We start from the raw sequence: 52,051 nt of genomic DNA on the forward strand, positions 1-52,051 counted from the left end.
CAGAACGCAGAAACGCGCTGCAGGCACAGCACGACCGAATTGCGCGACAATCGAGCGGCCTCAGGGATCGGCTCGAAAAGGCCCGAAAAGATCTGGTTGTCGCCGAGACAACGGTCGATACCCTGCTCGACCGTCACCGGCGAGCCCGAGCGCATGCTGACAGTCTCGAAACCCAGGGCGTGCACAGACCAGATGGCGAAGGCACGACGTCGACTAACCATATTCCCGAAATATGTGCCACATGCCCGGCGTGCAAGCGCGGACTGAGTGCCAGGACGGTGCCCCAGGGGCACTGCGGTTTGTGCACCGAACCCCTCGCGGCGATGTCGGCGCCAGACGCGCAGACCAGGTTGGCGCGCCAGCGACACAGGGCAGCCGAGGAGGTGACGCTGTCCGAGCAGGCGCTGGTCGCTGCCCGGACAGCGGCGCAGACTGCCCACGACCGGTGCGCCACTGCACGCGATGCACTAGCGCGGAGCGTCGACGACGAAGCTGCTCAGCTTTCCACGGCCATCGGTCAGATCCTGGCCGAAATGGTCGGCGTCGAAGCCCAATTGGCGATCTACGATCGCCTCATCACCCCGCATCGCAAGCTCTCCGACGCCTACGACGTCGCGGTCGAGAAGGAAGCGATTCTCAAGGACAAGCTCGCCCGCAAGCGCTCCTTGGAGGCGGAACTGGAAGAGCGCGACGTCGTACTGACGGCCCTGAACGAACAGCTGTCCCACATCATCGAGCAGTTCAGACTGCCCTGGGCACGCGGGCGCGCTCAAGTGGATCCCGACCGACTCACTCCGATCGTCGACGGTTTGCCATTCGCCCAACGTGGTGGTGGCTCGAGAACCGCGGTCGCGGTCGCCTACAGCCTGGCGTTGGCTACCTATTCTCTTGAGAACTACGCGGGCATGCCGGGATTGCTCATTATCGATTCTCCCCAGAAGAACTTCGGGAAGAACGACCACGATCAGGCGGTCGCGCTTCGGATGTATGAGTGGATCAGCCGCTACCTACAAGCCAACGCACGCCGAACCGGACGGCACGCCGACTTCCAAGTGATCATCGTCGACAATCACATCCCCGATGACGTGCGCCCAGAGATCCCCACGATTATCAGCTTCAGCTCCGATACTGCTCTGCTCGAAGACATTCCAGAGACTGTCTAGAACCATGATGTGGCCCTGCAGCCGCTCTGTGTCGGATCGGTTGGAAGTGGAAATTGCTCCGCGGTGGACCGCCACCTCGAAAACGAGGTCGAGCGTGATGCGGACAGCGGTGGCTTCGCAGCGAGAGCCGACGCTCTGGAGATGAGCGACAGCGAAATTTGTCGCCAGGATGTGGTTCGCTGGGATCGCCCCGAACAGCTGCAGCACAGCTTCGATGCGGCTCCGAGTTGCTCGCGCGCTACCTTCATGCGGTTCAAGGGGACGTGCCCGACTCTCGGGTAAACACACGCCGTTGCATCGGAGTCTCGGACCTGACGAAGTTGAGCACCTCGGCCAACTCGGGGCTCTGGTCGCGGTTCAGGCCAATTGGGTTGGCACGCAGTTTGCCGAGATCTGGAAGGATTACCATCGGCAAGTGAATTGTACAGTAATCCACTGTGCGACAAGATGTTTCATGTACGAAGCGTCGACCTGCTACGTCGGGTTGTTGATGTCTTATCCAGCCGCGACTCTTGCCAGGTGTGACCTGAATTGTTGGTGACTGACTTCCTGTGCCAATTCTCTGATGCGTGCTGGATGTTCGCTGACTGATGGGTGAGACTTCGTAGAGCGATCTCTAGCGGTGTGTAGCGAACCGACGACGAAGGAGTGTTCAGCTGCTGTCCAACGTTGAACGGCCTGTATATCACGCCAATGAACTGTGGTGGCTGAGTGAAGGGGAGGGCGCCCATCCCTGTGAGCCATCCGATGCCGAGCAGATCGCCAGATCGCTGCTGGGGCGATTCGTATTCGTTGAAGAGGCAGCCAACCGTCCTGGGTTGCGGGCTCCGCAGACCGGGGCACTGCATGCTGTACTCGCGCATCGGTCGACTGAGGAATCGGACCCGATCGTGGTCGTGATGCCCACGGGCACGGGTAAAACCGAGACTATGCTGTCGGCGTTTTGCCACACGCCTGTGCGGACGATGGTCATCGTGCCGTCGGATACCTTGCGCACACAGATCGCGGGGAAGTTCGTGACACTGGGAATCCTTCCCCGAATCGGTGCTGTGTCAGGAGACTTTCGGTGCCCGGCCGTGCTTGTCCTCAAACATGGTCTCGAAACCGCCGAGCAAGCTGAGGACTTGACGGCTCGCGCGAACGTCATCGTTGCTACCGCCCAGGTACTGAACTCATGCACACCGGAGGCTCGCGCCAGCTTGGCGGCGTCCTGCGAACGCCTATTCGTGGACGAAGCACACCATATGGCCGCGAGAACCTGGCGATCTGTTGCGGCCCTGTTCTCGGACCGTGAGGTAGTGCTGTTCACCGCCACGCCCTTTCGGGAGGACGGGCGGCACATCGGTGGTCGTGTTGTTTATGCGTACCCCTTGCGATTGGCGCAGAAGCATGGTTATTTCGCGCGTATCAACTACCACTCGATCACCGACTTGGCGGACCCGGACCGAGCTGTCGCCGCTGCGGCGATCGAGCAATTGCGGAGCGATCTCGCAGCTGGGCGGAACCATCTGCTCATGGCCCGAGCGAGCTCGGTGGCACGAGCCAAACAGGTTGTGGCACTTTATGAAGAGCTCGCACCCGATCTCAGCCCGATCCGAATCGACACCGGAGTAGCGGGATCCGTTCGGCTAAAGCGCCGGGGTCAGCTCGTTGCCGGAACAAGTCGAATCGTGGTGTGCGTCAACATGCTCGGGGAGGGTTTTGACCTACCGGAGCTCAAGATCGCCGCAATTCACGACCCACAGAAGAGCCTCGCTGTCACGTTGCAGTTCGTCGGACGGTTCACCAGAAGCGGTGACGAGTCCCTCGGTGAAGCTTCGGCTTTCGTTCCATTGCAGGTGATCGGAGTCGACGAGCGACTTCGCAAGCTGTATGGCGAGGACGCCGACTGGAACTCGGTGCTGTGCGATCTTACCGAAAGGCACGTAGGCGGCGCGCGCGAGAGGACCGACTTCGAGCGCGCATTCGGTTCGCTGCCAAGGGAAGTCGCGATACGAAGCATTCACCCCAAGATGAGCGCGGTCACCTACCGACTGCCGGCGTCCGCTTCATGGACTCCCGAGAATATCTACGACTTGTTCGAGGATCGACTACTCACCACCCGACTGGGGATCAACCACAAGGACAAGGTGGTGTGGTGGGTCTCGAGGGAGGCCACCTCGGTTCGATGGGGTGAGTTCGCGAGTTTCAACGAACTGGTGCATCACCTCCACATCGTCCACGTGGACGATCGTGCGGGCTTTCTGTACATCAACAGCACCAACAACGCCTCGATGCACGAGGATATCGCGTGTGCAGTCGGGGGCGAGGGGACCGTCCTCGTCCAGGGCGAGACGGTGTATCGAATTCTCGCGAAGGTGAATCGACGAGTGCCCACGAACGTCGGGTTGCTCGACTCCGTCAGTCGGAACCGGCGGTTTTCGATGTATGTGGGTCAGGACGTGCTGCACGCGTGGCGCGGCGAGGGAGGAACGAAGATGAAGACGAACATCTTCGCGTACGGGTTTGCAGACGGGCGTGCGCTCAGCTTCGGAGCATCCAGGAAGGGCCGTGTCTGGAGCCATGACCAGGCCATCGACATCCTCGAATGGGTCAACTGGGTTCGTCAGGTAGGACCCGCCATCACCGACGAATCGGTCTCGCTGGATTCCGTCATGTCGGGATTCCTGCTTCCGGAGCCGGCGACCGAACGCCCTGCGCACGTGCCGCTGGCGATCGAGTGGCCGTTCGAGCTCGTCGCGACCTTCAGCGAGCGGCGAAAGGTCAGCTATGGCGGCCACGAGTTCGCACTGTTCGAAACCGAGCTCCGTCCGACCACACAATCTGCTGATGGGCCGCTGACCTTCGAACTGGTAACTCCGTCCTGGTCATTGGAGTTCGAGTTCAAGTTCAGTCCCGACGAGACACCGACGATCCTCCCGTTGCTGGACGACGGCGAGCTCGTGACGTCATTTGGTCGCGAGAGCTTGGCCGCATTCCTGACCGCGAACGGATTGCTCGTGACGTTCGATGACGAGGTGGTCCTCGGAGCCAAGGGCTACCTACTTCGGCCGAACCGCGAGAAGCGGTTGTTCCCATCGGAATCCATCGAGGTTTTCGACTGGTCTGGCACCAACATCCAGAAGGAGTCTCAGAAAGTCGAACGGGATCCGACTTCGATTCAATACCGGGCAATCGAAGCCTTGTCGGCCGAAGCCGATTGGGAGATCGTGCTCGACGACGATGGATCCGGCGAGCTTGCCGATATCGCTCTACTGCGCAGAGTGGACGATGTACTCGAGGTGCTGCTGGTGCACTGCAAGTTCTCGTCGAAACCCATACCAGGTGCCCGAATCGGCGACCTCTACGAAGTTTGCGGTCAAGCGATAAAGATGAACCGGGCGAAATCGATGCCCGATCTACTTGCCAAGCGGTTGTTCCGACGTGAACGAGACCGTCAGATCACAGGAAAAACCGGGATCATTGTAGGCGACCTCGACACCCTGGCGGCCATCGTCGGGCAAGCCAAGTACCTGACCCTTCGCGTGACGATCGCCGTTGTTCAGCCTGGTATGTCCGTATCAGTCGTTAGCGAGGACATGCGAGCTCTCTTAGGGGCCACGGATCGGTTTCTTGCTGAGACCTATGGAATGAAACTGCGAGTTATCGGCAACCGGTGACATGAGTGTCGCACAGTGCCCGGAGGGGTTGACTCGATGCTCGCTAGGTCTGCAGTTCGATACGGGCGGTGGTTCAATGACGACCCCGTGATTCGGTCCACCACCGGTGAGTCGGTTGTTGGCGAATGCAGGTGTCAGCGTATCGGGCTGGGGTTCGGTAACCCAGCGCGGAATGTCTTCGGCGGTGGTTGTATTCGTCCTTCCAGTCGCTGATCACGACTCGGGCTTGGGTCAGGGACCAGAAGCTGTTGAGGTTTAGGCATTCGTCCCGTAGGCGGCCGTTGAACAATTCGATGTAACCGTTGCACCAAGGCTGTCCGGGCGGGATGAAGGCGAGGCCGACCCGTTCGCCGGCCCAGTCCCGCATGGCCTCGCAAGCTAGTTCGGGTCCGTTGTCGCTGCGTAATGCGGCCGGGTAGCGGCGGCGGCCGGTGGTGAGGCGGTCGAGCTTGTCGATGAGCCGGTCCGCGGTGATTGAGCGCTCGACCAGCCCGCCCAAGCATTCTCGGGTGTGCTCGTCGACGGTCGAGACGATCTTGACCGGTCGCCGTCCTGGGTGCACTTGTCCCGTCCCAATTGATGTGATGTCGGTGGACGTGCTCTGAGCTGGGGTGCATCGGATCGAATGAGACGTGGCCCTGGAGGGGTGTCTCACTTGATGTGATGCGGGTCGAGTTGGGTATCGCGGTGGACCAGGATTGTGGTCATGGTGACGGCGTCGGGGTAGGTGATGATGTCGATCTCGGTTGTCGTCGCTTGGAGTGGATCTTGCTGGTAGAAGCCGTTTTCCAGGCGCTGGCGCAGGTGTGTTGGCCATGTCGGTTGTCGGGTTCGGCGGTGGGCGATTTCGCTGGCGTCGTGGAACGCGATGGCGGTGGGGTGGGTGCCGTGGCGGCGTGCGAGGCGGCGGTGGATGCGTTGGGAGGCAGTGACTTCGGGCAGAGCTGTGAGGTCGAGTTGGGATTGGTGGCCGTGGCCGCCGATCCAAAGCTGGTGGCGCAGACAGACGTTGCTGTGCGGGTCTCGGTAGATCTCGACGGGTGAGGTGGTGTTGCGCCGGGCCGCGCAGTGGCGGCACGTAGTTCCGATCGTGAGCCTGTGAAGGCCGGGGTAAGCGAAAGCTGGAAGGCGATCGACGAGGGTCTCGACGGGATAGCCGGTGGCGATGCTGGTCCATTCGAGGTCGATCCAGTCGGGATCGGATCCGCCGAGGTAACCGTGCATGTCCTCTGGTGTGATGTGGTTGGCTGCGGCCAGACGCGCAACGAATGATGGCGTGGTTTCGTTGTGGAACAACGGGATTCGGCGCGGTAGTTGCTGGTCGGGGCCTGGAGTGAAGAACTGTTCGACGGTGGTCGTCAATGGATGACACCGGCGCGGCGGGCCAGGGACTCCGCGGCGTGGTCGATATGGATCTTGTCCATGAGGGCGCGGTTGATCTTCTCGCTGCCGTCGAGGATGGCTCTGATGGCGCTGGCACGGACGAGATGGCCGAGGCTGCCGATCATTCCGCCGGTGCGGTGGTGCAGGTACTCGGCTTGATCGACGAGTTGGTTGGGTGTGTGGTGATGCAGCCGCAGGGGGGCTTCCATGGCACCGACGAGTTGTTGCCATTGGGCGTCGTAGGGGAAGGGGGTGGTGTTGATGACCTGGCAACGTCCGGCGAGTTGGCGGCCGCGGACTCCGGTGAACAGGCCGGAGCGTTCGAGGTCGATGCCGGCGTAGAGGAAGGTCGCTGGGAGGTGCTCGGTGAAGTATTTCAGGTGATCGGACATGTCTTCGCCAGCTCTGGTGGTCAGGGAGATGTTGTGGATCTCGTCGATGATCACGATGTCGGTGCAGGCGTCGATGAGGACATTGCAGACCGCGCCGGCGATGTCGGTGGTGTTGTGGCGGGATCGGACGGTCGCCAAGCCGAGGAAGCGGGCGAATTCCATTGTCAGTTTGCGGGGTGAGCCTTTGGGTGGCGCGGTGACGTAGACGACGGGAATGCGTTCGCTGCGGGGGAAGCGCGTGCGGGTGCGCAATTCGTGGAGTCTGCCGAGTTGTTTGAGCGCGGTCGTTTTTCCGGTGGCGGCCGGACCTGAGATGATCAGGCCGCGTCTGGCGCCGATCTCGCGTTGGTTGAGCAGGGTCAGCAGGCGGCCTTCGTTGGTGATCTCGGTGATCGCCGAGGTGGTCACGACGACCAGTTCGGCGTGGTGGGCGATGCGGGCCTCGTCGTATTCGACCCGGCGTAGATCCTTGAGGCTCTTCCATTCCCGGTTCGGCAGTAGCTCGAACTGCGGGGATGTTTCGGCTTGGGCGAATCGCCGCCAGCCTTCGAGGGTGGTGGTGGGTTGGCGGCGGTCGTCGAGTTGGCCGGTCGAGGTCAAAACGGCCATCGTTCGGCTTCTTTGCGGGCATCGAACACGGGCAACGCGATGATCGTGGCTGTCGTAGGCGAGTCGTCCTGGGCTGGTGCCGGGGTGGGTGCGGTGTGCTGGTCGGGTTCGGATTGTGGAATGTCGGGACGTGGCCAGTTCGGCGCGCTGGTGGCATGAGTGCGGCCGGTGATTCGCCGCTCGCGTGCGGACGGTCCGCTGGTGGTGTCCTTTCCCCCCGGCCCTTGTGCTGCTCTGTCGAGCAGATCCGTTGCGGCTCGGGCGATCTGGTCCTGGGTGGGTTTGTCCTGCCCGCGCGCGGCCAGGGCGGCGCGGGCGTGCTGCCAGGCCGATTCACCGAAAGGTGTGGGGGCGGTGCGCAGATGGGTCCAGCCGACGGTGAGCCAACCGCGGTCATGGTGGTTGCGGACCCAGACTCGGGACACGTCGTAGGGGTCGTAGTGGACCTCCCACTGCCCCTTGCGGTGTTCGACACCGGAATGCTGGCGGCGAAATGGGTTGAGCGCCATGGCATCGTAGGTGCGGTTGTTGATTTTGATGCCGTAGGAGTTGATCGTGCGCCAGGTCGCTGGCAGCAGTTCGATGTAGTCGCCAGGAGAGAGCGGGACCGGGACGTAGCCGGTGAGTTCGACCATCACCGAATACATTTCGTTCGGTGTCAGTGCGGCGTCGGGGGTCACCGGGTCGCGCAGTCCTTCATGGGGGCGGTTCTGCCAGACCGCGACGATCCACTCGTCGAGTAGTTCCTGCAGCTCGAGCATTGACCAGACGGCTTGCTGTTCGGCGTTGCGGCCGCGCCGCTCGACATTGGAACCGACGTAGCCGGCGACATGCTGGGCGAACAACGTGCCGACCGATTCCAGGGTGCGTTCGATCTTGGCCTTGTCGGTGGGGGTGTCGGGGTGAGCCGGTTGCAGATTGATGCCCAGCGACAGACATGCCGAGCGGAACGTCTTGGACAGGTAGGCCTTGCCGTGATCGACGACGATCGTTTCCGGGGCGATCACCGGCCGGGCGGCAGCGTCGGCCAGGCGTTGGTCGATCTCGGTGAGCCGTCGATGAGGAAGCACCGACCGCGACATCCGCAACGCGTCGGACCATCCTGGTCGCATCGGCTCCGGCGTCAACGCCCGGGCCAGCAGCAATGCCGCGTCGACCGCCTTCGTGGTCGGCCGCAGTACCGCCGCCGCGAGGCTGCGGGTGCGGACGTCGACCAGCCCGGTCAGTTCGACTCGGTCGACGGTGCCGTCGGCGAGCACAACCCGCACATCCAATGGCGTCGAGTCGATCTCCACCACCTCGCCTGGTCTGGCAACGCTCACTGTCGCGAACGGTCCGTCGGGCTGCTTGGCCAACGATCTGCGGGTGCGCGCGGAGCCGAGGGTGTGCTTGCCCGAGGTCAACCGCCCGGCCAGCCGATAAAACGTCGAACGTGCCGGCATCGGCGGGGCATCGGCCCCGTAGGTCTGGGTCAGTAGCGACTCGGTCCGGCGCATCAGCCTGGTCCCGGTGCCGGTGGAGGCATCGGTCTCGGACTCGATGACCCGCCGCAACATCGCCACCACACGGTCATCGACTCGTCCGGTCGTCGACTTCCGCGGCCGATAGCGGCCATCGACGAGACCGAGCAGGCCGTGGTCCTGATATGCCTTGCGCCGCCGCTGCACGGTGATCAGCGTGAGGCTCACCCCGTCGGCGCTCAGCTCGCTGAGCTTGGCCAATTCCCGTTGCCGCAGTGTGCGGTCCGGACCGTATTCCGGGCGGATCACCGCCGGTGCGGCGCTCTGGGGTCGCCGGCCGGTGAGGACCTCCACCAGATGGCCCTCCCACCATCTGGCCCGCTCTAGCACCTCCGCCGGAATGCCCTCGAGCACCGGCTCGGCCACCAGCGGTGGGCGCGCCGCGGCGATCAGCTTCAGCGTGGGATCACTCAACAGCCGTGGCAGCGCCATCATCACCACGGTTCCGGCGCAGTCGAGAAGTCCCACGACCGAGCCCGTCACCGACGCGAGAACGTATGCGCTGCCAGCGATCTCGAGCGTGTCCCCGACACCGAGCGCGCCGTGCCGTATCCCACCCGCGGTCATGGTCGGGTCCTGAGCAGGGTCCGCTCGTTCAGTAATTCACCGGCCAGGTCCGCGATGAGGTGACCGGTCCACAACAGGTGAAAAAGCGTCGGTAGCACCGCGATTGGATCACCCACCGCCCGGCAGCCCTGCGACAACTCCCGCTCCGCCGTGAATACCGACGCCAGCCTCGATGCCGACGGCTCGACATGGTTGCGGGGATGCCGATAACCCGAGAGCCACCGCAGATTCGCCGCGAGTACCGCATCCACCACACCGACTCGACGGAAATGCCATCCGACCAGTTCACACGCTCGCGCGGTCACCACGAACACTTCCGCGTCGCCAGCCTCGACACGGTCCTCGGCACGAACATCGACAACCGCGACCGCACCACCGTGATAACGCACTAGAAAGTCTGGAACGTGACGCCGCCAACGGCTGGCGTCCCTCCAGTACAACCAAAACGGCTGCGACACAACCAACATCACGCACGGGTCCGCATCCAGCAGCATGAGATTGTCACGCTCAAGCCAGGACTCGTACCCGACGTGGGTTCGAGAACGCGAAAGCCACCACCAGCCCGAACAACTCCGCTGTCCCCGATACGACGGAAACGACCGAACCGGCCGCCCCGAACACCGCAGCAAAAGATGCCAGTGCGTCATCAGCGGGCCACGGACACACTCTCCGTCGTCAGCCACGAACTCGACTTCGAACTGCTCACTCCCGATCGACGAACCGGCAGCGAGCACCACGCTCGACACAGCCAGGACGATATGCCCGTGCATCAAACACACCGAGACAGCCACGCCGATACATCAGGTCAATGGGACTACATCAGATCAACTGGGACAGGACATGACCGATTGCTTGTGGGTTGCTGGTGCTTGAAACCCTCCTGCGTGTCGGGAATTCGACACGCCGAAGATCAGTAGCGATCGCCCGCTCGATGCAAGGCGGCTCACTGGTGCGTGCCCGCCAAATGAAGCTGTGGTCGCCTGGGCTGAAGGGGACTGGTGCAGCATCTAGACCATGCCACTGTGCTCATGATTCAGCTGATGGTGGAGCGGCTGCGGTGAACCTCGCGGGCCGTCGTAGAGATGAGTCGCCGCTCGATTTTGTTGGGGGTACATGCGGTCGCGTTGTGGGGATTCTTGCGGCGGCGAATCTGGCACGAATCCGCTGGTAGAAGGAATTTACTGACGATGGTTCGGCATCCCCGCATGTGACCGTTTTTGTGACCGTTTTCAGCGTGACGAGCCGGGATTTGGGCTGATCTCCAGTTATGGACGAGGCCCCACTCCGGATATTTCCGGTGCGGGGCCTCGACCATGAAAGAGCTGCTAGGAGCTACTTTTCAGGGGCTTCTAACGTACTACGCGCAGAACTTAGCGTTGTACTCCTTCGCCTCACGGCGACGGCGGTGCAGGATGGGCTCGGTGTAGCCGTTGGGCTGCTTGGTGCCCTCGAGCACCAGCTCCTTGGCCGCCTGGAAGGCAATGCTGGCCGCGAAGTCCGGAGCCATCGGACGGTAGCTCCCGTCACCGGCGTTCTGCCGGTCGACGATCGGCGCCATGCGCTCCAGCGACGCGACCACATCGTCCTCCGAGACAATGCCGTGGCGCAGCCAGTTGGCCACCTGCTGGCTGGAGATACGCAGGGTGGCGCGGTCCTCCATCAGGCCGACATCCTTGATATCGGGCACCTTGGAGCAGCCGACGCCCTGGTCGATCCAGCGCACCACGTACCCGAGCATGCTCTGGGAGTTATTGTCGAGCTCCTCCTGGATTTCCTCGGCCGACCAGGTCGGGTCGGCGGCGAGGGGGATCTCCAGGATCTGATCGACGGTGGCGCGCGGGCCGCCCTTGGCGATCTCGGCCTGGCGCTTGAACACATCCACCAGGTGGTAGTGGGTGGCGTGCAGGGTCGCGGCGGTCGGCGACGGCACCCATGCGGTGTTCGCACCGGCCTTCGGGTGGCCGATCTTCTGGACCAGCATATCGGCCATCAGATCGGGCATGGCCCACATGCCCTTGCCGATCTGCGCCTTACCGGGCAGCCCTGTCGCGATACCGGTGTCGACATTCCAGTCCTCGTAGGACTTGATCCACTGCTGGCCCTTCATCTCGGCCTTGCGGACCATCGGCCCGGCCTCCATGGAGGTGTGGATCTCATCGCCGGTGCGGTCGAGGAAGCCGGTATTGATGAAGACCACGCGATCGGAGGCGGCGTGGATGGACGCCTTCAGGTTGACGGTGGTGCGACGCTCCTCGTCCATGATGCCGACCTTGAGCGTATTGCGCGGCAGGTCGAGGGCGTCCTCGATCCGGCCGAACAGCTCATTGGTGAAGGCCACCTCGTCCGGACCGTGCATCTTCGGCTTCACGATGTAGATGGAGCCGGTGCGGGTGTTCTTCAGCTGGGTGTCGCCACCCAGGGCGTGCTTGGCGATCAGAACGGTGAGCAGGCCGTCCATAATGCCCTCACCGATCTCGTTGCCGTCGGCGTCGAGGATGGCGTCGGAGGTCATGAGGTGGCCGACATTGCGCACGAATAGCAGCGAACGGCCGTGCAGTACCAGGTCACTGCCATCGAGCGCGGTGTAGACCCGGTCGGGGTTCATGGTGCGGGTGAAGGTCTTGCCGCCCTTGGACACCTCTTCGGCCAGATCGCCCTTCATCAGGCCGAGCCAGTTGCGGTAGCAGAGGGTCTTGTCCTCGGCGTCCACGGCCGCGACCGAATCCTCGAAGTCCATGATGGTGGTCACGGCGGATTCGAGCACGAGGTCCTTGACGCCCGCGGTGTCGGTCGAGCCGACCGGCGACTCCGGATCGATCTGGATCTCGATGTGCAAGCCGTTGTGCTTCAGCAGGATCGAGGTCGGGTTCGCCGGATCGCCCAGGTAGCCGACCAGCGCCGACGCATCGGCCAGGCCGATATCGGTGCCGTCCTCGAGGCCGACCTCCAGTTCACCGTCGACGATCGAGTACTTGGTGGTGCCCAGGTGTGAGCCGGTGATCAGCGGCACGGCGTCATCGAGGAAATTGCGCGCCCATTCGATGACCTTGTCACCGCGGACCTTGTTGTAGCCGGTGCCCTTCTCCGCGCCGCCCGCCTCGGAGATGGCGTCGGTGCCGTAGAGCGCGTCATACAGCGAGCCCCAGCGCGCGTTCGCCGCATTGATGGCGAAGCGGGCGTTCATGACCGGCACGACGAGCTGCGGGCCCGCCTGCGCGGCGATTTCGGTGTCCACGTTCTCCGTGCCGATCGCGAAGTCGGCCGGTTCGGGACGTAGGTAGCCGATCTCGGTCAGGAACTGCTTGTAGGCAGCCTTGTCGTAGCCGGCGCCGGGGTGGGCGCGGTGCCACTCGTCGATCTTGGCCTGGATGTCGTCGCGTTCGGCGAGCAGTGCTCGGTTACGGGGAGCGAGGTCGTTGATGACGGCCTCGGCACCCGACCAGAACGCGGCGGAGTCTACGCCGGTACCGGGAAGTGCCTCGTTCTCCACGAAATCGTGAAGAACGCGCGCGACCTGGAGCCCGCCGACCTGAATCCGCTCTGTCATCTACTGCCTCGTTTCGAGAAGACGGGTGAAAAAAGTACGCCCGTCATGTTACTCGCGGGTATGTGGCGGTCGTGCGCGGTCCCTGTGTTTCGCGGTTGCCCGGCGGGTCTTGATTGTATCGTCCGGTACATTTAATGTACTGCTTGGAACATTTGTGTAGCTCGGAACGTGAAGGTGCGGCCCATGGGAAAGTCCTTGTCAGGCAAGGTTGCTGTGGTGACCGGGGGCAGTCGCGGGCTGGGACGGGAGATGGTCCTCGCATTCGCGGAAGCCGGGGCCGACGTGGTGATCGCCAGTCGAAAGTTCGACGCATGTGACGCACTCGCCACGGAGGTGCGAGAGCAGTACGGGCAGAAAGCGCTGCCGGTGGCCTGCAATGTGGGCGTGTGGGAGCAGTGCGATGAACTCGTCGCGGCCGCCTACGCGGAGTTCGGCCGGGTCGACGTCCTGGTGAACAACGCGGGCATGTCGCTGCTGTACCCGAGCCTGGATCAGGTCACCGAGGCCATGTTCGACAAGATCATCGCCACCAATCTCAGGGGTGCGTTCCGGCTGTCGGCGCTCATCGGGGCGCGCATGGCCGCGGCGGGCGGTGGATCGATTGTCAATATCTCGTCGATGGAGGCCAGCCACCCCGAACCCATGGCCGTGCCCTATGCGGCGGCCAAGGCCGGGTTGGAGGCGCTGTCGGGCGGTCTGGCTCAGACCTATGGGCCGACGGTGCGGGTCAACACGATTCGCTGCGGGCCCTTCGATACCGATATCGCCAAGGCCTGGCCGCCGGAAATGAAGGACGCCCTCGCCCAGCACACCGCGCTACGCCGCATCGGCGCCCCCACCGATATCGTCGGAGCCGCACTGTTCTTCGCCTCCGATGCCTCGGCCTTTGCGACCGGAGCGATCCTCGCCCTCGACGGCGGCTGGCGGTGACCGTCGAACCGGCCCGCCGTCGCGGCCGACCACCCGCCTCCGAGGTCAATCCGGGCGAGACCCGGGAAAAGATCATGCGGGCGGCGATGGAACTGTTCGCGGAGAAGGGATTCCACGCCACCAGCGTCGCCGAGATCGGCGATCGGGCCGGAATCCAACGCGGGGCGCTGTACTACCACATCGGCTCCAAGGAAGAACTGCTCTTCCAGGTCCGGCGCGGTTACACCCAGCTCATGCTGGACGAGGCGGCCCGGATCGCGGACGGTGACGACGAACCGGTCATCAAGCTGCGCAATCTGATTCGCGGCCACGTCCGCCTCATTATCGAGCACCGGCACGAGGTCACCATCGCCCTGCGGGACGCCGGGGCATTGACCGGCGAACGCGCCGCCGATCTCCAGGTACTGCGCGATGGTATCCAGCGGTCGTGGCAGCGCGTGGTCGACGACGGATACGCGGCGGGCCTGCTGCGCACCAACGACCATGTGGTCACCAAAAGCGTTGTGGCCATGCTGAATATGGTCAGCGCCTGGTACAGCGAAGACGGTGCCTACGGCCCCGACCAGATCGCCGACATTCTCACCACCACCATCTTCGACGGTGTCGCGGCACCGGCCGGACACACAAGGAAAGGCTGACCATGGCTTGGGATTTCGAGACCGACCCGGAGTATCAGAAGAAACTGGACTGGGTGGCGGAGTTCGTCAAGGCCGAGGTGGAACCCCTCGACCTGCTCTACCCGAATCCTTACGACCGTGCCGATCCGGAGATCCGGGCGCTCATGAAACCGTTGCAGGCCAAGGTGAAAGAGCAGGGCCTGTGGGCCTGCCATCTCGGCCCCGAACTCGGCGGCCCCGGCTACGGGCAGCTCAAACTGGCGCTGCTCAACGAGGTGATCGGCACCTCCATCTGGGCTCCGCTGGTATTCGGTTGTCAGGCACCGGATTCCGGCAATGCCGAGATCCTCGCCCACTTCGGCACCCCGGAGCAGAAGGCGAAATACCTGCAGCCGCTACTCGATGGTGAAATCGGTTCCTGCTACGTCATGACCGAACCCACCGGTGGTTCCGATCCGACGTCCTTCAAGACCCTTGCCGTGCGTGACGGTGACGACTGGGTCATCAATGGCGAGAAGTGGTTCAACTCGGCAGCCGCGAACGCCGCCTTCCATATCGTCATGGTCGTCACCGACCCGGAGGCGGAACCGCACAAGCGGCTGTCTATGTTCATCGTCCCCGCCGGTACGCCCGGCCTGGAGATCGTGAAGAACTTCACCGTCCCCGGTTTCAGTGAGCACGAGGGCCACCTGCGCTTCACCGATGTGCGCGTTCCCGCCGACCATCTGCTCGGCGCGGAGGGGCTCGGCTTCATTGTCGCCCAGACCCGCCTCGGCGGCGGCCGAGTTCACCACGCCATGCGCACGGTTGCCATGGTGCGCAAGGCATTCGACATGATGTGCGAGCGCGCCGTCTCCCGCCCCATGCGCAAGGGCGTCCTCGGCGGATTCCAGATGACCCAGGAGAAGATCGCCGAGAGCTGGATCGAAATGGAGCAGTTCCGGCTGCTCGTGCTGCGCACCGCCTGGCGCATCGACAAGGAGCAGGACTACCGCAAGGTGCGCCATGACATTGCCGCCATCAAGGTGGCCATGCCGAAGGTCATGCACGATATCGCCCAGCGCGCCATGCACCTGCACGGCGCGATCGGCGTCAGCACCGACCTGCCGTTCGTCGACATGATGAATTACGCCCAGGTCATGGCCATCGCCGACGGCCCCACCGAGGTCCACAAGATCACCCTCGCCAAGGAGGTGCTCAAGACCTACGCGCCCGGCGACCCGGTATACCCGAGCGGGTACCGTCCGGGGTTGCGCGAGAAGGCGCGGGAACTGGTGGCGCGGCGACTGGAGAACACCGTCGGCAATCTCTGAGTCAGCGGTGGAGGTGGCGCGCAGCCGCGTCACCTCACCGCGGCAGCAGCGCCCGTGCCTGTCCGAGCAGGTCGAGTTGGCGGAAGTAGTCGCGGCCGTCGAAGCCGACCGACAGCTGGTCCACCCCGACCTCGGCGTATTCGGCGATGCGGGCGGCGGCCTGCTCGGGGGTGCCGACAATGGTGACGGCCGCGACCTGCTCCGGTGACATCTCGAAGAAGCCACCGAGGGTCTGGTTCATCGAGGCGCGGTCCTCCTCGTCCTCGGACCGGGTACCGAGAACGCAGTGCAGACCGATGTGGATGCGGGGCATCGGCCGCCCGGCCTCGGTGGTGAGTTCCCGTAACCGGGTCGCGGCGGTCGTGATGTCGGCCGGTGTCATGGCGGAGGTGATCCAGCCGTCCGCGCGGGTGGCAATGCGGCGCAGGACCCGCTCGCTGTTACCCGCACCGACCAGCAGGGGAGGTACCTGTACGGCCGGGGCGAGGGCGAGGGTGGCTCCTTCGGGGAGGCCGGGCACCGCGGTCGCCTTACCCTCGAGGAGTGCGGGCAGCAGGTCCAACGCGGTGTCCAGGAGTTGTCCGCGCCCGCGTTCCGGTGCGGCCAGGGCTTGCCAGAACGGCGAACCCGGAAACCCGCCGATGCCCAGGCCGAGTCGAATTCGATTGCCGGACAGGTATTGCAGGGTCTGTGCCTGCGCCGCGAGCATGGCCAACGGCCTGGTCGGCACCGACAGTACGCCGAATTCCAGGGCGATCCGTTCGGTGACCGCCGCCGCGGTGGCCAGCACAATCATCGGGTCGAGGGCGACAGTGCCGTCGCCGAGCAGGACATCCGACGCACCGACAGCGTCCAGGCCGATGGCTTCGGCGCGCCGGGCCGCCTGCGCGATACCGGTGGGTCCCATCGCGGTGCACTCGTCCATGGTGGGCAGCGCGACACCGATCTTCAGATTGGTCATGACTCTCCCTTCGCTCCCTCTGATTGTCGAAGGTGAAGTGCACTCGAGGTCAATGACGCGGCGCGAGCGAGTTGAGCGAAGCTAGATTCGCTGTGCCGCCTCGGCGTCGACGAGAGCGCGCAGGAACGCGGCGGGAACCTCGGGCCAGTCCGGATTCCAGCGGTCGGCGAGCTGATCCGCGTGCAGTGCGGCGAGGGTCGCGACGACATGCGGGCCGCCGTCGAGGATGTAGCGGACCGAACCGTATTCGGCGCACTGCGCGGTGACCGTCGCCAGCAGGGCCTTTGCCGCATCGGTTCGGCCCGCGGCGGCCAGGCAGGCGACCAGCAGTCGGCGCGCCTTCAGCAGTTCTCTGGGGCGATGGACCGATTCGAGGCGATCCACCCATTCCTGTGCCCAGGTACAGGCGAGTTCGGTGCGGTCCGTGGACGATTCGGTGAGCAGCAGCCGGATCGCGGTGAATTCCTGGTACAGCACCGTGATTTCGTCGATCGGGTCGACCGGTGTGCGGCGGTGGTCGTAGTCGACCACCGGGAGCGCACCGAATTCCGGATGTGGTGGCAGACCCAACCGCAGCCGCTCGTTCTCCACCTCGGCGCGCAATCGCGGCAGTGACATCGAATGTGCCGCGCGGGCACCCTCGTTCAGTCTGCGGATGGCGGCGGCACGGTCACCGAGCAGGGCCTTGACTCGCCCGCCGACCACATAGCGCGCCAATTTGAAATCGACGACGCCCGCGTCTGGTCCCAATTTGTAGCCCTCGTCGAGCAGCCGCTCCGCCTCGACGATCTCGCCGCGCTCATAGAGCAGTTCACCCAGTAGCGATCCGGCCAGTCGCGCACCGTAGGAATGGCTGCCGCCGGACTGTTTGGCGACCTCGAGCGCATGTCGGAAGTACCGCTCCGCCCCGGCGATATCCAGTTGCAGACTCGCCGCGAGCCCGAGGAAGCACAAACTGTGCACACTGTTGTAGAAGCCCTTGTTTCGGCGCAGATATGGTGCGGCCCACTCCTGGATGCGCACCGCTTCGGCGAAGTCGTAGCGGTAGCCCGCGGCGAAGCTCGCGACATTCGCCGCCAGGGCGACCACATAGGGCGACAACGCGTCGGCCCGGGCGAAACAGGGCGCGAGCATCTCCTCGACGCCGATCAGCACATCCCCGCGCACGGTGACGACCGCGTGCACCACACCGGCTTCCGCACGCAGCAGCGCGATGGTGTCCGCGTCGAGGTCGCCACGGTCGAGTGTCGTTTCCGCCAGGCGCAGTGCGCGTTCGGCCGGTTCGGCGCGGTGCAGCAGGATATTCGCCCACGCCAGATCGAGTTGCAGCCGCGGATGTGTCTCGATGACCGCCGGGGGCAGTTTGTTGACCAGGCCGATGAGGCTGGCCATCTGCCCGTATTCCAGTAACGACATGCCGTCGCGTTCGACGATTTCGACGGCGCGTACCTCGTCACCGGCCAGCGACGCGTGGTCCACCGCCTCGCTGACATGCCGATGGTCGGCGAACCACCGCGACGCCGTCCGGTGCAGTTCGTCGAGCCGTTCGGGCAGATCGCGTTCGAGGCGCTGCCGCAGAAAATCCCGGAACAGGTGGTGATATTGGAACCACTGTCCGCCGTCGAGTCGGCGCAGGAACAGATCCTGCTGTTCGATCCGTTCGAGCAGTTCCTGCCCGTTCGGTACGCCGGTGAGCGCGGAAGCCAGTTCACCACAGATGCGTTCGGTGATCGAGGTGGCCACCATGAAATCGAGCATGCCGGGTTCGAGGGCGTCGAGGACGTTCTCGGCCAGGAATTCGCCGATGGCGTGGTGGCGACCGGTCAACTGGCCGATCAGCTGGCTCGGATCATCCTTGCCGCGCAGCGTCAGCGCGGCCAGTTGCAGGGCCGCGGCCCAGCCGCCGGTGGACTCTGTGAGGTCCTCGACGTCGCCGCGATCCAGGTCGAGCCCATCCAGTTCGACCAGCAGGGTGTAGGCCTCGTCCACATCGAAACGTAATGCGGCCGTGCCGATTTCCGCGAGTTCGGCACGAGCTCGCATGGAACTCATGGGTAGGCCGGTTTGCCTGCGGCTGGTCACCACGGTATGCAGGACCGGGCTGGAACTCTCGATCAGGAAACGCAGGGCCGCGATGGTCTCGGGGTCCGATACCCGATGCCAGTCGTCTATCACCACGACGAGTTGTTCACCGCGCCGGTCGATATCGTTGATCAACGAGGTCAGGACGTATCGCCCGGCCTCGTCGCCGTACTCCTCGAGTAGCTCGCCGAGTTCTCGTGCCAGCGCGGGCCGGATCGCGCGTACGGAATCGATCAGGTGCGAGAGGAACCACACCACATTGTCGTCGTCACTGTCGACGGTCAGCCACGCCACCGAGATGCCCTCGTCGGCCATGTCCTCGCACCACTGCGCCGCGAGGGTCGTCTTGCCGAAACCGGTGGGGCCGTGAATGACCGCGAGCCTGCGGTCGCGCCCCAGCCGCAGCATGCCGAGCAGCCGCGGGCGGTCGACCAGCGCCCGGGTGAGCGTCGGTGGCCGCAGTCGCGTCGCGGGTACCGGCGGGGTTCTGGTGGATGTCCGGGTGCGGCGCCGGCGATCGGAGCTCGTCGGGGTCGCGGAGGAGGGTGGTCCGTGCGGGTCCGTGGCCGGTAGCGGAATCGGCATCTGGTCCGGCGAAAGTCCGTGCCGCTCTTGGATCTCCCGTAGCGCGGCACCGAATTCCGCGGCGGTCGCGGGTCGTTCACCGCGATCGCGAGACATCGCCCGCTCGATTGCGGCGGTCAGGTCGGGAGGTAGGCCAGCATCGTCCAGATTCGGCATCCGGTGCTTGGTAATGCGGACGAACTGTGCGACCAGTTGCTCGCCGCTGCGACGTTCGAATACCGCGTGTCCGGTGGCCGCGCAGAACAGCGTGGACGCCAGGCCGTAGATATCGGCCGTCGCATCCGGTGTCTGCCCCTGCAATACCTCCGGGGCGGTGTAGGCGGGCGACCCGGTAATGGTTCCCGCGGTCGTCTCGAAACCGCCTGCCAGCCTGGCGATCCCGAAATCGGCCAATTGCGGCTCGCCGTATTCGGTCAGCAATATATTGGCGGGCTTGACATCTCGGTGCAGCAGTCCGCGCCGGTGCGCGGTCTCCAGCGCACCCGCGATCCGCACCCCGATATGCAGGACCTCCTGCCAGTCGAGCGGGCCGTGCTGCTGAATGAGCTCGTCGAGGGAGCCGTGCGAGTGATACGGCATCACGATGTAGGGGCGGCCGGTGGCGGTGGAACCCACCTCGAACACGCTGACAATATTCGGGTGACCGGACAGCTTGCCCATGGCCAACTGTTCGCGGACGAAACGTTCGAGGTTCTCCGATTCGAGATCGGCGGTCAGCACCTTGATCGCCACCTCGCGATCGAGGGCGGTCTGGAAGCAGCGGTAGACCACGCCGAAACCGCCGCGACCGATCTCGGTGGCACCGGTGAATCCGGCAGCATCGAGCTCCGCCGCGAACCCTGAAGCCAGGTCGCGGTGCGTGGAGAGCGGATCGATATGCACCACGGCGACCCCGATACGAAAAAAGCCCGTCAACTCGAGCATAAGCCGGTCGCGGCGATTGTGCTGCCACTCCGGGCGCGTCGCCGGGGAGACGCGCTGCGCGGTGTGACCGAAGTATGACGTCACCGCGCGAGCGGGGGCCGAATCGCCGCGGGTGGAGTTGAATCGTTCCCATGGTGTCGGCAAGCAAAATCGCACGTTCTCGCATTACCTGGGTGGTCGCCGTGGTGCTGGTTATCGGGCTCGGTATCGGATTGGCGCTGTTCCAGCCGTGGCGGCTGTTCACGAACACCACGGTGGAGGAGGCCGCGCCGACGATCAGCGGGCCCGCGACCCCCGGGGTGCCGGAGCCGAAAACCGTGTACACGGGCACTTTCATCGCCCATGAGCACGCCACCACCGGCACTGTGCGGGTAATCCAGCTCGGTGATGGTCGGCGGGTGCTGCGACTCGAGGATCTCGACACCTCCGACGGGCCCGCACTGTTCGTCTGGCTCAGCGACGCCGAGGTCCTGCCGGGCTCGGACGGCTGGGGCGTCTTCGACGACGGTGAATACCTGAACCTCGGAAACCTCAAGGGCAACAAGGGCAGCCAGAACTATGACATCCCCGCCGACGCCGACCTGACCACGCTGCGCAGCGTGTCCATCTGGTGCGACCGCTTCAATGTCTCCTTCGGCGCGGCCGAGCTCAACGCGGTGTGAGCAGGCGCTGCCACCTTCGGGACTGGTCGGAAGTACCGCACGTCGTGCCCCGTCATTCTGGCGTGCTTTTGGCCCGGAATCCACACTGAGCAAGGTTATGCATCCCGCCCGAGAAGCGCGCCGGAATATGGGGCCGCTTCGGTCACGAGCGGCGGTACTTCCGGTCATCCGCATACCGGTATTGCAGGACCGGTGTCGGCGCCACCCCGGCGTGTTCCAGCCGGGATTCACCGTTGCCGGTGCAGCGCAGTCGATTCCGACCCCAGAGCACGCCGGGATGACGAGCAGGGGGAGCAACAGCGTACGTTCAGGCTCACTGGTTACTCGGAGCCGCGGCGGAGAGGGCAGTGCGGAAGCGGGCCCGGTAGGCCGACGGGGTTACGCCCAGGTGGCGGAGGAAGACTCGGCGGAGGGACTCGTCGCTGCCGAGACCGGAGCGGTGGGCGGCCTGGGTGACGGATTCGCCGGATTCCAGCATGGCCTGGGCGGCCTCCAGTCGGACGGTTTCGACGAAGGCAGCGGGAGTGGTGGCGAGGTGTTCGCGGAACAGGCGGGTGAGGTGGCGGACGCTGAGCGCGGCGCGGGCGGCCATGGCGGGAAGCGAGTGGTCGGCGGCGGGGTTGGCGAGAATCTGGTCGAGTAGGGCGCGCAGGGGCGCGTGGCGGGGGCGCGGAAGGCGGGAGGCGACCGAGAACTGGGACTGGCCGCCGGGGCGTTGCAGGAATACCACCAGGTCGCGAGCCACTTCACGGGCCAGGTCCGCGCCCTCGTCCTCCTCGACCAGGGCCAGGGCGAGGTCGATGCCCGCGCTCACTCCGGCGGAGGTGTACACCGAGCCGTCGCGGACATAGATGGCGTCGGGTTCGACGGTGATCCTCGGGTGGGCGCGGGCGAGGGTCTCGGTGTGCCGCCAGTGTGTGGTGGCGCGGCGGCCGTCGAGGATTCCGGCCTCGGCCAGGGCGAAAGCGCCGGTGCACACCGAGGCGATGCGGTGCGATGATTGCACGAAAGCCGGTATGGCGGCGACGAGTTCGCGTGGTGCGGGGGCGTGCGGCAGGTGCGCGGATCCCGGGACCAGGACGGTGTGCGCGCCGCGGATATCGGCGAACGCGGCGTTCACGGTGAGACTGGTGCCCGCCGAGGTGGTGACGGCATCGCCGGTCGGTGAGCACAGTACGAGCTGGTAGTCGCCGCCCAAATCCCTTGCGGTACTGAAGACTTCCAGGGGCGCGGTGGCATCGAGCAGGCGGACGCCCTCGTACACGGCCACGGCGATTTCACGAATCACCCGCCCAGCCTAATGGCCGAATCTGTGGGGTATGCGGCCAGATGGCCATGGTGGGCGGGGTGGCGCGGCGACGATGCTCGAGCCATGACAACGATCGCCGATATCCGCATCCCCGACAGCACGCTGGCACGCGAAGCCACCGAACTGGTGCGCGACGCCGCCTCCCCGCTGATCTTCGACCACTCCCGCCGGGTATTCCTGTTCGGCACGCTCCAGGGCCGCCGCCGCGAACTCGATTTCGATCCCGAGCTGCTCTATATCGGTGCCATGTTCCACGACCTCGGACTGACCGAACGCTATCGCGACGCCGACCAGCGATTCGAAATCGACGGTGCCGACGAGGCCCGAAAGTTCCTGCACGCGCACGGGATTGCCGATGAGCGCGCCGAACTGGTGTGGACAGCCATCGCACTGCACACCACGCCGGAAATCCCGAGCCGGATGGCACCGGAAATCGCGCTGGTGACAGCGGGTGTGGAGCTGGACGTGCTCGGTATCGGATACCGGGACATCGCCGATGAGATACGCGATGCCGTGGTCGCCGCACATCCGCGCCCGGACTTCAAGAACCGTATCCTGGCCGCCTTCGCCGACGGTATCGCACATCGCCCGACATCGACCTTCGGGAATGTGAAAGCCGATGTACTGGAACGCTTCTCGACCGGTTATGTACGGACGAACTTCGTACAGGTCATCGAGGGGTCGCCGTGGCCGGAGTGATCAGGCGGGGCGGTGACCCAGTTGCCGTGGTGATCAAGCTGGGCGCGGCGCGATCCAGAGTGCCTCGCCCAGTGCGCACAGCTCCCCATCGGGTGTCGAAAGTGCCACGCCGACAGTGCGTTTACGGCCGTCCGTGTGCATCGGCCAGGCGTAGGAAATGTATTCCGCGCCCGCCAGTACCGGTTGGAGTTGGGTAGCGGTCAGGGCGGCGGTGACCGCGCCCGGGCCCATCTTCTGGAAGACCCAGGCCGCGATACCGCCCGGGCAATCGAGGGTCGACCAGACCACCTCGGGGGGCAGTTCGCCGTGCGTATCGGCCAAGCCCTGGTCGGGGGTCCATGCGGCGGCCATGATCCGGCGGTCGGACAGGGACCAGGGAAATAGGCGCAGGCCGCGTCCGGGCGGGCATTCCACGCCGCAGCCGTAGCAGTCGGTGACCTGGCGTGCGGGGGAGGACAGCGCGGCTTCGGTGGCGCTCTTGGCTTCCGACCAGGACGGAGCGGGCGGCGCTACCACGGTCAGGGCGGCCGGGGTGGCTTCGGCCAGCAACCCGTCGTCGGCTCCGGTCAGGATGATTCGGTCGCCGTCGTGCGCGGGTACGCGGATCGGCTGCTCGATCGGTACCGCGCGACGGAAATCGACCCGTACCGTGTCCGCACCTGTGCGGCGCGCGAGCATTCCCGCCACGTACCCGCCGAACGCCACATCGGGATAGCCGTGCACATGCGTCGGGATGGTGATCGTCTCGGTTTCGATCATGCTGTCGGTCGCCCCTTCCCGGCCTGGCGGCCGTCGACACAATCGACGATACCGGCGCCCGGATGCGATGGAATCAGGGGAGTGGCTGCGCCCCCCGTTGAGCCAGCACGATCGTGATAATGCCCGCCTCCTGGTTCTGCTCGGTGATCATCGCGCGCACCGCCTCCTTCACCGCCCCCGACGTCAGCAGTTCGTCCGCCGCCTCGGCCATGGTGACGCCGCCCTGATGATGGCGCAGCATGAGCTGCAGGAACAGGGTTTCCGCGTCGGTGCCGCGTGCGGCGGAGAGGGCGTCGAGTTCGGCGAGGGTCGCCATACCGGGCATCAACCCGTCCTCCGATGAATGGTGATGTGCCGCATCCGGATCGGAGTCGGTGTGCATCCATGCCATGGGGTTCGGGTTGGTGGGCGAGGCATTGGCCAGACGCAACCAACCGAGCATGGTGCCGATCTCGACGCGCTGGGAATCGGAGATCTGCTGTGCCAGTTGCTTGATCGCCGGATCCGCGGCTGGATCCAAGCGTTGGACCATGAACAGGGCCTGCTGGTGGTGCAGCAGCATGTCCTGGGCGAAACCGATCTCGGTCGGGTTCATAACCGAAGGCGTCGCCTGGTCCTGCGGGACGAGTACCGGGCGCAATGCCATACCCACCCCGATCAGTAGTACGGCCATCGCCACGAGTGCGATGGGGCGCAGCAACTTCACGAGCCGACCACCGACCGCTGATCGGCGGGCGGGGTGTACACGCTCTCATCGAGTTGCAACACCATGAAGCCATTGTCATTGCAGCTGGTCCACAGCTGGCTGCCATGCCATTCCGGTGGGGCGAAGCACCAGTCGGTGGACAGGTCACCGAAGGCGATCATGCCGGACCGGGCCGAAAGTGCCTGGCCGAGATCGAATTTGCCCTCCAGGATGGCGCGTGCCGCCGACGGGAACTCCATGGCCGGGACGCCGATGAGGGAGGCGAGGGCGTGCGGGGAGTTCCACAGTTCGAGATTGCGTCCGGTGCGGGCGGGCGGGTTGTAGTAGGCGATCTCGCGAATGGCATACGGGTCGCGGACATCGAGGACGCGGATACCGGAGGACTCCCAACCACAGGCCAGCGCCGTGGGGTTGGTCGGCCGGTCGGCGGCGCAGTAGTGGGCGTCATAGGAGAAGAGCGAACCGCCCATGGCCGAGGCAATCAGGGAATCCTGATGTTCCGGCAGGTTGATCTCCAGCTTGACCTTGGCCGCCACCCGCGGATTGGTCTCATCGGAGATATCGATGAGTTTGACGCCGCCGGAACCACCCTCGTCGACGGTGAACAGGTAGTGCTCGCCGTCATAGGTGACCGGAATGCTGTGCTGGGTCGCCCAGCCATCGGTCCAGAACACCCGACCCAGGTGCGGCACTTGCGGATTCGGGTCGCGGCGCTGCACCGCGCTGATATCCAGCACGGTAAAACCGCCCAGCGCGGACAGGTACATCCGATTCCCATCGGGACTGATCCCGAACCCGTGCGCCTGGACCCCGGTAAGCCCCTGCCAGATGACATGCGGATTGGCTGGATCGGTCAGATCCACTGCACTGACGAATCCGGGCGCGATACCGGAGGCCCAATAGGTCCGTCCATCGGGCGAGAAGCCGCCCTCGTGGGTGGTAATCGGCAGCGGCATCAGCAGATTCGTGCCTGGCCCCGGATTGAGCAGGCGTGGATGCGCGCAATCGGAAATGTCGTAGACCGACAGGTACCCCGCGCCCTCGGCCAGCGGAACACCGGTGCCCACCAGCAGCTTTCGCTCCGCATTGACCTTCAGCGACTCCCAGGTACCGGCGAGCATCGCCGGTTCGGTCAGCGTCGCGGTCACCACCGGATTGGTCGGATCGGACACATCGAGCACCTGCACACCCTGCGACGGGCCGAGGATATTGCCGGGGAAGAACGACCCCGTATACGAGCAGTGTTCGTAAGTGGCCGAGGTAATCCCGGCCCCCCGTCCCACATACCCGCCGACGAACGACATATTGCACCGATACCCCAGCGTGCTGCGCCCACTATTGCGGTCAGCCGCCGGAACGTCCCCCTGCAACCCGGGCTCCGGCATGGAATCGGGCCCACACTCCGCCCGCGGCACCGCGGTCCGCCCCACATCGAAGAACTGCTGCACGGCATTCTCGATATCGGACCGCAGATCCGCCGACGCCCCACCGATAGGCAGCACAGCCACCGCCAGCAGCGCGGCGGCAGCGACCACCCCGGCCTTGGACCGCCGAATCCCCGTGAACCGCCCCATCGCGGCCACCCCCATACTTCTTCCGGCCCGGGACCTCTGTGTCCCCGGTTACACCTGGGGACGGTAAACCATTAACTGACCGGCCGGTAGGGTCCACCGAAGAGTTGGCGGATTCGGCTTACAGTGTGGAGTGCGAACGCAGCGGCCAGCCGACATCGAGTAACCGTTTCTGTCGGTGTGTATGTTGGCCTGCTGTGCAGCGGATTACGGTGAATCTGCCCGACGACCTCGATGAGCGCCTGCGTCAGGTGGCGCAGCTGCGAGGTGTCACGGGCGCCGAGCCGTGTCGCGAAGCCATCGCACACTACCTGCCTGTGCAGACGGAGCGACGATTCGGTGCGGCGGGCGCGGGGCGCAGCGGGCGTTCGGATGTGTCGAGCCGGATCAAAGAGACCCCCGGCCCGGAGTGCACCCGGTAACCGGTGCCAGACGCGTCAGCGGGTAGTCGACGGTGCCTGCCGCTCGATCAGGGCCGAATCGGCGGGACGAAGACAGGGCCAGCGGGACGCTCCCGCATGTAGTGTCGCAGCTTGGTCTTGGTGGCTGTGATCGCGATGATGAGAACGCCCGCGCACACGCTACTCACGAACAGCATCGAAAAGAAGCTCTCGGCCAGGTCTGGCGCATCGCCCCGGTATGCCGACTCATCGGCTCTCCACTTGTCCAATTCGGAGCGGTGAGCACCGATGGTGCCCAGTGAGATGGCAACCAGCCAAGCACCGAGAACGACCTGTTGGGCCGCGAAGAATACGATTCGCTGGTTGGGGGTCAGGAGCTCCCTGTCGTGTCCATGGGCATAGACGGGTGCCGCGGGCGGGTGCCCGGGTTGGTCACTGTGCGGTTGATTGATCATGTTCGAATCCCCCAGTCAGCTCTGGTCTATCGCCGACAAGTTAGCAGGGTGCGACAGGTAGCCAGGAGCCGTGTGCGGAGAACCTCACTGCGGGAGGCGATTTCGGCCTGGCCGCGGACGTAGTCGGCTCGCCCCGCCGGGGTCTCGATGCGCACGGGTTCGTAGCCGTATTCGGCGAGATCGTAAGGGCTGGCCCGCATATCGAGTTCGCGGGCGGCGCAGGCCAGTTCGAAGGCGTCGAAGAGCAGGTCGGAGTCTATGAGCGGGGTCAGTTTGAAGGCCCACTTGTAGATGTCCATATTGGCGTGCAGGCAGCCGGGTTGTTCGCGGTCCACCTGGTCGGCGCGGGTGAGGGGTTCGATATTGCGGGGGGCGGCTTCGGGGGTGAAGAAGCGGAAGGCGTCGAAGTGGGTGCAGCGTAGCTGCATTGATTCCACGACTTCGTCGGTGCCCTGGTGGCCCAGACGCAGTGGGACCTGTTGGTGGCGGACGTCGTCGGTGCGGTACACCATGGCCCATTCGTGTAGGCCGAAGCAGGAGAGCTGGGCGGGGCGCGACGCGGTGGCTTCCAGCAGGCCGGCAATGAATTCGATGGTGCTGCGGCGTTTTTCGAGGAACTCGGGATCGGCGGTCCAGGCCGGGCCCGCCGGTGTCGGGATCTGCTGGTACCCGCGGAATTCCGAGTACTCGGCGGCATCGGCCAGCCCTGTTCCGTAGCCGGGGTGCCAGCGTCGGAGTTGGGCGGGCTTGTGGCCGTAATAGGTGAACAGGAAGTCGATTACCGGATGTTTGGATCCGGCGGCGCGCTGTTCCAGATACGGGCCGATCAGGTGATCGACCCGGGTCCGGTGCGCGGCCGCGCGGGCGCGCCACGCGGGCTGCGGGAGGACCCGCAGCCCGGTGACGCGTAGTTCCGTATCCGACACCGTTATTCGGCGATCCGGTGGGTGGCGTCGCGGACGGTGCCGACGAATTCCTCCACCAGGTCCTCCAGCGCGACAATGCCGACGGTATTGCCGCGGCTGTCCACTACCCGGCCGAGGTGGGAGTTGGTGCGGCGCAACCGTGCCAATGCCTCGAACAGGGTGGCATCGCAACTGATGGTCGGCAGCGGTCGGATATCGGTGCGGGGGATGGGTGTGCTCGGTCCCGCCTTATCGTCGGCGACCAGGTCGAGGACATCCTTGACGTGCAGGTAGCCGACCAGCGAACCGTCGTCGGCACACACCGGGTAGCGGCTGTATCCGGTTTCGGCCACGGCGGATTCGATATCGCCGAGGGTGGTGCCGTCACCACGCAGCGGCACCGAGCGAACCTTGGCCAGCCGCACCATGACATCGGCGACGAAGCGGTCGCTGGAACCCAGGGCCTGAGTGAGGCGACGGTGCTCCTCCTCGTCGAGTAGACCCTCGGAGTGCGATTCGCCGAACATCTCGGCCAATTCGACGGAGGAGACGGTGGCGTCGAGTTCGTCCTTGGGTTCGATCCGCAGCATCCGCAGCGTCAGGTTGGCGGCCAGGTTGTAGATCCAGATGAGCGGACGGGCCAGCCGCAGCCACGCCAGATGGATCGGAACCAGTAGCAGGGCAGAGCGTTCCGGTCCGGCCAGCGCGATGTTCTTGGGAATCATCTCGCCGAGCAGGATATGCAGGATCACCACGATGGTCAGCGCCACCGCGAACGCGATCGGATGCAGGAGCTGCTCCGGCACACCGATCAGATCGAACGGCCGCTCCAGCAGATGCGCCACCGCCGGTTCGCCTACCCGACCCAGCAGGATGGAACAGATGGTGATGCCCAACTGCGCCGCCGCCAACATCATCGACAGGTTCTCACCCGCCTTGATGACCGTATCGGCGCTGCGTTTCCCTTGCGCGGAAAGGGCTTCCAAGCGATCGCGGCGTGCGGAGATGAGCGCGAATTCGGCCGCCACGAAGAAGGCGTTGCCGAGGAGCAGGAAGACAGCGAGTAGTACCGCTAGCCAATCACCCATTGCCGTGCCCCCATTCCGCGAGGGTATCGGCGTCCACCGGGCGCAGCAGCACCCGATCGATGCGGCGGCCGTCCATTCGCTCTACCTTCGCGATCCAGCCACCGGCGGTGTGTGGTTCGAAAGGCGGCTGGGAACCATTGCCGGGCTCCGGGAGCAGCACCTCGTCACCGGTCACCGGGATCCGGCCCAACCGGGTCAGCACCAGACCGCCGAGGGTTTCGTATTCGCCTTCGGGAGCGTCGTATCCGGTGGTGCGTGACACCTCGTCGATGCGCAGCAGACCCGAGCAGTTCCAGCCCGCGGCGGTACGGCGCACGTCGAGTTCCTCCTCATCGTGCTCATCGCGGACGTCGCCGAGGATCTCCTCGATAATGTCCTCCATCGTCACAATGCCCGCGGTGCCGCCGTATTCGTCGACCACCAGGGCCACCTGCATACCGTCGGCGCGCACGCGTTCGAGCACCTCATCGCCGTCGAGGCTGGCGGGCACGATCGGCACCTGCTGCGCGATGGTTTTGAGTTTGATGGTCCGGCGCGCCCGCACCGGATGCAGGAACGCCTGTTTGATGTGCACCACGCCGAGGGTGTTGTCGAGATCGCCGTCGATAACCGGGAAGCGCGAATAGCCGGTGCGCCGGGCGGCATCGATGAGATCGGCGATGGTGTCGTCCTGGTCCAGGGATTCGGTTTTCACGCGCGGGGTCATGAGCTCCTCGGCGGAGCGTTCACCGAATTGCAGCGACCGGTCCACCACCTGTGCGGTGCGCTGATCGATGGCCCCGCGCAGCGCGGAGGTGCGCACCAGCGAACCCAATTCCTGCGGGGAGCGCGCCGACCGCAGTTCCTCGGCCGGTTCGATGCCCAGTTGCCGCACCGCCCAGTTGGCCGTGCCATTGAGGAAATGGATCATCCACTTGAATGTCGTCGAGAACGCGACCATCGGGCCCGCGGTGAATCGCGCGGTGCCCAGCGGTGCCGCGATAGCGATGTTCTTCGGCACCAGTTCGCCGTAGATCATCGACAGCGAGGTGGCCAGAATCAGCGCCAGCGCCAGCGAAATACCGTGTGAGGCACCGGAACTCAGGCCGAACGTGCTGAACAGCGGTGCGAACAGCTTGGCCAGTACGGGCTCGGCGATATAGCCGGTGATGAGCGTGGTGATGGTGATACCCAGCTGTGCGCCGGAGAGCTGGAACGACAGGGTGCGATGGGCTTGACACACCTGCCGGGAGCGGCGGTCGCCGGTGCGGGCGTGCGACTCCACGGTGGAGCGTTCCAAAGCGGTGAGTGAGAACTCCGCGGCCACGAAGAGGGCCGTTCCCGCTGTCAAAGCCACGAAGCCGAACAGGGAAAGAATGGTGAACACGGTGGACACTGTCAGCACCACCGGGCCATCGAATGTGGTGGGGATAGTGCTGGGAGGACGGTGAAGCCGGGTTTGTCACCCGGCTCGGTAGAGGAGCCCTCCTGTACGGCGCCCTCGGACGCGGGTGACAACTGGTTCCTTTCGCAGGTCGAATATGTGTGTCGGAGCCGGTTCGCGAGATCGATCGCGCCTCGGATCCGGCAAGCCCATGCTACCGGCAGCAGAGGCGGGCCAGCGCGTCGGACGCGCGAAACCCGGCGGTCCCGCGCAAGTGCTCGGGTCCGCCGGGTGGTGCGATGCGGGTTTCCTACCGGGTGGGTGGTTACCAGCCGGACGGCAGCGGGCGGCCTTCGGCGAAACCGGCGGCCGACTGCACACCCAGAATGGCGCGCTCGTGGAATTCGCCCAGGTTGCGCGCACCCGCGTAGGTGCAGGAGCTGCGCACACCGGAGGTGATGTGATCGAGGAGGTCCTCGACACCCGGACGTTCGGGATCGAGGCGCATGCGCGAGGAGGAGATGCCCTCCTCGAACAGGGCCTTGCGAGCGCGGTCGAAGGCGCTGTCGGTGGCGGTACGCGCGGCGACGGCGCGCTTGGACGCCATGCCGAAGCTCTCCTTGTAGCGGTTGCCGTCGCGGTCGACGCGCAGGTCGCCGGGCGACTCGTAGGTGCCCGCGAACCAGGAGCCGACCATGACATTGGACGCGCCGACCGCGAGGGCCAGTGCCACGTCGCGCGGATGCCGGACGCCACCGTCGGCCCACACGTGCTTACCGAATTCCTTGGCGGCGGCGGTACATTCGGCCACAGCGGAGAGCTGCGGGCGGCCCACACCGGTCATCATGCGGGTGGTGCACATGGCACCGGGACCCACCCCGACCTTGATGATGTCGGCACCGGCCTCGATGAGGTCGCGGGTACCGGCGGCGGAGACGACATTGCCCGCCACCAGGGGCACGCCGAGATCCAGGGCGGCGACCGAGCGCAGCGCCTCGATCATCTTGTTCTGGTGGCCGTGCGCGGTATCCATGACCAGCACATCGGCACCGGCGTCGACGAGGGCCTTGGCCTTGGCGGGGATATCACCGTTGATACCGACGGCGGCGGCGATTCGCAGCTGTCCCTGCGCGTCGACGGCGGGCTGGTAGATACCCGTGCGAATGGCTCCGGTGCGGGTCATGATGCCCGCGAGGGTGCCGTCACCGTTCACCAGTACCGCGATATCGCGATGTCCGGCGTGCAGCAGGTCGAAGATCTCGCGCGGCGAGGTATCGGCCGCGGCGGTGACGAAGTCGGTATCGGCGACGGTACTGAGGCGGGCGAACCGGTCGACATCGCCGCACGCCGCCTCGGTCACCACCCCGACCGGCTTACCGTTCTCGACCACCACGACCGCGCCGTGGGCGCGCTTGTGAATGAGCGCCAGCGCATCGGATACCGACTGCTCCGGGTCGAGGGTGACCGGCGTATCGGCGGTGAGCGAGCGGCTCTTCACGAAGGCGATGGTCTCGGCGGCGGCCGGGATCGGCAGATCCTGCGGCAGCACCACGATGCCGCCGCGGCGGGCCACGGTCTCGGCCATCCGGCGGCCGGAGACGGCGGTCATATTCGCGACGACAATCGGAATGGTGGTGCCGGTCCCGTCACTGCTGGACAGGTCGACATCGAAACGCGACGTCACATCCGTCCGGCTGGGGACGAGGAAGACGTCGTCGTAGGTCAGGTCATAGGGAGGATTATCCCCAGGAAGAAACTGCACGTTTTGCCATGGTAGCCGAATGCTGGGAGTGTGCGGGCAACCGGGGCGGCGTGTGGGATCGATCGTGGGCCGACCTCGACGGCGTCGATGTCGGGGGACCACGTCAGTCCGCGGCGATGACCTCGATCTCGAGTAGCCACTTCGGGTCGAAGATCCCGGCGAGCACGACCGTCAGCGCGGGTCGGTGGTCGCCGAGGATCTCCGCGCGGACTTTCGTGTTGACCTCGGCCACGGCGCGGTCGCTCAGGTAGGTGGTCACCTTGACGATGTTCGGGGCGGTCATGCCCGCATCCGCCAGAGTTGCCAGAATATTTGCCCAGATGATCCGGCACTGTGCTTCGGGATCGGTGGGTACGGAACCGGTGCTGTCCTCGGGGATCTGTCCGCTGACGAACAGCAGGCGTTGGGCTCCGAGCACCTCGAGACCGTTGGTGTATCCGCCGATCGCTGCGGGCACTGAATCAGGATCGTGCGTATGCCTTTCCACGACTGGCCATCGTAAGACCGAATCGGGGTGAGGTACCTGGAATCGCGAGTACTCGCCGACGCCTACCTTCCGCGAGCGCGGCGGCGGGGCCGTGACTGCTGTGCCTGCTTTGCGGCGATGCGCCCCCAGGGGTCGTTGGGGGTGCGGGGCTTTCGGGGTTCGGCGGAATCCGAGTGCGGTGCGACAGCTGTCGGGTCGGGCACCGGATGGCCCGAGGGTCGGCGCGCGCCGGTGATGTCGGTGAGGCGGCGGTCGCCGGGGCGGACCTCGACATCGGTGACGGAAACGCCTGCGCGGGCGACCAATTCGGTCCAGTCCTGGCGGGCGTCGGGAGTGACGATGGTGACGACCGTACCGGTCGCGCCCGCGCGGGCGGTACGGCCGGCGCGGTGGACATAGTCCTTGTGGTCGGCGGGCGGGTCCACGTGGACGACGAGGGAGACGTCGTCGACGTGAATGCCGCGGGCCGCGATATCGGTGGCGACCAGGACCGGTGCGGTGCCTTCGGTGAAGGCGGCGAGGGTGCGGGTGCGCTGGTTCTGCACCTTGCCACCGTGCAGGGCGACCGCGGCTACGCCCGCTTCGCGCAGGCGGCGGGCCATTTTCTCGACGCCGTACTGGGTGCGGACGAACAGCAGGGTGCGGCCCTGTCGGGCGGCGATTTCGGTGACCACGGCATGTTTGTCACTGCGGCGTACAAGCAGGCCGTAGTGGGTGATGGCGGGGCCGGATTCGGCGGCATGACCTTTGTCGGCCGCCGATTCCGACTGTGCGGCACCGGAATCGGTCACGGTGGCACCGGAATCGGCACGGGCGGCGGTGGAAACGGCATTGGAGGCCGCGGGATCGGCAGCGCTGTCGCTCACGCTGTCGGCGGCGGCCGCTGCACCGGTTGTCGCCCTGGCCGAGTCGTCGGCTGCGGTGGAGTCCGGTACGGCGGTGGTGACCGTGTGCTGCACCGGAGCACGCAGATAACGTTGCACCAGGGCGTCCACAGCCTCGTCGAGAGTGGCTGAGAACAGCAGCTTCTGGGCCTCCTCGGGCACCCGGTTCAACACCGCGGTGAGCTGGGGGATGAAGCCCAGATCGGCCATATGGTCGGCCTCGTCCACGGTAATGACCCGCACGTCGGACAGGTCGATGGCCTTGCGTCCGATGAGATCGGTGAGGCGGCCAGGTGTGGCGATGAGCAGATCCACGCCACGGGCGAGTCGCTCCTCCTGGCGTTTGATCGGCAACCCGCCCACCACGGAGGCGACGCGAACACCTTGCGACAGCGCGGGTTCGTCGAGGGCGGATTCGATCTGATGGGCCAGTTCGCGGGTGGGTGCGAGGATCACGCCGCGCGGCCGCTTCGGTACGGCGGGCGCACCGGAGAGCCGGACCAGCATGGGAATGCCGAAGGCGAGCGTCTTACCGGAACCCGTTGCGGCGCGGCCCAGGACATCGCGACCGGCGAGAATATCCGGAATGACCGCGGCCTGAATGGGGAACGGCTTGTCGATACCGCCGCGCCGCAGCGCATGCAGCAGGACCGGCGCCAAGCCGAGGTCGGAGAACTCCAGCGGCCGCATCACGACCGCCGCCTTCAATTCGCCCTGTGCGGGCACGGTATGCGCTCGATCCGCGCTCACCGGTGCGACATTCGCCGAATTCTCGCGCACTGAAGCCTCGTTCGCCGGTGTGGCCCCCGTCGAGGTCTCGTCTGCCGCGCCGGCGCGCGACGCCTCGTCACCGTTGCGCGCGGTGCCCGCGTGATCGGATGCCTCAGGCACGCGTCACCAGGCGATGCAGCTCGGTGAGCCACGGAATCGCGACCGCCAGGGTCGGCACCACCAGGATCGTGGCGGCGGCCAGGTAGGCGGCAGTGGCTTCGCCGATACCGCCGAGCGGACCGGCCAGACGCTGGATGCGGATCAGCGTGGACGGTCCGCCGACCGAGAGCGCACCCTGCGGCGCAACCGAATTCGAGCAGGCCACCAGGGCACGAGCCAGCGGAGTCGGCCCGGTGACCTTCACGGCCGAATCGTCGGCGAGCAGCTCGATGAGCAGTTTCACCGAGTCGAGCGCGGATTTGGAGCGCACCACCCGGGGGAAGGCCTCATGCGCGGCGGTGAACGCCTCCAACACGAGATCGTGGCGGGCCCGCAGGTGCGAGCGCTCATGGCTGACGATGGCGGTGAGCTCCTCATCGGAGAGATTTGTCACGGCGCCCTGGCTGAGCACCACACGCTGGCGCAGTCCGGGCAGGCAGTAGGCGAGGGGTTCGGTGGCGGCGAGTACGCGGATATCGGCGGACTTGCGTTCCACGCTGCTCTGATCGAGCAGATCGACCAGCATGCGATGGCGGGCGCGGCGACGGCGAGTGTGGATACCGACCCGGATCGCCGACCAGATGAGACGGCCGCCGATCATGAGGGTCAGCGCGAAAACGGTGACATAGGCCAGCCACAGCGGCAGACCCAGGGCATCGATCTCATCGATCGGCGCGGTGGTGGGCCGACCGTCGGCACCGGGGACCAACAGCCGACTGGCGATGGCGAGTCCGGATCCGAAGGCACTCAGTACCGCTGCCAGCGCGACCGCCTGCCACAGCACCAGTGCCGCGCGCGGATTTCGATAAGGCCAGGTGGCTCGGCTGAGCAGCGCCGGAGCCGGTCCCGCCAGGAACAATGCGAGACCGGCGAATACCGGCGCGGTTACGTCCATTCCTCAGCTCACTGCGTTGTGGGGGCCAGGTGCAGAGGCTGGTGCAGTGATCAGACTTCCGAGTCGTCGGTCGGCTTCCTGCGTGCCTCGTTGTCTTCGAGCTTAGCGAGTGCATCGCGCAGAGCGGCAGCCTCGTCCTTCCCGACGTGTTCAACGAAGTGCACCAGCGCCGCCCGGCGGCTGCCGACTTCGTCCGCCTGCTTCAGGGCGTCGAACATCAGACTGGCGACGAGTTCGTCGCGCGTGTGGACGGGCGCGTAGCGATGCGCGCGATCATCGCGCTGCTGAACTACCAGATTTTTCTTGGCCAGTCGCTGTAGGACGGTCATCACCGTGGTGTAGGCGAGTTCGCGGCGCTGTGCGAGGGCCTCGTGAACCTGGCGCACCGTTTGGGGTTCATCGGCCGACCACAACTGGTCCATGACCGCTTTCTCGAGTTCACCAAGTCCTGCCATCCCCTGATTCTACGGAGGCAACGACAAGAATGCGTACTACAGGGTGTCGTAACCCGGAAGTAGCTGGTGTGGTATTCGTCTCACATCGGGTCGGCGGGTGCGTCGCAGCCGCGTACGTGCCGGGTGCCGATGGGGATGATCATGGGTCGTCCTGATACCGGATCCTCCAGTACGGTCGCCTGCAATCCGAATACTTCCAGGAGCAGATCGGCGGAGATGACATCGGCCGGGCGGCCCTGCGCGACAATGCGTCCCGCGCACATGACGATGAGTTGGTCGCTGTAGCGGATGGCCAGATTGAGATCGTGCACGACCATGACGACGGTACGGCCGAAATCGGCGTGCAGGCGGTCCACCAGGTCGAGGACTTCCAGCGAATGGGCGAGATCCAAATAGGTGGTGGGCTCGTCGAGCAGCAGAATATCGGTGCCCTGTGCCAGGGCCATGGAGATCCAGGCACGTTGGCGCTGGCCGCCGGAGAGTTCGTCGAGGGTGCGGTCGGCGAGGTCGGCGATGCCGGTCTGATCGAGCGCGGCGGCGACTTCGGTTTCGTCATCGGCGGACCACTGCCGCAGCCAGGACTGGTGCGGGTGGCGCCCGCGCGCGACGAGATCGGCGACGGTGAGGCCCTCGGGGGCGACCGGTGTTTGCGGGAGCATGCCCACCACGCGCGCCACATCACGAGTCTTCATGGCCGCGATGGCTTTTCCATCGAGCAGCACCTGACCCGAGCGCGGGCGCAGCAGCCGTCCGAGGGAGCGCAGCAGGGTGGATTTACCGCACCCGTTCGGTCCGATGACGGTGGTGATCACACCGGTCTGGATATCGATCGACAGCCCATCGACAATGACGCGGTCGCCGTAGCCGAGGGTGACGCTATCGGCGGAGAGCCGGTGCTGTTCGGCGGTGCGGGGGTCGGCAGTGAGGGTCACAGGGTTGCCTTCCGGTTGGCGCGCACAAGTAAGTAGAGCAGGAATGGTCCACCGAAGGCGGCGGTCACCACGCCCACCGGCAGATCGACGGGAAAGACGGTGCGGGCGGCCAGATCCGCGCCGAGCACCAGCACCGCGCCCGTCAGCGCGGAGGCGATGAGCGGTTCGCCGGGGGAGCGCAGCAGTCGTCGCGCGATCTGCGGGGCGGCCAAGCCGATGAAACCGAGCGGGCCGACGGCGGCGGTGGCCAGTGCGGCCGCACCGAAGGCGGCGGCGAGCAGCAGCCCCTGCTGGGTCTGGATGCGCACGCCCAGGATGCGGGTGGTGTCGGCGCCGAAACGCAGGGCGGCGAGGCTGTGCGCGGCGGTGGCGGCCACCGCCACCGCGACCGCGAGGCCGATGGCGGCGGGAATCAGCGTGGACCAATCGGATTGATTGAGCGAGCCGGTAATCCACAACTGTGCGTGCCCGGCATCGGTGAGGGTGGCGCGGGCGAGCAGCCAGCTCACTCCCGACAGCAGGGCGGCATTGACTCCGATGCCGACGAGTATCAGGCGAAATCCCATGACACCGCTCTCGCCGGGACCGGTGCGGCCCCAGGCGAGCAGATACAGCAGCACCGCGGTCAGCAGGCCGCCGCACAGCGCCGCCAGTGGCACCCCGATAGCGGCGGCGGTCCCGGCGCTGCCGGTCAGCGTGATCACCGCGACCGCGCCGAGACTGGCACCGGAGGTGATGCCGAGCAGATCCGGGCTGGCGAGGGGATTGTGCAGGATCGACTGGGCGATCGCGCCGGCCAATCCGAGGGCCGCGCCGACCACCACGGCGGTCAGCGCGCGGGGCAGCCGGTTCTCCAGAATGATGAATCGCTGTGCGCGCGAGCCGCCCCCGGCGAGTACGTCCAGCACCCGGTCCACCGGAAGCTGGTATTCGCCGACGGCGATATCCAGTGCGAACAGCACCAGCGCGATGACGATGAGCGCGATGACGATGAGCAGCATGCGCATTCGCAGTACCACCGAGAAGCCGCCGATTCGCAGCGGCGGACGTATGCGGCGCAGTGTCGTCGGTTCGGTGTCGGGCGCGGGAGTGGGAGTGGAAATGCTCACAGGCTGACCAACTTCCGACGGCGCACCAGGTAGACGAAGAACGGTGCGCCCAGGGCGGCCAACATCACCCCGGCCTGCAGTTCGGTGGGCCGGGCGATCACGCGTCCGATGATATCGGCGAGGAGTAGCGCTATCGCGCCGAGCAGGCCGGAATAGGGGACGAGCCAACGATTGTCGGGTCCGGTGATGGTACGCGCGATATGCGGGACCATCAGGCCGATGAAGGCGATGGGTCCGACCGCGGCGGTGGCGGCGCCTGTGAGAAGAACCACGGCCGCCAATCCGATTGCGCGACTGCGGGTGAGGTTCACGCCCAGTCCGCGCGCCACATCATCGCCGAGGCTGAGCACATTGAGGCCGGGTGTGGCGGCCAGCGACAGCACCGCGCCGATCAGCAGGAACGGTAGGACCTGCTGGAATACCGCCGCATCGTGTCCGGCCACATTGCCCACGACCCAGTGCCGATAGGTGTCGAGCGCGCTGGCGTCCAAGAGTACCACGGTATTGGTCAGCGCGGTGAGCAGTGCGGTCATGGCCGCACCCGCCAGTACCAGGCTCAGGGGGCTGGCTTTGCCGCCGCCGATGGCCGATACCCCGAAGACCACCACGCCGGCGATGGCCGAGCCCGCGAAGGCGAACCAGACGTACTGCGAGGGTGAGGTGAATCCGAACAGGTAGATGCTCAGTGCGGCGAGGAAGGCGGCGCCCGCGTTGAGGCCCAGCAATCCGGCGTCCGCGAGGGGATTTCGGGTGAAGCCCTGGATGAGCGCGCCTGCCACGCCGAGTGCCAGTCCGGTAATGATCGCGAGTCCGGTTCGCGGTAGCCGCAATTCGCGGACGATCTGTTCACCCGCCGATTCCGATGGGCAACTCAGCGGCCACCCGCCGGGACAGGTGAGTGCGTCGTAGACGGTGCCCAGCGGCAGCATCCGCGAACCGATGGCAATGCTGGCGGCCACGGCGATAAGCAAAATCGCGACCAATAGGAGAAGTCCGGCCAGACGTCTACGTCTGGTGGTGACTGGGGCGGGCACGGCGACGAACTACTCCTGACGCATACATATATTGCTCTGTAAGTCTGGTAAGCCTAACCTATCTTTCCGATCCGGCCTTTCAAGCCACCGAGGAGGAGGTTCGAGTGCCCGAACCCGTAACCGTGTGCCCACTGCGCGATTCCCAGCTCGTCTTCGAGCGGGCCTGCGCTCGGCTGCGCGCCCTGCAACCGGAACATCCGCGCGTCTACGCCGTCGCGGCCATGGCCGACCAAGGCAAGCGGCGGTGGTGGCGGCTTCGTGACGGCATACGTGAGGGCCGGATCGAACTCATGTACCGGCGGCACGCCGCCGAGATGACCAATTCCGAGATCGCCGCGGAGGTCGTCGCCACCGCGCTCATTCACGCGGTCGTCGGCCGGGCGGTGGCGCTACTCGTCTCCGAGGGGCGGGCCTGGGATCCGGGTCTGGAAAACCTCTGGATCCACACCGACAACGACGGCGGTATCGACTGGGCCGGATTGGCCGACACCACGGTTCGGGTGGTCGAGGGCGATGGACTCGACGGCGAACCGGGTGTGGTGGCCCTGCCGTGTGAGCAGGCGCTGTACGTGTGGCTGGCGCATCGCTGTGAATCGTCGCTCGGGCTCATCCAGCAGGCGATGGCCCGCTGCGCCGGACTGAGCGCGCGACGCTTCTGGGCTCTCGTCGGTGAATCGATAACCGGTGCGGCGACCTATGTTCCGGCTTTGGCGAATACCTCGTCCGCGGTGGGTGCGGGTCGCGGCCAGGCGCTGCTGCTGGCGCTGGAGGAGCGCGGTCTTCCGGTGCGCCGGGCCTGCGCGGTCAGGTAGACCGAGCGTGCTGCGGTACGAGCGGATAGCGGACATGGGCTGTCCGGCGATCGGTTCGCCAGAACGGTCCGACACCACGCAATGCCCGCAAGGGCGGCGGCGAGGTCTGGTCCGGGGTCGGCCATGGCCTCCTTCGGCATGTCGCCGAATACGGCCGGATCGTCCGCGGGCACGGCGGGTACGTCCATAGCCGTTGCGAGAGCGGGGAAGGCGATGCGCGGTAGGTCCGAGCTGTGTTGGATCGCGTACGGGAACCCCGGGAATCGGCGAACCCGGAGCTCGGCCCGCACACCGTTGGATGTGGCGGCTCTGTCCGAAATGGGCGGGTAACTCCGGGTATTGACGGGAGAATCGCGCAAAAGCTCTGCGGCGGCGGCGTAAAGCCTCGATAGTCGAAAGTGGGCTCGATCCGTATTTCGCTCCACCCGATGTTGCTGGCGGCAGGAGAGGCGCGATGACAATGTTCGACCATGACTCGACGTTCGGCCATGACTCGACCGGCGAGTTCGGCGGCACCGACTCGGGCACCGATTCCCCTATCAGTCCGCGCATTCTGGACGGACCGGTCGGACTCGGCACCGACCTCGCACGGCGCTTCAATGCTGTGAACGCATCGAACGCGGGGACGGATTCGGCTGTCCCCGAGCATGATTCGGTCCGCGAATTCGCCAACAGCGCTTCGATCAGCACCAGATTCGCGCACCCGTCGCTTAATGGGAAGCGATTGGGGGACAGCGCGTTTCGCATACCGGTCCGACGGCTGACCGCCGACCTCGAGCCCTATCGCGAACTCGACTGGGGCGATGGTTCCGCGCCCCCGGTCTACTGTCCGCCCGCGGCGCGGGTCGACGACAACCTCGCCGACGAGATCGACGATCGCCTCAGCGACTGGGCGGAGTCGATCGATTTCACCGCCGAGGAACTCGACAAGTTGCGGAAGACCGGATACGGGCGTCTGGTCATGTTGACGCACACCGATTCCGACGATCCCGATCGCCTGCTGGTCGCCGCCCAGATGAACACCGCGTGGTGGATGGCCGACGACTACTACGCCGACGATTCGGCACTGGGCGCGGACCCGACACGATTGCCGCAGCGCCTGACCCTGGCCATGGCGGCCCTGGACCGGCTGCCCGACGCCGGTGAATTCAGTGCGCCGCTCGATGAGATGCTCCGCACCGACAAGGTACTGCGCGCGTTCGTGTCCGCCGTTTCGAATCTTCGCGACCACGCCAGCCCCGGTCAGGTGCAGCGCGCCTGCTACGCGACCTTCTCGATGTTCGTGTCCTGGACCGCCTACGCCGCCTGGCGTCACACCGGGCAAATGCCCACGGCCTGGGAGTATCTCGCCGCCCGCCAGCACGACACGTTCTACACGTCCATGACCCTGATCGATCCGGTCGCCGGCTACGAGGTTCCCGCGAACCTCTTCTACGAGGACCGCGTGCGGCAGGCCGCATTCCGAGCCGGCACCGCCGCTGTCCTCATCAACGACCTGGTCTCGGTGAAGAAGGATCTCGCCGACGAGAACCCGGTGTGCAATATGGTGCTGCAGGTAGCGGCGGATCGTGGTTGCTCGATAGCCCACGCCACCGAGATCGTCGTGGACCTGCACAATCGCATGGTCCGCGAGTTCGAAGCCGAGCACCGCTCCCTGCAAGCGATCCCATCCCCGGAACTGCAGCTGTACCTGCACGGCCTTCGCAATTGGATGGGTGGCTCCTTCGAATGGCACAACACCAACCCTCGGTACCGGTAGCGCTTGCTTGTTAGGTAAGCCTGACCTACACTGAGATCGGCGCTAGGGTTGAGCGAGTATCCGGAGGGCTGCCGAGATCCCCGACCCAATGCCGCGGCGGGCTCCCGAGAAATCGGGAGCCCGCCGCTTCGTATCTGTAGCGCTCATGCCACTGTGGTTGCCATGACGCAGCAAGACTTCTCATCGATCCGCTCGATGGCCGATGTGACGCCCGAGCTGATGACCAAATTCAGCGAGGGCACCTTCACCGACCTGATCGGGCTGAAGTTCACCGAACTCACCGCCGACCGGGTCGCCGCCGAATGGGTGGTCACACCGCAGCAGTTCCAGCCCGCGGGCATTGTGAACGGCGGCGTGTACTGCACGGTCATCGAAACGCTCGCCAGTGTGGCCGCCACCGCGTGGCTGGATGGCAAGGGCACCGTTGTCGGCGTCAATAACAACACCGACTTCCTGCGCGCGGTACGCGAAGGCAAGCTGCGCGCGGAGGCGACGCCGATTCACCGCGGACGCTCGCAGCAGCTGTGGGTCGTCGTGATCACCGATGAGCGGGATCGCACGGTGGCGCGCGGCCAGGTGCGGTTGCAGAACCTGGCAAATCCGACCTGATCACGGACGAAACATTGAGGTAACGCGGGTCGTGCCAGAATGACCGACGACCCGCCCAAGACCTCGGTGAGGAGCCCGTATGCGACTGTCGCCGCACGAGCAGGAACGCCTGCTGTTGAGCTATGCGGCCGAGTTGGCCCGTAGGCGACAGGCGCGCGGACTCAAACTCAATCATCCCGAGGCGATCGCGCTCATTACCGATCACGTGCTCGAAGGCGCGCGCGACGGGCGCAGCGTCGCCGAGCTGATGGCGTCGGGGCGGACGGTGCTCGGTCGCGACGATGTCATGGACGGTATTCCGGAGATGATTCACGACGTGCAGGTGGAGGCGACCTTCCCTGACGGCACCAAGCTCGTCACCGTCCACCACCCGATCGGCTGAGACGCATCATGATTCCAGGCGAATTCCTCTGTGCCGAGGGCACTATCGAGCTCAACCCGGGTGCCGATCGCATCGAAGTCGATGTGGTGAACACCGGTGACCGCCCCGTTCAGGTCGGCAGTCACGTGCACTTCCCGCAGGCCAATGCGGCGCTGGAGTTCGATCGCGACGCCGCGCACGGTCGCCGCCTCGATATTCCGGCCGGTACCGCGGTGCGTTTCGAACCCGGTCTGGGCCAGCGCATTTCGCTCGTACCCCTGGGCGGGACCCGCGAAGTGCACGGAATCAGCCTCACCCCACCCGGAAAGCTGGACGAATGACGGACGAACTCTCCGGTGCTCGACTTTCGCGGGCCCGCTACGCCCAACTGTTCGGGCCCACCGTCGGCGACCGAATTCGCCTGGCCGACACCGATCTCCTCATCGAGATCACCGAGGACCGCAGTGGCGGACCCGGACTCGCCGGTGAGGAGGCCGTTTTCGGCGGCGGTAAGGTGTTGCGCGAATCCATGGGCCAGGGCCGCGCCACCCGTGCGGAGGGCACCCCGGACACCGTCATCACCGGCGTGGTCATTGTCGACTACTGGGGAATTATCAAGGCCGATATCGGTATTCGCGACGGGCGGATCTCCGCGATCGGCAAGGCCGGTAATCCGGAGACCATGAGCGGGGTGCATCCCGATCTGGTGGTGGGGCCGTCGACGGAGATCATCGCGGGCAACGGCCGCATTGTCACCGCGGGCGCGATCGACTGCCACGTGCACTTCATCTGCCCGCAAATCCTCGAAGAGGCCATGGGTGGCGGTATCACCACGCTCGTCGGCGGCGGTACCGGACCGGCCGAGGGCTCCAAGGCCACCACCGTCACGCCCGGCTCCTGGCATCTGGCGCGCATGCTGGAGGCCACCGACGCCTGGCCGGTGAACATCCTGCTCCTCGGCAAGGGTAATACCGTGCGGCCCGAGGCCATGTGGGAGCAATTGCGGGGCGGCGCGGGCGGATTCAAACTGCACGAGGACTGGGGGACCACACCGGCCGCCATCGACGCCTGCCTCACCGTGGCCGATGCCTCCGGTGTGCAGGTGGCCCTGCACTCGGACACCCTGAACGAGGCCGGGTTCGTGGAGGACACCCTCGAGGCCATTGCCGGGCGGGCCATCCACTCCTATCACACCGAGGGCGCGGGCGGCGGGCACGCACCCGACATCATCACCGTCGCTTCACATCTCAATGTGATGCCCTCCTCGACCAATCCGACGCGACCACACACCGTCAACACCCTCGACGAACATCTCGACATGCTCATGGTCTGCCATCACCTGAGCCCGTCGATTCCGGAGGATCTGGCCTTCGCGGAGAGCCGGATCCGGCCGTCGACCATCGCCGCCGAGGATCTGCTGCACGATCTGGGCGCGATCTCCATGATCGGCAGTGACGCGCAGGCCATGGGACGGATCGGTGAGGTGGTCATGCGCACCTGGCAGACCGCGCACGTCATGAAGCGTCGCCGGGGCGCCCTCCCCGGTGACGGTGCGGCCGACAACAACCGGGTGCGCCGCTATATCGCGAAATACACCATCTGCCCGGCGGTTACCCACGGCCTCGACCACGAGATCGGGTCCATCGAGGTGGGCAAACTGGCCGACCTGGTGCTGTGGGAGCCCGCCTTCTTCGGCATCCGCCCGCATGCCGTGCTCAAGGGCGGGACCATCGCCTGGGCCGCCATGGGCGACGCCAATGCCTCCATCCCGACCCCGCAGCCGGTACTGCCGCGGCCCATGTTCGGGGCCGCGCCGAGTGTCACGGCGGGAACCTCACTGCACTTCGTCTCCGAACAGGCCATCGAGGACGGACTGGCGGATCGGTTGCGAGTCAACCGAAAGTTGGTGCCCGTCGCCAATGTTCGGCGGCGGACCAAGGCGGATCTGCCGAACAACGAGGCCATGCCGCGTATCGATGTCGACCCGGATACCTTCACCGTGCGCATCGACGGTGAGGTGTGGGCGGAGGAACCTGCCACGGAACTGCCCATGGCGCAGCGGTACTTCCTGTTCTGATTCGATCTCGAGTGGCAGACTGCGAAGATGACCGCAGACTGGGCCGAAGTCGATCGTTACCTGGTGGACACCCTGGTGGGAGACCAGGATTCGGGCGTACTGGAGGCCAATGCGGCCGCTGGACTGCCCGCCATCGATGTCTCCCCGCCACAGGGCAAATTCCTGTCGCTGCTCGCAATGTCGATTCGGGCCCGGCGGGCGCTGGAGATCGGCACCCTCGGCGGGTACAGCACCATCGCGCTGGCTCGCGCCGTCGGCAAGGAGGGGCAGGTCGTCACGTTCGAATACGAACCGGAACACGCCCGGGTGGCGCGAGAGAATCTGGACCGCGCGGGTGTCGGCGAGCGCGTCGAGATCCGCGTCGGCGCGGCCCTCGATAACCTGCCGGTGCTGGCGCAGGAACACCCGGAGCCCTTCGATCTGGTGTTCATCGACGCCGACAAGGTCAACAACTCGAACTATGTGCGGTGGGCGCTGCGGCTGACCCGGCCAGGTTCGGTGATCATTGTCGACAACGTGGTGCGCGATGGCGCTGTCGCCGACGCGGATTCGACCGACCCGGCGGCGCGCGCCAGCCGCGATGTCATCGACCTGTTCGCCGCCGAACCGCGACTCGACGCAACCGTTCTGCAAACCGTCGGCGGCAAGGGATGGGACGGTTTCGCTTACGCCGTCGTACTCGGCGACAATTGAGCCCATGGCCAAGCACCGCAAGTCCGACCCGATTCCCGAGGACTGCCCCTGCGGACTGCCCGCGCCCTACGACGAGTGCTGCGGACGGCTACATCGGGGCGAGGTGCAGGCCAAAACCGCCGAGCAACTGATGCGCTCGCGATTCAGCGCCTTCGCCGTACAGGACGAGGCGTATCTGCTGCGCAGCTGGGACCCCCAGACCCGGCCCGCCGATGTGGGGTTCGATCCCGGAATGCGGTGGGAGACACTCGACGTCATCGGGTCGACCGGTGGCGGGCCGTTCCACACCGAGGGGACCGTGGAGTTCCGTGCGCACTACCGTGCGCACGGACAGCCGGGTTCATTGCACGAGAACAGCCGTTTTCGCCGCCACGACGGGGCCTGGGTCTACCTCGACGGGGATATCGGGTAAGCCGGTCAGCCGCCGAAAGCCATGACCCCGAAGGTGGCTCCGGCGGGGTCGGCGAGCACACCCACGCGTGAGGGGCCGGGCAGGTCCTGCGGCTCCTGCACAACGCTGCCGCCGAGCCGCACCGCACGCGCGGCCGTCTCGTCGGCATCGGTGACGTGAATGGTCATGGCCCAGAACGGGGCCGGTTCGCCGGGTTGGGCGGTGTGCGCACCCCCGAACTCGTCACCCGCACCCACCGACAGCGCCTGGTACGGGTTGACGGTGGCGGTCTCCCACGCCGCATTGCGGTACGTCCAGCCGAGCACCTTGGCGTAATGGGCCATCGAGTCGGCGGGTGCGCCGGTGGCCGAGTACTCCACCCAGCACGGATTGCCCACCGCGCCCCAGCGTTCGGTGCCTGGATGGGACTTCAGGTGACAGATTCCGTAGGCCGCCCCATCCGGATCGGCGAGGATGCCGAATTCCAATTGGCCGAACACGTCGGTGGGTTCGACGAAGACGGTGGCGCCCGCGCCCTGGGCGGCGGCAGCGGTGGCGGGCGCGTTCTCGACCGCGAAATAGGGCAGCCAGACAGCCGGTTTCGTGGAGCCATCCGGGTTGGTGGTGGAGGCGATACCGGCCACCTGCGCGCCATCCTGCTTCAACACGGTGTAGTGGCCGCTGTCCGGACCGGTGTTCTCGGCGGTCCAGTCGAACAGGCCGCGATAGAAATCGGCGGTGGCGGGGATATCGGGAGCGGTGACGTCGAACCAGCAGGGCACGCCGGGGGCGAAGGGCATAGTCATCTCCTCGTCGAACGGGACGGTTGACGCCCGGGCGCAACTCACGCAAAGCTGCACCCGCTGCAAGAGTTCAGACGATGCACGCAGCGGAAACTAATCGACCCGCAGCGAGCTGTGTCGCGCCGCGAAACCGTCGCAGAGGGCCTCGAGTCCGGTCTCGAGCATGCGCACCGGATCGATCAGGTCGAGCGCTCCCGTTCCGACGAGTGGGGTCAGCGCCGACGGTGTCGGCCAGTGCGGAGTGCCCTCGAGGAGAGCGGCCAGCCCGGACTGCTGTTCCAACTCGGAGTCTTTGCCGGCGAGCATTGTCACGCTGACCTGCTGCAGTGCGACGCCGTTGATATAGCTCCACACCGCCAGTGACATGCGGGTGGCCGCACGGCTGTCGATACCGAATTCGGTGAAGCCCGCCACCAGCCAGTTCAGGCAGATCAAGCTGTGCTCGCCGAAGTTGTAGCGCGGCACCGAGAAGGTGAACAGCACCCATGGATGCTGTTGGTACAGCTCCCAATCGACCTGTCCGGCAATCCGTACCCGATCGCGCCACGTCCAACCCCGACCTGCTGGATCTGGATACGGTTTGCGGCGCGCGACCTCATCGGTCATGGCGGCCAGCAGCGCGTCCTTATTGGGGATATGCCGGTACAGCGACATCGCGCCCACGCCCATGCGGTCGGCGATACGGCGCATGGAGAGGGCTTCGAGCCCGGACTCGTCGGCCAGTGTGATGGCCGCCTCGACAATGGCGTTCCGAGTGAGCTTGGCCTCGGTCATGGGACGACTCGCTTTCTTTCCCCTACCGGGATGCGTACACTGTACTCGGCCGTCGCGTACGCCGTACGCGCGGCCTCGATTCGATTCAAGCACCGAAGGATATGGAAATGACCGGCACTGTCGCGCGTCCGAACGCGCCGCGAAGCTCCGCACCTCGGCACGCCTGGCTCGGCCTCGCCGTACTGATTCTGCCCGTGCTGTTGGTATCGATGGATATGTCGGTGCTGTATCTGGCGATGCCGACGCTGACCGCGGATATCGATCCGTCGGCGACCGAACAGCTGTGGATTCTCGATATCTACGGTTTCATGATCGCGGGACTGCTCATCACCATGGGCAATGTCGGTGACCGTATCGGACGACGCAATATCCTGCTGGCGGGTGCCGCGATATTCGGAATCGCCTCCACGGTGGCCGCTTTCGCGCCGAGCGCCGAGGTGCTCATCGCGGCGCGTGCGCTCATGGGTATCGGCGGCGCGACACTGCTGCCCTCCAGCCTCGCACTCATCTCCAGTCTCTTTCCGCGCGAACGTGATCGCGCCACCGCCATCGGTGTGTGGACCGCGTTCTTCGCGGGCGGATCGGCCGTGGGGCCGATTATCGGTGGCGTGCTGCTGCACCACTTCTCGTGGGGCTCGGTCTTCCTGATCAACGCACCGGTGGTGTTGGTGCTGCTGGTCTTCGGGCCGCTGCTGCTGCCCGAACACAAGTCGGCGGGTCGCGGGCCCATTGATCTGCCGAGCGTGGCGCTGTCCATCGGCGGCATTCTGCCCGTCGTCTATGCCGTCAAGCATTTCGCGGCCGAGGGCGTGGACGCCTATTCGGTCGGCCTCGGTGTGGCCGGTGTGCTGCTGTTGATCGCGTTCATTCAGCGGCAGCGTCGATTGGACGAACCACTGCTCGATCTGGGGTTGTTCCGGCGGGGACTGTTCTCGGTCGCCGTCGGATCCAGCACCGTCGGCATGTTCGCACTCGCTGGTATGAGCTATCTGACCAGCATGTATCTACAGTCCGTCACCGGACGTGACGCCCTGCAGGCCGCGCTACTGGGCATCCCGATGGCGGTCGTGGTCTTCGCGACCGCCATGGGCGGCGGCCGAATCGGCCAGTGGCTGGGTGTGCGCACCGCCTTCGTGACGGCACTGACCGCGGCGGCCGTGGGCAACCTGCTGCTGCTCGGGGTCGGCGTCGACGGCGGAATCGCCTGGTACATTGCCGGTTCGGTGGTCGCGGGCGCGGGCCTCGGCATTGTGTTCACGCTGGTGTCGGAGGTGGCGGTGTCATCGGTGCCGTCGGAGCGGGCCGGATCGGCGGTCGGAATCTCCGAAACGAGTTTCGAACTCGGCAACGGACTGGGTTTGGCACTGCTGGGTTCGCTGGCGGCCTTGGTATTCCGGTCGGGCGGGGATTTCGCGCCCACGCTCGGGGAGACCATTACCCGGGCCGGGGACGATACGGCGCTGATCGAGGCGGCGCGTGCGGCATTCGTGAACGGGTTGCACGCCGCGGTGGTGGCGGGTGCGGCGCTGCTGTTCGTCATGGCGATTGTCGCGGCGCTGGCCAAGCGCGGATCCGAGGTCGAAGTCGGCTCGCAGGCTCTGTCGGAGTCCGGTACCGCAGCGCACTGAGCGATCGATGTCCGGTGTCCGCCGCGTCAGGTGGTAGGCCTGACGCGGCGGACATCGCGATGATCAATCCGGAATGCCATTGTCGGCATCCGCCCCCGCAGCGGCCAGCGTTGCGGCCCGGTAGGTCTTCAGTGCCGCGATGACGGCGAACAACGCGGCCAGACCCGCGGCCGCGATCCTGAAGTACTGGCCGATCAGGAATTCACTGGCGGCGCGTTCGATCTCGGCCAGCGCGTACCGGCCCCGGTCATCGAACAGGATCGAGGCGCGTGGCCACTGGTAGCCGATCGAGAGCAGGAACTGGCCGCTCACCAAGGCCGCCAGTGAACCGAGCAGCCACCGTCGCGCAATGCGGTACCGGATCGACACCACGGTGGCGAACAGTGCGGAAATCATCATGACGCCCCCGAGTGGACGCATCACATCCCCGACCGCGACCACACTCATGAATTCCTCGGTCAGCGCCAGCGACTCGGGAACATCGCGGAAGATATTGGGGTACAGCAGCAATGTTTCCATGGCGGCGACCGAGAATACGAAAAAGGCGACGACGGCGTATATCCCGAGTGTCACCGATGAGATGGTGTAGTTCTTCACAGTGTCTCCTCCCTCAGCCTCGTGCTCGCGCGATCACGAGCGCGATCACGCCCGCGAACAGTCCCCAGATCGCGTTCACGAGCAGCACGGGGGCGATGGCGATCGGTGTGGCCAGCGGGCCTTCGAGGCGCCCGCTCATGACCAGTGAGCCGATCGCGCTCAGCACGATCGCGAGCACCCCGTAGGTCAGTCCGGCACAGATAAGGGTCAGCACCGGTTGGCGGACTCGCGCGTAGGCGACCGCGGCGATCCAGACCACGGTGATACCGAGTGTCATCGCGATCGGAAGTTGTGGCGAGAGATCGGCATTCGCCCGGTTTTCGATAATGCGGCTCAGGGGGCGAATCAGCGCCAGCGTGCCGAGGCCGAGAATCAGTGGCCAATGCAAGGTCTTCGGTGAGACGGTCGAAGTATTCATGCCGAGGACGTTATGGAGCGCGACCCGGCCACACATCCGGCTGCGCTCTCGACCGAAATCGGTTGTTGTCGCTGCCGGGATACGTCGAGAAGCGACATCCGGTATCGCCTTCGGGGGGACGCGGCGGCACAGCGGCGGTTCGTAGGATTGTGGGATGACGGCATGGGCGCGGGGACGGCGGGACGAGGTGCCGCCGTGGCTACTCGACCTGCTGCTCGGCGGGGCCGTGACGTTGGCGCTCGCGTTCATTATCGCGCTGGGACAGGGCGGTCAGCGCGCCGCGGACCCGGTCGCGTACCTGTTCGCCGCGGGTTTCGGTGCGCTGATGCTGTGGCGTCGCCGATTCCCGCTCCCGCTGCTCGCCGCCACGGTGGCCGGGATATTCGGATACCACGCCCTGGGCTACCCGCCGCTCGGGGTGGCGGTGCCGCTGGCTGCCGCGCTGTTCGCCGCCGCCGACGCGGGTGCGATGTGGACCGCGGCCCTGACCGGTGCGTTCGTGCTCACGTGGTCATTCGGATTCCGGATCCACGAGGGCGAGTCCGCCGCGTATCTGGCCGGGTACGAAGGAGTCCCGAACGGAGCCGTCATCGTGACCGCGATCGCGCTCGGTTCCGCGGTGCGCTCTCGGCGGGTCCGCATGGCTCAGCAGGCCGAGATCACGCGTCTGACCGCGGAGCAGTCGGCACGGCAGGCCGAGTTGCGCGTCCGTGGTGAACGGGAGGGAATGTCGCGGGACCTGCACGACACGATCGGCCACGCGATGTCGGTGATCTCGCTACAGGCCGGTGTCGCCGCCGAGGCCATCGGCCACGACGACCGGCAGGCGCGGACGGCGGTCGACAATATTCGCGACACCAGCGCGCGGTCGCTGCGTGACGTTCGGTCCATGGTCCGGCTACTGCGCGGCGAGGAGAGCGCCACGCACGATGTGCTGTCGCTGGCCGGGGTGCCCGCGCTGGTGGCGCAGGCACGAGGTGTGGGAATCGACGTGACGTGCGAGCTGACCGCCCCCGTCGACCGGTTGCCGCCCGCGGTCGACGCCACCGCGTATCGCATTGTGCAGGAGGCAATCACCAATGTTGTCCGCCATGCCGATGCCACCGAGGCGACCATCACCGCCGCGATCGGGGACGGCATGCTCCGGGTGACGGTCAGCGATAACGGCACGACAGCGGTACCTCACGCGGGCGCGGAGCACGGACACGGTATCGCAGGCATGCGAGAACGGGTACGCCTGCTCGGCGGAACACTCACCGCGGGCAGCCGCGGCCGGGCCGGCTTCCTCGTCGACGCCCGTATCCCGATCGCGGTGCCCGAATGATCCGCGTGGTGACGGTGGACGACCAGGAACTCGTCCGCACCGGCCTGCGGCCCATGGCCGAGCGGGACGGTGACATCGTGGTCGTCGCCGAGGCGGTCACCGGCCGCGACGGGGTCGCCGCGGTGCGCAGGCATCTGCCCGATGTGGTGCTGATGGATATTCGGATGCCGGTCTTGGACGGTCTCGAGGCGACTCGCCAGATCGTCTCCGATCCCGCACTGTCCGGGGTACGGGTGGTGGTTCTGACCACCTTCGACGAGGACGACAATATTTTCGGTGCCATCCGGGCCGGGGCCGCCGGATACCTGCTCAAAGACATCAGCCCCGAGGGTCTGCGCGCGGCCATCCGCACCGTCGCCGCGGGCGAGGCCCTGCTGTCCCCCTCCGTCACACGCACCGTCCTCGACCGCGTAGCCCGCGATACCGGGTCGCTCCGACCCGAGATCGTCGCCGGGCTCACCGCACGTGAACGTGATGTTCTCATCCGAGTCGGCTTGGGCGAGAGCAATACCGAGATCGGCGCGAGCCTGCACATCAGCCCCGCCACCGCCCGCACCTATGTCAGCCGACTGCTGGCCACCCTGCATGCCAGAGACCGCTCGCAACTCGTCGTGCTCGCATACGAGTCCGGCCTGATCACACCCGGCACCAACCCGACATAGTGCGTTGACCACCTACTGCGTGGCCATTCGATCAAGCGAAATGCCTTCGACGTCAAGATCTTTGAAGCCCGGGCCGCCGACGGTACTGCGTGCGTGCTGTTTTCGTTCGGCCGTGCCGCTACGGAGTCGGTGCCGTGGCTGTCCGCGGTACGTGCACCGAATCTGCGACGGTCTTCTCGGCAGCATCGGGCTGGCCGCAGTTCGTCTTGGCCATCGTCACGGCCGCCCGCAACGCCATCGACGGTCCGTCACCGTCCGTCGACTTGACCTGCCAACCCGGTTTACCCTCTACGGCCTGCTCAACTACATCGAGCTTGTCCGACTCGCTCATCCGCGTGAACTCGGCACACGTGGTCTCCGATGCCTGCTTCACGGGGGCGCTCTGTTCGTCGGAACCACAACCGGCCAGCATGCCGAGGGCGAGTGCGCCAACGATCATGATGCCGACGGTGTGCAACTGGGGTTGATGACGCATGGTCGTACCC

Annotated in this window: 48 protein-coding genes; 19 read left to right on the top strand and 29 right to left on the bottom strand. The window is 65.8% G+C overall.

Annotated elements, in window-relative coordinates:
- The first annotated feature begins 383 nt into the window (after positions 1 to 383).
- On the top strand, positions 384 to 1,163 hold the full coding sequence (locus NU1_RS37845; RefSeq protein WP_157553533.1) for a hypothetical protein: 780 nt from the start codon (positions 384 to 386) through the stop codon (positions 1,161 to 1,163).
- Between the two features lie 818 nt (positions 1,164 to 1,981).
- Entirely contained in the window at positions 1,982 to 4,822 is a 2,841-nt protein-coding gene (locus NU1_RS37855) for a DEAD/DEAH box helicase (protein ID WP_067529073.1), read from the top strand.
- A gap of 73 nt (positions 4,823 to 4,895) precedes the next feature.
- Here NU1_RS37855 and NU1_RS37860 read toward each other — a convergent pair whose 3' ends face one another.
- The 6 genes from NU1_RS37860 to NU1_RS37885 form a co-directional block, all read right to left on the bottom strand.
- Complete coding sequence (locus NU1_RS37860) at positions 4,896 to 5,477, bottom strand: integrase core domain-containing protein (protein ID WP_503826562.1); 582 nt, start codon at positions 5,475 to 5,477, stop codon at positions 4,896 to 4,898.
- Positions 5,474 to 6,118, bottom strand: coding sequence for a hypothetical protein (locus NU1_RS37865; protein ID WP_157553535.1), 645 nt, complete (start codon positions 6,116 to 6,118; stop codon positions 5,474 to 5,476). The genes NU1_RS37860 and NU1_RS37865 overlap by 4 nt, the downstream gene beginning before the upstream one ends.
- A gap of 62 nt (positions 6,119 to 6,180) precedes the next feature.
- Complete coding sequence (locus NU1_RS37870) at positions 6,181 to 7,206, bottom strand: TniB family NTP-binding protein (protein ID WP_067529075.1); 1,026 nt, start codon at positions 7,204 to 7,206, stop codon at positions 6,181 to 6,183.
- Positions 7,194 to 9,161, bottom strand: a complete 1,968-nt coding sequence (locus NU1_RS37875) for a Mu transposase C-terminal domain-containing protein (protein ID WP_067529109.1) — start codon at positions 9,159 to 9,161, stop codon at positions 7,194 to 7,196. Before NU1_RS37875 ends, NU1_RS37870 begins: the two co-directional genes overlap by 13 nt.
- 128 nt (positions 9,162 to 9,289) lie before the next feature.
- The gene (locus tag NU1_RS37880; RefSeq protein ID WP_067529076.1) at positions 9,290 to 10,063 is read right to left on the bottom strand and encodes a TnsA-like heteromeric transposase endonuclease subunit; all 774 of its coding nucleotides are present in this window, start codon (positions 10,061 to 10,063) and stop codon (positions 9,290 to 9,292) included.
- A gap of 587 nt (positions 10,064 to 10,650) precedes the next feature.
- The gene (locus tag NU1_RS37885) at positions 10,651 to 12,840 is read right to left on the bottom strand and encodes a malate synthase G (RefSeq protein ID WP_067529077.1); all 2,190 of its coding nucleotides are present in this window, start codon (positions 12,838 to 12,840) and stop codon (positions 10,651 to 10,653) included.
- Between the two features lie 183 nt (positions 12,841 to 13,023).
- On the opposite strand from NU1_RS37885, the gene NU1_RS37890 reads away from it, so the two are divergent.
- The 3 genes from NU1_RS37890 to NU1_RS37900 all read left to right on the top strand — a co-directional run bounded on the left by NU1_RS37890 (position 13,024) and on the right by NU1_RS37900 (position 15,700).
- Positions 13,024 to 13,770 (top strand): SDR family NAD(P)-dependent oxidoreductase, encoded by a 747-nt coding sequence (locus tag NU1_RS37890; RefSeq protein WP_067529078.1) that lies wholly within the window; start codon positions 13,024 to 13,026, stop codon positions 13,768 to 13,770.
- Between the two features lie 74 nt (positions 13,771 to 13,844).
- Positions 13,845 to 14,408, top strand: a complete 564-nt coding sequence (locus NU1_RS37895) for a TetR/AcrR family transcriptional regulator (protein WP_157553539.1) — start codon at positions 13,845 to 13,847, stop codon at positions 14,406 to 14,408.
- A 2-nt stretch (positions 14,409 to 14,410) separates the two neighbouring features.
- On the top strand, positions 14,411 to 15,700 hold the full coding sequence (locus NU1_RS37900; protein ID WP_067529080.1) for an acyl-CoA dehydrogenase family protein: 1,290 nt from the start codon (positions 14,411 to 14,413) through the stop codon (positions 15,698 to 15,700).
- A gap of 34 nt (positions 15,701 to 15,734) precedes the next feature.
- Here the strand turns inward: NU1_RS37900 and NU1_RS37905 are convergent, their stop codons facing one another.
- Positions 15,735 to 16,661, bottom strand: a complete 927-nt coding sequence (locus tag NU1_RS37905; RefSeq protein ID WP_067529081.1) for an LLM class flavin-dependent oxidoreductase — start codon at positions 16,659 to 16,661, stop codon at positions 15,735 to 15,737.
- Between the two features lie 81 nt (positions 16,662 to 16,742).
- Positions 16,743 to 20,213 (bottom strand): serine/threonine-protein kinase, encoded by a 3,471-nt coding sequence (locus NU1_RS37910; RefSeq protein WP_067529110.1) that lies wholly within the window; start codon positions 20,211 to 20,213, stop codon positions 16,743 to 16,745.
- 170 nt (positions 20,214 to 20,383) lie between these two features.
- Between NU1_RS37910 and NU1_RS37915 the strand changes: the two genes are divergently transcribed.
- Positions 20,384 to 20,914: a DM13 domain-containing protein gene (locus NU1_RS37915; RefSeq protein ID WP_067529082.1), complete on the top strand. Its 531-nt coding sequence runs from the start codon at positions 20,384 to 20,386 to the stop codon at positions 20,912 to 20,914.
- A gap of 313 nt (positions 20,915 to 21,227) precedes the next feature.
- On the opposite strand, the gene NU1_RS37920 is transcribed toward NU1_RS37915, so the two are convergent.
- Positions 21,228 to 22,202: a GlxA family transcriptional regulator gene (locus NU1_RS37920; RefSeq protein ID WP_067529083.1), complete on the bottom strand. Its 975-nt coding sequence runs from the start codon at positions 22,200 to 22,202 to the stop codon at positions 21,228 to 21,230.
- Positions 22,203 to 22,286: 84 nt separating this feature from the next.
- Between NU1_RS37920 and NU1_RS37925 the strand changes: the two genes are divergently transcribed.
- Complete coding sequence (locus NU1_RS37925) at positions 22,287 to 22,922, top strand: HD domain-containing protein (RefSeq protein WP_067529084.1); 636 nt, start codon at positions 22,287 to 22,289, stop codon at positions 22,920 to 22,922.
- Positions 22,923 to 22,955: 33 nt separating this feature from the next.
- Here NU1_RS37925 and NU1_RS37930 read toward each other — a convergent pair whose 3' ends face one another.
- From NU1_RS37930 to NU1_RS37940, 3 genes are all read right to left on the bottom strand, one after another.
- Positions 22,956 to 23,681: a PaaI family thioesterase gene (locus NU1_RS37930; RefSeq protein ID WP_067529085.1), complete on the bottom strand. Its 726-nt coding sequence runs from the start codon at positions 23,679 to 23,681 to the stop codon at positions 22,956 to 22,958.
- Between the two features lie 73 nt (positions 23,682 to 23,754).
- The gene (locus tag NU1_RS37935; protein WP_443093791.1) at positions 23,755 to 24,387 is read right to left on the bottom strand and encodes a DUF305 domain-containing protein; all 633 of its coding nucleotides are present in this window, start codon (positions 24,385 to 24,387) and stop codon (positions 23,755 to 23,757) included.
- Positions 24,384 to 25,961: an LVIVD repeat-containing protein gene (locus NU1_RS37940; protein ID WP_067529111.1), complete on the bottom strand. Its 1,578-nt coding sequence runs from the start codon at positions 25,959 to 25,961 to the stop codon at positions 24,384 to 24,386. The genes NU1_RS37935 and NU1_RS37940 overlap by 4 nt, the downstream gene beginning before the upstream one ends.
- A 194-nt stretch (positions 25,962 to 26,155) precedes the next feature.
- Between NU1_RS37940 and NU1_RS37945 the strand changes: the two genes are divergently transcribed.
- Entirely contained in the window at positions 26,156 to 26,380 is a 225-nt protein-coding gene (locus NU1_RS37945) for a YlcI/YnfO family protein (RefSeq protein WP_067529086.1), read from the top strand.
- A gap of 47 nt (positions 26,381 to 26,427) precedes the next feature.
- On the opposite strand, the gene NU1_RS37950 is transcribed toward NU1_RS37945, so the two are convergent.
- From NU1_RS37950 to NU1_RS38005, 12 genes are all read right to left on the bottom strand, one after another.
- The gene (locus NU1_RS37950) at positions 26,428 to 26,814 is read right to left on the bottom strand and encodes a hypothetical protein (protein ID WP_067529087.1); all 387 of its coding nucleotides are present in this window, start codon (positions 26,812 to 26,814) and stop codon (positions 26,428 to 26,430) included.
- Positions 26,815 to 26,840: 26 nt separating this feature from the next.
- Positions 26,841 to 27,710, bottom strand: coding sequence for a 3-methyladenine DNA glycosylase (locus NU1_RS37955; RefSeq protein WP_067529113.1), 870 nt, complete (start codon positions 27,708 to 27,710; stop codon positions 26,841 to 26,843).
- Between the two features lie 32 nt (positions 27,711 to 27,742).
- Entirely contained in the window at positions 27,743 to 28,807 is a 1,065-nt protein-coding gene (locus tag NU1_RS37960; protein WP_067529088.1) for a hemolysin family protein, read from the bottom strand.
- Positions 28,800 to 30,182 (bottom strand): hemolysin family protein, encoded by a 1,383-nt coding sequence (locus tag NU1_RS37965; protein WP_067529114.1) that lies wholly within the window; start codon positions 30,180 to 30,182, stop codon positions 28,800 to 28,802. The genes NU1_RS37960 and NU1_RS37965 overlap by 8 nt, the downstream gene beginning before the upstream one ends.
- Before the next feature lie 313 nt (positions 30,183 to 30,495).
- A complete protein-coding gene (locus NU1_RS37970; RefSeq protein WP_067529089.1) occupies positions 30,496 to 31,932 on the bottom strand; it encodes a GuaB1 family IMP dehydrogenase-related protein in 1,437 nt (478 codons plus the stop codon).
- A gap of 103 nt (positions 31,933 to 32,035) precedes the next feature.
- The gene (locus tag NU1_RS37975) at positions 32,036 to 32,389 is read right to left on the bottom strand and encodes a RidA family protein (protein ID WP_212762293.1); all 354 of its coding nucleotides are present in this window, start codon (positions 32,387 to 32,389) and stop codon (positions 32,036 to 32,038) included.
- A gap of 92 nt (positions 32,390 to 32,481) precedes the next feature.
- Positions 32,482 to 33,993 carry a DEAD/DEAH box helicase gene (locus NU1_RS37980; protein ID WP_084522183.1) on the bottom strand — a complete coding sequence of 504 codons (1,512 nt, stop codon included), beginning with the start codon at positions 33,991 to 33,993 and terminating at the stop codon, positions 32,482 to 32,484.
- Positions 33,994 to 34,186: 193 nt separating this feature from the next.
- Positions 34,187 to 35,128 (bottom strand): M56 family metallopeptidase, encoded by a 942-nt coding sequence (locus NU1_RS37985; protein ID WP_067529092.1) that lies wholly within the window; start codon positions 35,126 to 35,128, stop codon positions 34,187 to 34,189.
- A 50-nt stretch (positions 35,129 to 35,178) separates the two neighbouring features.
- Complete coding sequence (locus NU1_RS37990) at positions 35,179 to 35,583, bottom strand: BlaI/MecI/CopY family transcriptional regulator (protein WP_067529093.1); 405 nt, start codon at positions 35,581 to 35,583, stop codon at positions 35,179 to 35,181.
- Positions 35,584 to 35,663: 80 nt separating this feature from the next.
- Positions 35,664 to 36,515: an ABC transporter ATP-binding protein gene (locus NU1_RS37995; protein ID WP_067529094.1), complete on the bottom strand. Its 852-nt coding sequence runs from the start codon at positions 36,513 to 36,515 to the stop codon at positions 35,664 to 35,666.
- On the bottom strand, positions 36,512 to 37,624 hold the full coding sequence (locus NU1_RS38000) for a FecCD family ABC transporter permease (protein ID WP_245720501.1): 1,113 nt from the start codon (positions 37,622 to 37,624) through the stop codon (positions 36,512 to 36,514). Before NU1_RS38000 ends, NU1_RS37995 begins: the two co-directional genes overlap by 4 nt.
- Positions 37,621 to 38,658 (bottom strand): FecCD family ABC transporter permease, encoded by a 1,038-nt coding sequence (locus tag NU1_RS38005; RefSeq protein WP_067529095.1) that lies wholly within the window; start codon positions 38,656 to 38,658, stop codon positions 37,621 to 37,623. Before NU1_RS38005 ends, NU1_RS38000 begins: the two co-directional genes overlap by 4 nt.
- A gap of 104 nt (positions 38,659 to 38,762) precedes the next feature.
- On the opposite strand from NU1_RS38005, the gene NU1_RS38010 reads away from it, so the two are divergent.
- The 8 genes from NU1_RS38010 (at position 38,763) to NU1_RS38045 (ending at position 45,381) form a co-directional block, all read left to right on the top strand.
- Positions 38,763 to 39,470, top strand: coding sequence for a hypothetical protein (locus NU1_RS38010; protein WP_067529096.1), 708 nt, complete (start codon positions 38,763 to 38,765; stop codon positions 39,468 to 39,470).
- 454 nt (positions 39,471 to 39,924) lie between these two features.
- Positions 39,925 to 41,229, top strand: coding sequence for a family 2 encapsulin nanocompartment cargo protein terpene cyclase (locus tag NU1_RS38015; RefSeq protein ID WP_212762292.1), 1,305 nt, complete (start codon positions 39,925 to 39,927; stop codon positions 41,227 to 41,229).
- Between the two features lie 162 nt (positions 41,230 to 41,391).
- Entirely contained in the window at positions 41,392 to 41,838 is a 447-nt protein-coding gene (locus tag NU1_RS38020; protein ID WP_067529097.1) for a PaaI family thioesterase, read from the top strand.
- Positions 41,839 to 41,917: 79 nt separating this feature from the next.
- The gene (locus tag NU1_RS38025) at positions 41,918 to 42,220 is read left to right on the top strand and encodes an urease subunit gamma (protein WP_067529098.1); all 303 of its coding nucleotides are present in this window, start codon (positions 41,918 to 41,920) and stop codon (positions 42,218 to 42,220) included.
- Positions 42,221 to 42,228: 8 nt separating this feature from the next.
- A complete protein-coding gene (locus NU1_RS38030; RefSeq protein ID WP_067529099.1) occupies positions 42,229 to 42,540 on the top strand; it encodes an urease subunit beta in 312 nt (103 codons plus the stop codon).
- Positions 42,537 to 44,276, top strand: coding sequence for an urease subunit alpha (locus NU1_RS38035; protein ID WP_067529100.1), 1,740 nt, complete (start codon positions 42,537 to 42,539; stop codon positions 44,274 to 44,276). The genes NU1_RS38030 and NU1_RS38035 overlap by 4 nt, the downstream gene beginning before the upstream one ends.
- 27 nt (positions 44,277 to 44,303) lie before the next feature.
- Complete coding sequence (locus NU1_RS38040; RefSeq protein ID WP_067529101.1) at positions 44,304 to 44,969, top strand: O-methyltransferase; 666 nt, start codon at positions 44,304 to 44,306, stop codon at positions 44,967 to 44,969.
- A 4-nt stretch (positions 44,970 to 44,973) separates the two neighbouring features.
- On the top strand, positions 44,974 to 45,381 hold the full coding sequence (locus tag NU1_RS38045; protein WP_067529102.1) for a YchJ family protein: 408 nt from the start codon (positions 44,974 to 44,976) through the stop codon (positions 45,379 to 45,381).
- Between the two features lie 5 nt (positions 45,382 to 45,386).
- Here NU1_RS38045 and NU1_RS38050 read toward each other — a convergent pair whose 3' ends face one another.
- Together NU1_RS38050 and NU1_RS38055 are read right to left on the bottom strand one after the other, a co-directional pair.
- The gene (locus tag NU1_RS38050) at positions 45,387 to 46,160 is read right to left on the bottom strand and encodes a VOC family protein (protein WP_067529103.1); all 774 of its coding nucleotides are present in this window, start codon (positions 46,158 to 46,160) and stop codon (positions 45,387 to 45,389) included.
- A gap of 96 nt (positions 46,161 to 46,256) precedes the next feature.
- A complete protein-coding gene (locus NU1_RS38055) occupies positions 46,257 to 46,937 on the bottom strand; it encodes a TetR/AcrR family transcriptional regulator (RefSeq protein WP_067529104.1) in 681 nt (226 codons plus the stop codon).
- A gap of 107 nt (positions 46,938 to 47,044) precedes the next feature.
- On the opposite strand from NU1_RS38055, the gene NU1_RS38060 reads away from it, so the two are divergent.
- Positions 47,045 to 48,565: an MFS transporter gene (locus NU1_RS38060; protein WP_067529117.1), complete on the top strand. Its 1,521-nt coding sequence runs from the start codon at positions 47,045 to 47,047 to the stop codon at positions 48,563 to 48,565.
- 63 nt (positions 48,566 to 48,628) lie between these two features.
- On the opposite strand, the gene NU1_RS38065 is transcribed toward NU1_RS38060, so the two are convergent.
- Positions 48,629 to 49,162 (bottom strand): hypothetical protein, encoded by a 534-nt coding sequence (locus NU1_RS38065; RefSeq protein ID WP_067529105.1) that lies wholly within the window; start codon positions 49,160 to 49,162, stop codon positions 48,629 to 48,631.
- A gap of 13 nt (positions 49,163 to 49,175) precedes the next feature.
- A complete protein-coding gene (locus tag NU1_RS38070; RefSeq protein WP_067529118.1) occupies positions 49,176 to 49,580 on the bottom strand; it encodes a hypothetical protein in 405 nt (134 codons plus the stop codon).
- Positions 49,581 to 49,734: 154 nt separating this feature from the next.
- Here NU1_RS38070 and NU1_RS38075 point away from each other — a divergent pair, with 154 nt between their 5' ends.
- Both NU1_RS38075 and NU1_RS38080 read left to right on the top strand, forming a co-directional pair.
- Positions 49,735 to 50,904, top strand: coding sequence for a sensor histidine kinase (locus NU1_RS38075; RefSeq protein WP_067529106.1), 1,170 nt, complete (start codon positions 49,735 to 49,737; stop codon positions 50,902 to 50,904).
- Positions 50,901 to 51,566 carry a response regulator transcription factor gene (locus tag NU1_RS38080; protein WP_067529107.1) on the top strand — a complete coding sequence of 222 codons (666 nt, stop codon included), beginning with the start codon at positions 50,901 to 50,903 and terminating at the stop codon, positions 51,564 to 51,566. Before NU1_RS38075 ends, NU1_RS38080 begins: the two co-directional genes overlap by 4 nt.
- Before the next feature lie 118 nt (positions 51,567 to 51,684).
- Here NU1_RS38080 and NU1_RS38085 read toward each other — a convergent pair.
- Positions 51,685 to 52,051: hypothetical protein (locus NU1_RS38085; RefSeq protein ID WP_218027876.1), on the bottom strand; the 367-nt coding region annotated here is incomplete at its 5' end.

Source organism: Nocardia uniformis NBRC 13702 (assembly GCF_001613345.1).
Lineage (GTDB): Bacteria > Actinomycetota > Actinomycetes > Mycobacteriales > Mycobacteriaceae > Nocardia > Nocardia uniformis.

Excerpts from the sequence above, each read along its gene's own strand:
- NU1_RS38035 (WP_067529100.1), top strand. The coding sequence starts at position 42,537 with ATGACGGACGAACTCTCCGGTGCTCGACTTTCGCGGGCCCGCTACGCC.
- NU1_RS38080 (WP_067529107.1), top strand. The coding sequence starts at position 50,901 with ATGATCCGCGTGGTGACGGTGGACGACCAGGAACTCGTCCGCACCGGC.
- NU1_RS37905 (WP_067529081.1), bottom strand. The coding sequence starts at position 16,661 with ATGACCAATCTGAAGATCGGTGTCGCGCTGCCCACCATGGACGAGTGC.
- NU1_RS37915 (WP_067529082.1), top strand. The coding sequence starts at position 20,384 with ATGGTGTCGGCAAGCAAAATCGCACGTTCTCGCATTACCTGGGTGGTC.
- NU1_RS38050 (WP_067529103.1), bottom strand. The coding sequence starts at position 46,160 with ATGCCCTTCGCCCCCGGCGTGCCCTGCTGGTTCGACGTCACCGCTCCC.
- NU1_RS38015 (WP_212762292.1), top strand. The coding sequence starts at position 39,925 with ATGACAATGTTCGACCATGACTCGACGTTCGGCCATGACTCGACCGGC.
- NU1_RS38045 (WP_067529102.1), top strand. The coding sequence starts at position 44,974 with ATGGCCAAGCACCGCAAGTCCGACCCGATTCCCGAGGACTGCCCCTGC.
- NU1_RS38040 (WP_067529101.1), top strand. The coding sequence starts at position 44,304 with ATGACCGCAGACTGGGCCGAAGTCGATCGTTACCTGGTGGACACCCTG.
- NU1_RS37940 (WP_067529111.1), bottom strand. The coding sequence starts at position 25,961 with ATGGGGCGGTTCACGGGGATTCGGCGGTCCAAGGCCGGGGTGGTCGCT.
- NU1_RS38070 (WP_067529118.1), bottom strand. The coding sequence starts at position 49,580 with ATGAATACTTCGACCGTCTCACCGAAGACCTTGCATTGGCCACTGATT.
- NU1_RS37880 (WP_067529076.1), bottom strand. The coding sequence starts at position 10,063 with ATGCACGGGCATATCGTCCTGGCTGTGTCGAGCGTGGTGCTCGCTGCC.
- NU1_RS37985 (WP_067529092.1), bottom strand. The coding sequence starts at position 35,128 with ATGGACGTAACCGCGCCGGTATTCGCCGGTCTCGCATTGTTCCTGGCG.
- NU1_RS37875 (WP_067529109.1), bottom strand. The coding sequence starts at position 9,161 with ATGATGGCGCTGCCACGGCTGTTGAGTGATCCCACGCTGAAGCTGATC.
- NU1_RS37980 (WP_084522183.1), bottom strand. The coding sequence starts at position 33,993 with ATGCGGCCGCTGGAGTTCTCCGACCTCGGCTTGGCGCCGGTCCTGCTG.
- NU1_RS37990 (WP_067529093.1), bottom strand. The coding sequence starts at position 35,583 with ATGGCAGGACTTGGTGAACTCGAGAAAGCGGTCATGGACCAGTTGTGG.
- NU1_RS37930 (WP_067529085.1), bottom strand. The coding sequence starts at position 23,681 with ATGATCGAAACCGAGACGATCACCATCCCGACGCATGTGCACGGCTAT.
- NU1_RS38025 (WP_067529098.1), top strand. The coding sequence starts at position 41,918 with ATGCGACTGTCGCCGCACGAGCAGGAACGCCTGCTGTTGAGCTATGCG.
- NU1_RS37925 (WP_067529084.1), top strand. The coding sequence starts at position 22,287 with ATGACAACGATCGCCGATATCCGCATCCCCGACAGCACGCTGGCACGC.
- NU1_RS37960 (WP_067529088.1), bottom strand. The coding sequence starts at position 28,807 with ATGGGTGATTGGCTAGCGGTACTACTCGCTGTCTTCCTGCTCCTCGGC.
- NU1_RS37900 (WP_067529080.1), top strand. The coding sequence starts at position 14,411 with ATGGCTTGGGATTTCGAGACCGACCCGGAGTATCAGAAGAAACTGGAC.
- NU1_RS38055 (WP_067529104.1), bottom strand. The coding sequence starts at position 46,937 with ATGACCGAGGCCAAGCTCACTCGGAACGCCATTGTCGAGGCGGCCATC.
- NU1_RS38075 (WP_067529106.1), top strand. The coding sequence starts at position 49,735 with ATGACGGCATGGGCGCGGGGACGGCGGGACGAGGTGCCGCCGTGGCTA.
- NU1_RS37885 (WP_067529077.1), bottom strand. The coding sequence starts at position 12,840 with ATGACAGAGCGGATTCAGGTCGGCGGGCTCCAGGTCGCGCGCGTTCTT.
- NU1_RS37890 (WP_067529078.1), top strand. The coding sequence starts at position 13,024 with ATGGGAAAGTCCTTGTCAGGCAAGGTTGCTGTGGTGACCGGGGGCAGT.
- NU1_RS37895 (WP_157553539.1), top strand. The coding sequence starts at position 13,845 with ATGCGGGCGGCGATGGAACTGTTCGCGGAGAAGGGATTCCACGCCACC.
- NU1_RS38060 (WP_067529117.1), top strand. The coding sequence starts at position 47,045 with ATGACCGGCACTGTCGCGCGTCCGAACGCGCCGCGAAGCTCCGCACCT.
- NU1_RS38020 (WP_067529097.1), top strand. The coding sequence starts at position 41,392 with ATGACGCAGCAAGACTTCTCATCGATCCGCTCGATGGCCGATGTGACG.
- NU1_RS37870 (WP_067529075.1), bottom strand. The coding sequence starts at position 7,206 with ATGGCCGTTTTGACCTCGACCGGCCAACTCGACGACCGCCGCCAACCC.
- NU1_RS37950 (WP_067529087.1), bottom strand. The coding sequence starts at position 26,814 with ATGATCAATCAACCGCACAGTGACCAACCCGGGCACCCGCCCGCGGCA.
- NU1_RS38030 (WP_067529099.1), top strand. The coding sequence starts at position 42,229 with ATGATTCCAGGCGAATTCCTCTGTGCCGAGGGCACTATCGAGCTCAAC.